Source organism: Paramylibacter kogurei, from assembly GCF_002742285.1.
GTDB classification, from domain to species: Bacteria; Pseudomonadota; Alphaproteobacteria; order Rhodobacterales; family Rhodobacteraceae; genus Amylibacter; species Amylibacter kogurei.
On sequence record NZ_MDGM01000002.1, the window covers coordinates 1 to 57671 of the forward strand.

The 57671-nt window shown below is 49.5% G+C and carries 46 protein-coding genes (1 of these 46 running past the window's edge); 25 read left to right on the plus strand and 21 right to left on the minus strand.

The window, feature by feature from the left end:
• Positions 1 to 74: 74 nt before the first annotated feature.
• Genes BFP76_RS00475 through BFP76_RS00485 form a run of 3 tightly spaced genes read right to left on the minus strand, consistent with a single transcriptional unit; the run spans position 75 to position 3319 of the window.
• Positions 75 to 890, minus strand: a complete 816-nt coding sequence (locus BFP76_RS00475; protein WP_099591218.1) for a CpsD/CapB family tyrosine-protein kinase — start codon at positions 888 to 890, stop codon at positions 75 to 77.
• A 30-nt stretch (positions 891 to 920) separates the two neighbouring features.
• Positions 921 to 2462: a GumC family protein gene (locus tag BFP76_RS00480; protein ID WP_099591219.1), complete on the minus strand. Its 1542-nt coding sequence runs from the start codon at positions 2460 to 2462 to the stop codon at positions 921 to 923.
• Complete coding sequence (locus BFP76_RS00485; RefSeq protein ID WP_099591220.1) at positions 2462 to 3319, minus strand: ExeA family protein; 858 nt, start codon at positions 3317 to 3319, stop codon at positions 2462 to 2464. Before BFP76_RS00485 ends, BFP76_RS00480 begins: the two co-directional genes overlap by 1 nt.
• A 446-nt stretch (positions 3320 to 3765) precedes the next feature.
• Between BFP76_RS00485 and BFP76_RS00490 the strand changes: the two genes are divergently transcribed.
• From BFP76_RS00490 to xrtD, 5 genes are all read left to right on the plus strand, one after another.
• Positions 3766 to 4443, plus strand: a complete 678-nt coding sequence (locus BFP76_RS00490; RefSeq protein WP_240513944.1) for a sugar transferase — start codon at positions 3766 to 3768, stop codon at positions 4441 to 4443.
• Positions 4444 to 4470: 27 nt separating this feature from the next.
• Positions 4471 to 6900: a tetratricopeptide repeat protein gene (locus tag BFP76_RS00495; protein WP_099591221.1), complete on the plus strand. Its 2430-nt coding sequence runs from the start codon at positions 4471 to 4473 to the stop codon at positions 6898 to 6900.
• 127 nt (positions 6901 to 7027) lie between these two features.
• Positions 7028 to 7651 carry a polysaccharide biosynthesis/export family protein gene (locus BFP76_RS00500; protein ID WP_099591222.1) on the plus strand — a complete coding sequence of 208 codons (624 nt, stop codon included), beginning with the start codon at positions 7028 to 7030 and terminating at the stop codon, positions 7649 to 7651.
• 25 nt (positions 7652 to 7676) lie between these two features.
• Positions 7677 to 9062 carry a hypothetical protein gene (locus BFP76_RS00505; protein WP_099591223.1) on the plus strand — a complete coding sequence of 462 codons (1386 nt, stop codon included), beginning with the start codon at positions 7677 to 7679 and terminating at the stop codon, positions 9060 to 9062.
• A 15-nt stretch (positions 9063 to 9077) separates the two neighbouring features.
• Positions 9078 to 10676: a VPLPA-CTERM-specific exosortase XrtD gene (xrtD, locus tag BFP76_RS00510; protein WP_099591224.1), complete on the plus strand. Its 1599-nt coding sequence runs from the start codon at positions 9078 to 9080 to the stop codon at positions 10674 to 10676.
• On the opposite strand, the gene BFP76_RS00515 is transcribed toward xrtD, so the two are convergent.
• Positions 10671 to 11924 carry a Hint domain-containing protein gene (locus tag BFP76_RS00515; protein ID WP_099591225.1) on the minus strand — a complete coding sequence of 418 codons (1254 nt, stop codon included), beginning with the start codon at positions 11922 to 11924 and terminating at the stop codon, positions 10671 to 10673. The two genes, xrtD and BFP76_RS00515, sit on opposite strands and share 6 nt — an antisense overlap.
• A gap of 273 nt (positions 11925 to 12197) precedes the next feature.
• Here BFP76_RS00515 and BFP76_RS00520 point away from each other — a divergent pair, with 273 nt between their 5' ends.
• Positions 12198 to 13523, plus strand: coding sequence for a GSCFA domain-containing protein (locus BFP76_RS00520; RefSeq protein ID WP_099591226.1), 1326 nt, complete (start codon positions 12198 to 12200; stop codon positions 13521 to 13523).
• Here the strand turns inward: BFP76_RS00520 and BFP76_RS00525 are convergent.
• Together BFP76_RS00525 and BFP76_RS00530 are read right to left on the minus strand one after the other, a co-directional pair.
• Positions 13514 to 13798 (minus strand): type II toxin-antitoxin system RelE/ParE family toxin, encoded by a 285-nt coding sequence (locus tag BFP76_RS00525; protein WP_099591227.1) that lies wholly within the window; start codon positions 13796 to 13798, stop codon positions 13514 to 13516. The two genes, BFP76_RS00520 and BFP76_RS00525, sit on opposite strands and share 10 nt — an antisense overlap.
• A 3-nt stretch (positions 13799 to 13801) precedes the next feature.
• Positions 13802 to 14032, minus strand: coding sequence for a type II toxin-antitoxin system ParD family antitoxin (locus BFP76_RS00530; protein WP_099591228.1), 231 nt, complete (start codon positions 14030 to 14032; stop codon positions 13802 to 13804).
• 108 nt (positions 14033 to 14140) lie between these two features.
• Here BFP76_RS00530 and BFP76_RS00535 point away from each other — a divergent pair, with 108 nt between their 5' ends.
• The 5 genes from BFP76_RS00535 to BFP76_RS00555 all read left to right on the plus strand — a co-directional run bounded on the left by BFP76_RS00535 (position 14141) and on the right by BFP76_RS00555 (position 17329).
• Positions 14141 to 14695, plus strand: coding sequence for a pyridoxamine 5'-phosphate oxidase family protein (locus BFP76_RS00535; RefSeq protein WP_099591229.1), 555 nt, complete (start codon positions 14141 to 14143; stop codon positions 14693 to 14695).
• Between the two features lie 90 nt (positions 14696 to 14785).
• Positions 14786 to 15109 carry a hypothetical protein gene (locus BFP76_RS00540; RefSeq protein ID WP_133117357.1) on the plus strand — a complete coding sequence of 108 codons (324 nt, stop codon included), beginning with the start codon at positions 14786 to 14788 and terminating at the stop codon, positions 15107 to 15109.
• 37 nt (positions 15110 to 15146) lie between these two features.
• Positions 15147 to 15635 carry a hypothetical protein gene (locus BFP76_RS00545; protein ID WP_099591231.1) on the plus strand — a complete coding sequence of 163 codons (489 nt, stop codon included), beginning with the start codon at positions 15147 to 15149 and terminating at the stop codon, positions 15633 to 15635.
• Positions 15636 to 15969: 334 nt separating this feature from the next.
• Complete coding sequence (locus BFP76_RS00550; RefSeq protein WP_099591232.1) at positions 15970 to 16845, plus strand: DMT family transporter; 876 nt, start codon at positions 15970 to 15972, stop codon at positions 16843 to 16845.
• Positions 16846 to 16912: 67 nt separating this feature from the next.
• On the plus strand, positions 16913 to 17329 hold the full coding sequence (locus BFP76_RS00555; protein ID WP_133117358.1) for a hypothetical protein: 417 nt from the start codon (positions 16913 to 16915) through the stop codon (positions 17327 to 17329).
• A 5-nt stretch (positions 17330 to 17334) separates the two neighbouring features.
• On the opposite strand, the gene BFP76_RS00560 is transcribed toward BFP76_RS00555, so the two are convergent.
• Complete coding sequence (locus tag BFP76_RS00560; RefSeq protein ID WP_099591234.1) at positions 17335 to 17904, minus strand: L,D-transpeptidase; 570 nt, start codon at positions 17902 to 17904, stop codon at positions 17335 to 17337.
• Positions 17905 to 17984: 80 nt separating this feature from the next.
• Complete coding sequence (locus tag BFP76_RS00565; RefSeq protein ID WP_099591235.1) at positions 17985 to 18965, minus strand: NAD(P)-dependent alcohol dehydrogenase; 981 nt, start codon at positions 18963 to 18965, stop codon at positions 17985 to 17987.
• A 93-nt stretch (positions 18966 to 19058) separates the two neighbouring features.
• Here BFP76_RS00565 and BFP76_RS00570 point away from each other — a divergent pair, with 93 nt between their 5' ends.
• Entirely contained in the window at positions 19059 to 19946 is an 888-nt protein-coding gene (locus BFP76_RS00570) for a LysR family transcriptional regulator (protein WP_099591236.1), read from the plus strand.
• On the opposite strand, the gene BFP76_RS00575 is transcribed toward BFP76_RS00570, so the two are convergent.
• Together BFP76_RS00575 and BFP76_RS00580 are read right to left on the minus strand one after the other, a co-directional pair.
• Positions 19941 to 20546, minus strand: a complete 606-nt coding sequence (locus BFP76_RS00575) for a LysE family translocator (protein WP_240513945.1) — start codon at positions 20544 to 20546, stop codon at positions 19941 to 19943. The genes BFP76_RS00570 and BFP76_RS00575 overlap by 6 nt on opposite strands.
• 73 nt (positions 20547 to 20619) lie before the next feature.
• Positions 20620 to 21867 carry a replication initiation protein gene (locus BFP76_RS00580; RefSeq protein ID WP_099591237.1) on the minus strand — a complete coding sequence of 416 codons (1248 nt, stop codon included), beginning with the start codon at positions 21865 to 21867 and terminating at the stop codon, positions 20620 to 20622.
• 549 nt (positions 21868 to 22416) lie between these two features.
• Between BFP76_RS00580 and BFP76_RS00585 the strand changes: the two genes are divergently transcribed.
• Together BFP76_RS00585 and BFP76_RS00590 are read left to right on the plus strand one after the other, a co-directional pair.
• Positions 22417 to 23805 carry an AAA family ATPase gene (locus BFP76_RS00585; RefSeq protein ID WP_099591238.1) on the plus strand — a complete coding sequence of 463 codons (1389 nt, stop codon included), beginning with the start codon at positions 22417 to 22419 and terminating at the stop codon, positions 23803 to 23805.
• Entirely contained in the window at positions 23805 to 24869 is a 1065-nt protein-coding gene (locus tag BFP76_RS00590) for a ParB/RepB/Spo0J family partition protein (RefSeq protein WP_099591239.1), read from the plus strand. The genes BFP76_RS00585 and BFP76_RS00590 overlap by 1 nt, the downstream gene beginning before the upstream one ends.
• A 74-nt stretch (positions 24870 to 24943) precedes the next feature.
• Here the strand turns inward: BFP76_RS00590 and BFP76_RS00595 are convergent, their stop codons facing one another.
• The 3 genes from BFP76_RS00595 to asnB form a co-directional block, all read right to left on the minus strand.
• Positions 24944 to 25141 carry a hypothetical protein gene (locus BFP76_RS00595; protein WP_099591240.1) on the minus strand — a complete coding sequence of 66 codons (198 nt, stop codon included), beginning with the start codon at positions 25139 to 25141 and terminating at the stop codon, positions 24944 to 24946.
• 357 nt (positions 25142 to 25498) lie between these two features.
• Entirely contained in the window at positions 25499 to 26503 is a 1005-nt protein-coding gene (locus BFP76_RS00600; RefSeq protein ID WP_099591241.1) for a glycosyltransferase family 2 protein, read from the minus strand.
• Positions 26500 to 28389, minus strand: a complete 1890-nt coding sequence (gene asnB, locus BFP76_RS00605) for an asparagine synthase (glutamine-hydrolyzing) (protein WP_099591242.1) — start codon at positions 28387 to 28389, stop codon at positions 26500 to 26502. The genes BFP76_RS00600 and asnB overlap by 4 nt, the downstream gene beginning before the upstream one ends.
• 108 nt (positions 28390 to 28497) lie before the next feature.
• Between asnB and BFP76_RS00610 the strand changes: the two genes are divergently transcribed.
• From BFP76_RS00610 to BFP76_RS00635, 6 genes are all read left to right on the plus strand, one after another.
• The gene (locus tag BFP76_RS00610; protein ID WP_099591243.1) at positions 28498 to 29415 is read left to right on the plus strand and encodes a glycosyltransferase family 2 protein; all 918 of its coding nucleotides are present in this window, start codon (positions 28498 to 28500) and stop codon (positions 29413 to 29415) included.
• A 407-nt stretch (positions 29416 to 29822) separates the two neighbouring features.
• The gene (gene rfbC / locus BFP76_RS00615) at positions 29823 to 30377 is read left to right on the plus strand and encodes a dTDP-4-dehydrorhamnose 3,5-epimerase (protein WP_099591244.1); all 555 of its coding nucleotides are present in this window, start codon (positions 29823 to 29825) and stop codon (positions 30375 to 30377) included.
• A 9-nt stretch (positions 30378 to 30386) separates the two neighbouring features.
• Entirely contained in the window at positions 30387 to 31424 is a 1038-nt protein-coding gene (gene rfbB / locus BFP76_RS00620; protein WP_099591245.1) for a dTDP-glucose 4,6-dehydratase, read from the plus strand.
• Positions 31421 to 32278: a dTDP-4-dehydrorhamnose reductase gene (gene rfbD, locus BFP76_RS00625; protein WP_338064482.1), complete on the plus strand. Its 858-nt coding sequence runs from the start codon at positions 31421 to 31423 to the stop codon at positions 32276 to 32278. The genes rfbB and rfbD overlap by 4 nt, the downstream gene beginning before the upstream one ends.
• 4 nt (positions 32279 to 32282) lie before the next feature.
• The gene (gene rfbA / locus BFP76_RS00630; RefSeq protein ID WP_099591246.1) at positions 32283 to 33155 is read left to right on the plus strand and encodes a glucose-1-phosphate thymidylyltransferase RfbA; all 873 of its coding nucleotides are present in this window, start codon (positions 32283 to 32285) and stop codon (positions 33153 to 33155) included.
• 68 nt (positions 33156 to 33223) lie between these two features.
• Positions 33224 to 34789 (plus strand): adenylate/guanylate cyclase domain-containing protein, encoded by a 1566-nt coding sequence (locus BFP76_RS00635; RefSeq protein ID WP_205661328.1) that lies wholly within the window; start codon positions 33224 to 33226, stop codon positions 34787 to 34789.
• Between the two features lie 10 nt (positions 34790 to 34799).
• Here BFP76_RS00635 and BFP76_RS00640 read toward each other — a convergent pair whose 3' ends face one another.
• The 3 genes from BFP76_RS00640 to BFP76_RS00650 all read right to left on the minus strand — a co-directional run bounded on the left by BFP76_RS00640 (position 34800) and on the right by BFP76_RS00650 (position 46856).
• Positions 34800 to 35447 (minus strand): rhomboid family intramembrane serine protease, encoded by a 648-nt coding sequence (locus tag BFP76_RS00640; RefSeq protein WP_165775615.1) that lies wholly within the window; start codon positions 35445 to 35447, stop codon positions 34800 to 34802.
• Between the two features lie 21 nt (positions 35448 to 35468).
• Complete coding sequence (locus tag BFP76_RS00645) at positions 35469 to 45827, minus strand: hybrid non-ribosomal peptide synthetase/type I polyketide synthase (RefSeq protein ID WP_099591248.1); 10359 nt, start codon at positions 45825 to 45827, stop codon at positions 35469 to 35471.
• Between the two features lie 216 nt (positions 45828 to 46043).
• Positions 46044 to 46856: a class I SAM-dependent methyltransferase gene (locus tag BFP76_RS00650; RefSeq protein WP_099591249.1), complete on the minus strand. Its 813-nt coding sequence runs from the start codon at positions 46854 to 46856 to the stop codon at positions 46044 to 46046.
• Positions 46857 to 47022: 166 nt separating this feature from the next.
• Between BFP76_RS00650 and BFP76_RS00655 the strand changes: the two genes are divergently transcribed.
• The gene (locus BFP76_RS00655; RefSeq protein WP_099591250.1) at positions 47023 to 47880 is read left to right on the plus strand and encodes a hypothetical protein; all 858 of its coding nucleotides are present in this window, start codon (positions 47023 to 47025) and stop codon (positions 47878 to 47880) included.
• Here the strand turns inward: BFP76_RS00655 and BFP76_RS00660 are convergent.
• Complete coding sequence (locus tag BFP76_RS00660; RefSeq protein ID WP_099591251.1) at positions 47822 to 48499, minus strand: 4'-phosphopantetheinyl transferase family protein; 678 nt, start codon at positions 48497 to 48499, stop codon at positions 47822 to 47824. The genes BFP76_RS00655 and BFP76_RS00660 overlap by 59 nt on opposite strands.
• Before the next feature lie 167 nt (positions 48500 to 48666).
• Here BFP76_RS00660 and BFP76_RS00665 point away from each other — a divergent pair, with 167 nt between their 5' ends.
• Genes BFP76_RS00665 through BFP76_RS00680 form a run of 4 tightly spaced genes read left to right on the plus strand, consistent with a single transcriptional unit; the run spans position 48667 to position 51563 of the window.
• Positions 48667 to 49134 (plus strand): glycosyltransferase family protein, encoded by a 468-nt coding sequence (locus tag BFP76_RS00665; RefSeq protein WP_205661330.1) that lies wholly within the window; start codon positions 48667 to 48669, stop codon positions 49132 to 49134.
• Positions 49131 to 49613: a glycosyltransferase gene (locus tag BFP76_RS00670; protein WP_099591253.1), complete on the plus strand. Its 483-nt coding sequence runs from the start codon at positions 49131 to 49133 to the stop codon at positions 49611 to 49613. The genes BFP76_RS00665 and BFP76_RS00670 overlap by 4 nt, the downstream gene beginning before the upstream one ends.
• An 8-nt stretch (positions 49614 to 49621) precedes the next feature.
• The gene (locus BFP76_RS00675; protein ID WP_099591254.1) at positions 49622 to 50698 is read left to right on the plus strand and encodes a Gfo/Idh/MocA family protein; all 1077 of its coding nucleotides are present in this window, start codon (positions 49622 to 49624) and stop codon (positions 50696 to 50698) included.
• Positions 50699 to 50702: 4 nt separating this feature from the next.
• Complete coding sequence (locus BFP76_RS00680; RefSeq protein WP_099591255.1) at positions 50703 to 51563, plus strand: hypothetical protein; 861 nt, start codon at positions 50703 to 50705, stop codon at positions 51561 to 51563.
• 1 nt (position 51564) lies between these two features.
• On the opposite strand, the gene BFP76_RS00685 is transcribed toward BFP76_RS00680, so the two are convergent.
• The 4 genes from BFP76_RS00685 to BFP76_RS00700 form a co-directional block, all read right to left on the minus strand.
• A complete protein-coding gene (locus BFP76_RS00685) occupies positions 51565 to 52839 on the minus strand; it encodes a right-handed parallel beta-helix repeat-containing protein (protein ID WP_099591256.1) in 1275 nt (424 codons plus the stop codon).
• 118 nt (positions 52840 to 52957) lie between these two features.
• Positions 52958 to 55069: a right-handed parallel beta-helix repeat-containing protein gene (locus tag BFP76_RS00690; protein WP_099591257.1), complete on the minus strand. Its 2112-nt coding sequence runs from the start codon at positions 55067 to 55069 to the stop codon at positions 52958 to 52960.
• Between the two features lie 479 nt (positions 55070 to 55548).
• On the minus strand, positions 55549 to 57045 hold the full coding sequence (locus BFP76_RS00695; protein ID WP_099591258.1) for an O-antigen ligase family protein: 1497 nt from the start codon (positions 57043 to 57045) through the stop codon (positions 55549 to 55551).
• Between the two features lie 12 nt (positions 57046 to 57057).
• Positions 57058 to 57671, minus strand: the final stretch of a protein-coding gene (locus tag BFP76_RS00700) for an oligosaccharide flippase family protein (protein WP_099591259.1). The gene runs 805 nt beyond the window's last position; the window shows 614 of its 1419 coding nt (coding positions 806–1419); its start codon lies beyond the right edge, outside the window; the stop codon is at positions 57058 to 57060.

Consider the following 57671-nt stretch of genomic DNA (forward strand, 5'->3'; position numbering starts at 1 on the left):
GCAAACGTAGCGACGCCTAAACAAAACAAAATATGTGAAAATTGGGCCCGATCTGGGCCCTTTTTTATGCGCGATCACTTGTAATCGTAGTCATATCCATATGCGCCCGTGTGATAACGGCTTTTGTTTAAAACCACACCCATAACATTGGTTAATTCCGCCAATTGGCGCTCGGCCACATCAATTTGTGCAATCGTGGTTTTTTCCGCCTCGGCAATCAAAATCGCGCAATCCACATTTGGCAAAAAACCATAGTTATCATCCGTGGACATCAATGGCGGCATATCAAACAAAACGATATCAGGGCGAAGCTGATTTTCGATGTTTTCCAGCACAGATTTGGTGCGCATATTTTGCAAAATTTCCGATGCATCATGCACGCTGGTTTGGTTCAGCCCCAGCGCGACATTTTCATTCAAAACCATACCGTGATCCAAAAAATCGGTATTGGCCTGTAACACATCGGCCATATTGGCATTGCGTGGTTGGCCCAAAATACGGCTAAGCCCAACGCGGCGCAGATCCAAATCCAAAACCATGGTACGCAAATCACGTTGGCGCGAAAAACTGAATGCAAGATTGGCACATGTGGTTGATTTTCCGCATCCCGAATGGGGCGAAACCACCGCAACGCGGCGCCATTTATTTGCGCTGGCTTGTTGCAAAATACGCGTGCGCAACATGTCATATGGTGCGGCATCCCTGCCCCCGCCAATGGATGACAATCGATTCATCGCCGATTGTTTTGGATCCATCACAACCGGTGCAAGACGTTCCCAATTTTCAACCAGCTTTTTATCGGTGGTTTTGCTTTGCACATGTTCGGTCGCGGCAACGCCGGTTTTGCGTTGTGCGCGTGCCTTGTTAATGGCGGCTTGTAAACGTTCCATAAACTCATGCCCTCCTTGGGCAAAAAATGATCAAAGCCCCAATTTCGACAGCAATGTTTCCATCAATAAATCAAGCGGTAAATAATATGTATGAACCGCATAGATCAGTGACGGCACGCCAATCAAAATTGCCAGAATAACAATAATTTTCCAGCTTCGCTGTGCGATCATTTGTTGACGCGAACGAATGTAAGGGATCGTCGCAAGCGGTGTAATTCCCAATTTCGCCACCAAATCTTCGGGGCGGCGGATGGATCGGTTTAACATTTCCAACGCCACCACCAATACGATGCCCGCCATGATTCCAACAAATGTCCCCCCACCCGCAATTAACATCCGGTTTGGTTTGGTTGGTTCATCAGGCAATGCAGGGGGTTCGATGACGGAAATTTTTTGACCTTGGGATAATAATTCGATGCGCTCGCCGGTGCTTGCGCTGCCAAATCGATTGACGGCTGCGGTATATTGGGTTTGCAAATTGCCCAAATCCAATTCCAATTCATCCAAACGAATGGCGTTGGCTGGAGTTTTGGACAAGGTTTTTACGATGTCGTCTAACAATTCTTCGGTGGCATCGCGTTGATCTTCCAGGATTGCCAGCCGCGTATCCATTTCGGACAGTTGAATATCCAACATCATATTCCCGGTGGAATCCACATTGGTATTTGCGGTTGGATTTTCCGCTGCCTTTTGGCGCGAAATTGCCTTTTCGGTTTGGGCGATGCGGGCCTCTAACACCTTTACGTTGGGGTTGTCGGGCGCATAAACCGCCAATGCCTGTGCCAGATCAGCACGTAATTTTTCCAACCATTCTTCGTCGCGTGATAATTCTTTGGGGGTGACATCGGTCACCTCGCCGGTTTGGGCAAAAATCATCATCAGCTTTTCGCGTTGCTGATTAAATTGTGACATATCGCGATTGATTTGCGCCAATCGTTCTTGGGCGCGGGTTTGTTGGCCAAGGCGAAAATCCAAACTGTCTGGTAGCGCGTCTGAATTATCCAATTTAAATTTCAAAATTTCGGCTGATTTGGCCGCCAGCTCTTGCGACAGACGGGTGACCTCTTGTTCAAAAAATTCAAGCGTTTGGGTTGCGCGCCCTGTCCGGCTTTCGACGTCTTCTTTTTGAATCAGGGTCAAATATTCGTTCACAACACTGGCGGCCTGTTCGGGGGTTGCGGCTTCGAATGCGATGGTCATCAATGCCGCCTCGTTGTGATTGGCGGATTTGCGAATTGTTGTGCGTTTCAGCATAGATTCAACCGTGCGATCCGGCGTCATTTCATCATCCGCATCAAACAATTTGAACCGCGCGGCAATATCCAGCAAATTGTTACGTGTCATCAGACGTTGTTCAACGATTTGAAGCTGTTCCATCGCAGGTGTTGAAATTGTAGGTGTCGCCAATTCCGTGGGAATTTGTGGCGATTCCACGATCAATTTCATTTGTGATTCATATGCGGGGGGCAATGCCTTGGCGATGATGATCGAAATCGCAGAAATCAGACAGGACACCAACAGGAAATATGGCAACCTGCGCAAAAATATAGAGGCAAAGTATTTTAAATCCATCACAACATTCCATCGTTATCTTGTAACGCGTTACCACCAAAAAATACGCCATCGGACAAAACCTTGCGCACCGTGCGGATGCCCACGAATTTTTCCTCTTTGCCCCAGGCGTATAACAAACATAGTTCACAAAGCTGGTTCACCAACCGTGGCACGCCATTGGTTGATTCATAAATAATCTTGGCCGCGGATTTGGTGATTTCACCACCCGATCCACCAGATTTTTTCAATCGGTGTTCGATATATTCGCCCACCGTTTTTTGATCCATCTCATTTAAATGATAACTGCCTGCAACACGTTGCGCGAGCTGTTTCATTTTGGGGCTAAGAACCAAATCTTTTAGTTCTGGCTGACCAACCAGGATCAGTTGAATCAATTCATCCTTGTTTGAATTGATATTGGTCAACATGCGCAATTCTTCCAATCCTTCGATCGACAGGTTCTGCGCTTCGTCAATAATCAACACCACACGACGGTTGGCGGCGTATTCATCAATGATGAATTCTTGCAGTTTTTGGAACATTTCAACATAGCTTGCGTTCGATCCAAACCGAATGCCAAGCGCATTTAAAACCCATTGCAACAATTCACCCCGCCCGCCTTGGGCGTTGGACACCAAACCAACGGTGACATCATCGCGCAATGATGCCAGCAACTTTTGAATCAAGGTGGTTTTCCCAGACCCAATTTCACCCGTTAACAATGTAATCGGTGCGCGCGACATAATCCCAAATTCCAGCACCGCATAGGCGCCGCTGTGTTGTTTTGACCAAAACAAAAAATCTGGATCAGGAACCAGATTAAAAGGCCGCTCGGAAAACCCGAAAAAGCCTGCGTATAAATTTTCTGTAACCATTATTTTTAACCTAAACCCTGACCGAAATTATCCAAAATGTTTATTTATGATCGTGATGAAAAATTGAAAGATTCGTGATGCGTACAACTTTTGATTGTTTGGTAAAAAATTTACCTGCTTATGTGGTGTGTGCCGTTGAAAATTCGCGCCGAATCCCTAAATTGTAATAAATGTTTACTGTACCTAAATAACTGATATCTCGATTGGAATTTTACAATATGACGTAATAGTGGCATTTTTTTGTTGGTAAAGTGATGTATATCACTATTACGGTTTCGAATTTAGTGGCAAGATGCATTTGCAATCAATATGCTTATGAACATTACATCAATGCCTTTTTATTTTTGTTACTTTTTTAAGCTATAAGAGCGCCAATAAAAAAAACGAAATTGGAGATTTTTTTAACGCCCGCCAGATTTGGGCAAAACTTATATGGAAGTACTGCAATGTCCCTGCATACTGATGATTTTAACACCCAAATGAAACGGCAACATGCTGTTTACATTTATACTGATACTTCGCTTTACGAAGCATTTCTGAAACGCTTGTTTGATATTGCATTCATCGTTTTGGCTGCCCCTATTATTTTAACCATCGTTGGCATTTCCGCCTTGTTGGTTTGGCTGGATGGCGGGCAACCGTTTTACAGCCAAATGCGTATTGGTTTGAACGGCAAAGAATTTCGCATGTGGAAAATCCGCACCATGGTGCGCGATGCTGATCAGGTTTTGGAACAATACCTGTCAGAAAACCCTGCTGCACGTATTGAATGGGATCGTGACCAAAAATTGAAACACGATCCGCGCATTACCAAGGTTGGTAATTTCCTGCGCCGCAGTTCAATTGATGAAATGCCACAGTTCTGGAATGTTTTGATGGGTTCAATGTCTGTTGTTGGGCCGCGCCCAATGATGACCGATCAACGAAGCCTGTATAGCGGAACCGAATATTTCCGCTTTCGCCCTGGTTTGACTGGGTTGTGGCAGGTATCAGATCGCAACGAAACCACCTTTGCGGCGCGTGTTCAATTTGACAATGACTATGCTGATTGTGTTTCATTCACACAAGATGTGTCGATCATTTCACAAACCCTAAGCGTGGTACTACGCTGCACGGGGCGCTAACGGCGCCCCTATCGCCAAAGAAAGCAAATGCTAAATTCAAAATTACTGGGCTGTTTGGCCGTTGTTTGTCTGCTATTTTTGGCGGGGTGTGAATCCGCCGAAACCCGTGCAGAAAAACACTACCAAGCGGCCCTTTCCTATTTAGCCGAGGGCGACGAAGAACGCGCCATCATTGAATTTCGCAATGTGTTTCAATTAAACGGTCTGCACAAAGATGCACGTCTGGCCTATGCACGTTTGTTAAATGTGCGCGGCCCACGGACCGAGGCTTATGGCCAATATTTGCGACTGGTTGAACAATTCCCCGATAATTTCGAAGGGCTGCGTGCCGTTGGTGAAATTGCACTGGAAACCAAAAACTGGAATTCTCTGCGCCGTCATGCATCGCGTGCGGCCGCGATCAATGGCGATGATTTGATCGTCAAATCCTTGATGGCGAATTTGCAATATTACGATGCTTTGGTCGCAAAGGATGAATCGGGGGTCAATGCGGCGGTGAAAATCGGCCAAGATTTGACAACACAGCAACCCGATCTGGTGCATGCACATCGTTTGGTGATCGGGGATCACCTGCGCCAACAGAACTGGGAACTTGCACTTGGCGCGATTGACGAAGCCTTGGCGCATAATCCCGATATGACCGATCTGTTTTCCCTGCGCCTTGGGGTTCTGATCCAACTTGATCGCAAAGATGATGTTGAACAGCAGCTTAAAAATATTATTGCGCGATATCCAAATGATCCAGAATCAAAGCTGCGCTTGATCCGCTGGTACATCGCACAACAAGATTTGCAAGCCGCGGAATCCTATTTCCGAACGGTGATTGCAGGTGATCCAGAAAATCACAATTTACAGGTGGATTTGATCAGCTTTATTTCCCAAACCCGTGGCGATGCCGCGGCCTTGGATGAAATTAATACGGTGCTGGCGCAAAACCCCAACAATCCCAAATTGTTTCAATCGCTCAAGGCGTCATTGCAATTTGAATCGGGCGACCACCAAGATGCAATCGATCAAATGCGTGACATTTTGCAAGATGCCCCAAACACCGCCGACACCAATACCTATCGTTTGATTTTGACGGATATGTTGATTGCAACGGGGCAAACCGATGCCGCACGCATTTTGGTGAACGAGGTTTTGAGCCTTGATAAATACAATGCCAGCGCCACCAAGCACAAAGCCCGCTGGCAAATTGATGCAGATGAAACTGCACAGGCCATCGTGAATTTGCGCGGCGCGGTTGGTCAACACCCCAATGATGCAGAATTGTTAACCCTGATCGCACGCGCCCATGATCGCGAAGGGAGCCATGAGCTTAAATCCGAAATGTTGTCTTTGGCGGTAAAGGCATCAAATAACGCACCCGATGAATCGCTGCGTTATGCGGGGGTGTTAATGGCCAGCGACAAGGCAATCGCCGCCGAGGATACATTGTTAAACGCCCATCGCCAAAACCCCGAACATGCGCAATTGTTGATCACGCTTGGCAATCTTTACGTCTCCACGCAAAACTGGCGCCGATTAGAAGACATCATTCCAAAATTGAATGCATTGCAAAATCCAAATGCACGATTGGCGGCGAACAATTTAACCACCACCATGTTACGCGCCCAAGATCGATCCGCCGAACTTGCGCAATTTATGCAACAGCTTGCCGCCACCACGGATGACACCAGCGCACAAGCAAATGCAACGATTATTGATACATTTATCCGCCAAGAAAACTTTGCCGGGGCGCTGGAACATGCGCAAAAACTGGAACAGATTTCCGATGACCCTGCGTTTTGGCAATATGTGCAGGCGGGGATTTACGGTGCATCTGGTGATGTGGACGCAGCCCTTGCAATTTACAACGCCATTTTGGCCAAGGACCCCAGCCAAGAACGGGTCTGGGTTGCAAAATATCAGCTTCAATTGGCGCATAATCTGGATGCGAGCGCGACATTGACTGCGGCGCTTTCGGCGGTTCCAAACAGCGCCTATTTGCAATGGATCAATGCATCCAATTTGGAACATGCGGGTGATTTTGACGGGGCGATTGCGGTTTATGAAAAGCTCTATGAGCAAAATTCGCAATCCGTGATGTTGGCAAATAACTTGGCCAGTCTTTTGTCCAATCACCGCGCTGACGAAGAAAGCCTGCAACGTGCCTATACCATTGCGCGGCGTTTGCGTGATACAAAATCGGCCCCTGCCCAAGATACCTATGGCTGGATCGCATATCTGCGCGGAGACTACCAAGAGGCATACCGCTATCTTTTCGCCGCCGCCCATGATTTGCCCGATGAATTGGCGGTTCAATACCATTTGGCAAAAACGCTCGCGGCATTGGCACGCGACACAGAAGCATTGGCCCAATTCAAAAATGTCGAAAAAATGCTAGACGCGGATTCGCCCCAAGCGTTCAATGATGATATAAAGAAAGAGATTTTGCGACTTTCTGCAAAAAATTAAGCGGTAAATATCGCGCAATATAGAGCGCGACAAATCTATCGCACACGCCGCATATTTGTTCGAAAAAGTTTTACAAACGCCATACTTGGCGTAAACTTAACCTAATTTAAGATCGCGAGGTAAGATCATGTTACGTTTCATAAGTTGTTTTTTAATCTCTGTTTTCATCACCACATCTGCATTTGCGCAGGCCGGTTACCGTGTGAAAGCGGGCGATACGCTGCGTATTGAAATCCTAGAGGATGCCAACCTAAACCGCACGGTTTTGGTATTGCCCGATGGGTCAATCAATTTTCCTGCCGTTGGCACCATGCGTGCATCTGGGCGCACGGTTGATGCCATCACCTCAACCTTGACCAACGCATTGGCACCCAATTACGCATCCACGCCAAACATTTATGTTTCTGTTGATAAATTGGCACCTGTTCCGGCACCACGCCCACGCGTTGCCGCCACACCAAAGCCACCCGTTATGACCAATATTTTTGTCATGGGCGAGGTTAACACACCCGGATCGCTAGAGGTGAAACCAGGGATCACATTGTTGCAAGCGATTGCGGCATCTGGTGGGCTTACACGTTTTGCCGCGGAAAAACGTATTGAATTGCGCCGCACCGATCCAAAATCAAAATCCGAAGTAATCTATAAATTCAACTACAAAAACCCACGCGACACCAACAGCATCGCGGGCAATACCGTATTGGGACGTGGGGATGTTGTGGTTGTTCCAACAAGGCGTCTATTTGAATAAAACATAAAAAATCGGGGAACGATTGATGAGCAGTCGAAAAAATATCGCCAGTATGCTGGCCGCCCTTGTGGCGACCAGCGCACCAGTATTTGCCCAAGACGCGCCAGAAGGCGGCGTGACCTTGACCTTTGGTGTCACCAGCAGGATCAGCGCAAACGATAATTTTTCGCTGGATGTTCCATCGCCGGGCACGTTGTATTTATGGGATAATATATTGGATTTTCGCGCCGAAAACGTGAGCCAAAACCAACGTATCGCCCTGACATTCGAAGGCATCATGCGCGCATCAAAGGCGCCAAATGAATCAAACGATATTTCTTTTGACGATCCCGATTATGGTTTTGAATACGAACGCAACGGTGCATTTGCCAATCTGGAAATCACCGCCGATGTATCCAATGATGATCTGCGATTTTCCGATCCGTTGTTGAACAATGACAATCTGGGCGAAGATTCCATAAACACCAGTTCGGGTAATTTGGAAATGAAACAGGCGGTGATCGTTTATGAAACGGGCATCGACAAACCCATCGGTTTTCGCGCCGAATTACAACATCAGAAAAACATGTATACCGATGTTACGGATCCCGATCTGAACGACAGCGAAACCAACAACGCGTTTTTCACCGCAAACCTGCGATTTTCACCCGTGTTGCAAGGGCGCGTTACATTTGATGCCTGGGATTACAAATCCACAGAGGATGGCGACCCCTATCAACGCACCCAAGAAGATGTCGGATTCGAATTGGATTACAAAGTATCACCAATTTGGACAATCAACAGCCGCATCGAATACACCGATGTCGAAGAATTGGACACAGGTGTGCGCGTGGATGGCGAACGCGGATTGGCGGGGCGTTTGGGGGCAACACGTGAATTTGCCGATGGTAGCTTTGGGATCGAGGCAGAAACCGCGCTTTCTGTGAACGGGCGGCGCAATACGTTCAAACTGACCCGTGAAATCAACGCAAAACTTTATGATTTGAACGCAAGTTTTGGTCTGACCAAGGGCCCCATGGGTGGCACCGAATGGGTCGGCGGGCTTTCTGTGGTGCGTGATCTGAAATCTGGTTTGTTCAGCGCGCTTGTCAATCGCAGCTTTTCAACATCAGACGCGGGTTCAGACATTCAAACCACATGGGTTGATGTTGCTTATCGCCATTTAATATCAAACGAAAGCTCGGTTGTTTTTGGGTATCAATATGCCCAAGTGGCCGATACAGGTTTTGACGATGTGGATGAAAAATCCACCAGCGAAATTCGCTTGGCCTATAACCGTGCGTTGACCCGTGATTGGGATATGCAAATCGGCGTTGCCCATCGCACTTTGGACGAGGCAACAGCAAGTGAAAAAGCCAAATCAAACGAAGTGTTTTTCCAGATCAGCCGCGAATTCACCATGCGCCCCTAACCGCTGGGTTTTTTGATGCACACTGGCACGAACCACATTGAAAACGGGTCTTTTCTTGCGGCGATGAATCGCCGTGGGGTGGCGATGTTTGTGGTGTTGATCCTTGCCTCTGTCCCGCTGTTTTGGATTGGGTTGAAATCGCTGGGGGCGGCATGGTCCACGGCGGAATACAGCCACGGTCCGTTGATCCCGATTGTATCGCTTTACCTGTTTTTGCGCGAATTGCGCCAATCCCCCCTGCCCGATCAAAACCCGCCCGATCGCTGGCCCGGTGTTTTGGTGATCATCTTGTCCCTGATTATCGCGGTGTTTGGCAATATCGCCCATATCGCCGATATCGTGACCTATGCCATGATTATCTGGGTTGCGGGTGTGGTGTTGGTGGTGTTTGGCTGGCAACGCGGGCGCCAACATCAATTGCCCGTGCTGCATTTGATTTTCATGCTGCCCCTGCCCCAGATTTTATACTGGAAACTCACCATTGTTTTACAGCTTATTTCATCCATCATCGGTGTTTGGCTGATTAAACTCGCGGGCGTTTCGGTGTTTTTAGAGGGCAACGTCATTGACCTTGGCGTCATGAAACTACAGGTTGCAGAGGCTTGTTCGGGTCTGCGCTACTTGTTCCCGATCCTAAGCTTTTCTTATCTGTTTGCGATCCTTTATCGCGGGCCCTTTTGGCATAAAATTGTCCTGCTTTTGGCCGCGGCACCCTTGACGGTATTGATCAATTCCCTGCGCATCGGGGTGATTGGAATCTTGGTAAATTCATACGGGATCGAACAGGCCGAGGGTTTTTTACATTTCTTTGAAGGTTGGGTCATTTTTGTGCTGTGCATTGCCATCCTGTTTTTGATGGCGGTGGCCCTGCAACGGCTTACCCCAAATCCAAAACCATTGTCAGAGGCGATTGATTTGGACACAAACGGTTTTGCAACAATATTAAACCGCATCTGGGGCATCCGCCCATCGCGCGCATTGGGTGTTGCCGCGCTTATCACGCTCATCGCGTCAAGCGCTTGGGTCATTGGGCGCGGGGGTGAAACCCGCGCAATGGATCGCGAGCCATTTGCATTATTCCCGCGTGATCTGAACGGCTGGTCTGGGGTGACAAGCCTGCTTGACCCAGAAATCGAAACCGTGTTGGGCGCAAGCGATTATTTGAACGTCAATTACACCAGCGCCGCCGCGCAAAGCCATATCAACATGTTTGTTGCCTTTTATGAAAACCAGACCGACGGGTCGGGCATCCATTCGCCAGAGGTTTGTTTACCCGTGGGGGGCTGGGAAATTTTCACGCTGGAACCATATCGCGTTGAAACCGCGCTGCCGGTGTTTGGCGGGTTTCATGTGAACCGTGCGATCATTCAAAAAGGATTGTCGCAACAATTGGTATATTATTGGTTTGAACAACGCGGCGAGCGCATGACAAATGATATCAAGGCGAAATTTCGCGTCGTAATTGATGGCGTGCGCACGGGACGCACAGATGGTGCATTGGTACGCTATGCCACCCCGATTGTTGCGGGTGAAACGGTTGACGATGCGGATGCGCGATTGCAGGGTTTTTTACAAAACAGCCTGCCCGCCCTGCCCCGATTTGTGCCGTTATAAATCTGAACCCAGAACGGATTTCTGCGCTGCGGTGATAAACGGGCGTGCCGCTTTGAATCCATCTGTGTTTGATCGCAGCTCTGGGAAAAGTTCAAAAATTTCGTCCCGCGCTGCCGCGCCCAATGCATCCATCGCGGATGCACCGGGGTAAAAGCTTTCTGTCCAGCACCCGTCGGATTTTACGATTTCATGTTGATCAAACATGATATGGTAATATGTGATTTCTTCGCGTTCCTGAATGCGGATGGTATCGTCATTCACCAAATGTTTGGCCGCGATCAACACCTCTGATTCCGCGCAATATAATTGGGCGCGCCAATCATCGATCAAAATGCGATGTTGTTGTGAAACAACCAATTCACGTGCATTGCCGATGGCGCCCTTGCGAAACACCACTGGCGCAAATGCGCCCGTGCCAGCAACGCATCGTTTTCCAATCCAACGAATGGCACGCGCCCCATGATCCTTGGTTTCCACCAAATCACCAACGCACAAATCCGCCACCGCGCGCCCACCCGTTGGGGTGCGCAATCGCGTTTGGGCCGCAAAACACACGATGGCAACATTTTCCACCCCGATATAGGTAAACGTGGTTCCCCCTGGCGTGGTGACATTGCCGCCATCGGGTGCAAATGGATTGATTGTGGAACCTTCGGGGACAAACAACGTATCAATGCCATCACCGCCCAATACGAACGATGTGTTATCCCCCGCATACATGACATCGTCGCCGCTGCCACCTTCAAGGTTACCAGACCCGTTGCCGCCAAATAAAATATCTTCGCCAGCGCCGCCATACAGGTTGTTGTTGCCTGAATCATCGGACAGGATATCGTTGCCATCACCACCCGAAATATTGTTATTTCCTGATCCACCCGTAAGCGTGTCATCACCGCCCCCGCCCGTAAGCGCACCGCCCAAATTCCCATCATCGGTCAAGGTATCATTGCCCGAACCACCGGTATATCCGCTACTGTTCAGACCACTTGCGCCGCTGATGTCGCTGTCGGCGTCATTGCCGCGATATTCAACGATATTGGCAAATGTCCCCCCGCCCAAATCCGCATCGGAATAGGAATAAACCGTACCGGTATCTGTATCCGTGATGGTAATCCCGCTGCCCGTCATGGTGATTTGAAAATTATCACTGACACCCGTTGCATTCAGCGTGCTGTTAGCATTCAAATCCTGTCCTGCCCAGAAGGCTGGATTGGCGACATCTGCATCGGTTAGGGTTATAAAGGCCATATTACTTTTCCAACTTACATACTCATTGATCTGGGTTTATAGACCAATTGATATAAAGAGGGTAAAAATCAACCAAACTCTTTAAAAAGTGATGTTTTTTGCTCAAAATACGTTGGTATCGCTAAAGTTGCACAAATTTTGCGCAGCATGGTTCTTGGTCTGTTCGTCCACTGTCGCATTCATCCCATCATCTGGATGATAACCACATTGATACCCAGCCCTAAAAACCCTAGGGTTCGGACACCAAATAAAAGCAATTAAAAGGGGGCGCAAATGCCAATCGAAAAAACACCCGCCGATGCCGTTTACGCCCGTCTTGCTGGCAACAAAGAGCGCGTCTACCCCCGCCCTGCACGTGGGGGCGAACGCTTGCACCCCTATGCACAGCCCGCGGTTAAGGCTGGGTTTCAATTCGACAAAAATGCGAAAATTTTTGCATCCGGTTCTTGTTTTGCCCGCAATATTGAAAAATCGCTTAAATTTATTAACGCGAATGTTGTTTCCAGCGATCCCGCGGCGCTGGCACATCATCCCGAAAAAACGGCGTTTCAGCTTTATAATAAATACACCATTCATTCGATCTTGAACGAATTTAAATGGGCGCTTTCGGATGCGGGTAAAACCCAAACCGAAACATTGGTGGAAATTGCCCCTGACAAATATATTGATCTGCAAATTTCCCCTTCTTACGATGTATCGGGAACATTTGATGAAATGGCCGCACAGCGTCTTGCCTATAATCAAAGCTTTGGCGCAGCCGCCAATGCAGATGTCATCATCATCACCTTGGGTCTGGTCGAGGCATGGTATGATTGCGAAACAGGTGTTTATCTAAATTTGGCGCCCCCAAAACCATTGATTCAAAAATACCCCAATCGGTTCGAATTTCATTTGCTAGATTATGATGACATCATGAACGCGCTTTGTGAAACCTATGATTTGTTGCGCAAAGGGCGCAAAGACAATCCGCCAAAAATGTTGTTTACGGTATCGCCTGTTGGGTTGGCTTCGACATTTCGGGAACAGGATGTCTTGATCGCAAATTGTTATTCCAAATCGGTGCAACGCGCCGCGATTGATGCCTTTGTCGCCACCCATGACGCCAGCTATTTCCCAAGCTATGAATATGTTACGCTCACCGATCGCAAATTCGCATGGGGGCAACAGGATTATCGCCATGTGCGCCAAGAAACCGTTGATCGCATTATGGCGGATGTTTTGCTGGCCTATGTCGGCCCATCGCAACAACAGGCTTTGTTATACACGCGCGGCCATGCACAGGCGTTATTTGATCATGGTGATTATGACGGCGCGATAAATTTGATCGAGTCCTATCAAAATGAACATGGCGAAGAGGTCGAAATGTTCTGGCTTTATGCACAGGCACTGAACCGTGCCAAACGCCCGCTGGAAGCGGCCCATATCTGTACGAAAATTACCGCCGCGAATGCACAGGCCACGCGCCCTGCCGCACGCACAGCAATCAATATTTACAAGGCTCAGAAAATGCCCGACGAATTAAAATCCATGTTGGATTTTTATGCCAAAACCTTTCCCGAAGATGTGGATTTTTTGGCCCGTTACCCATCTCAAAATTGATTTGGCACATCCATTGATTGATGCAAAATACGATGGATAATCACATCACCGTTTTTATGGTAAAACACCACATGGCGGCCGATTAAACAGCGGCGATAATTTTTGCGAATATGCGCGCTATCCAACCCGCGCCGCACACCCGTTGATAATTCAACGCAACATTGATGCAATGCGTGCAAATAGGTTTCACCCTGCGCATGGCCCCAGCGATCAACCGTGTAATCCCAAATTGAATCCAAATCATCCAAGGCCGTTTGGCGAAATTTCAAAGCCACAAATTAACCCTTGCGTGCGATGAAATCATCAATGTCAAAATCATCAACAATCGGTGCTGTCTCGGATGCGATCAATGCATTGCGCAGGTTTTGAATTTTCAAATCCTGTTGTTCCAATAATCGCAGCCCTGCGCGAATAACTTCGCTGGTGGAATGAAACCGCCCAGTTTTGACCTGATCAGAAATGAACTGGTCAAAATGATCGCCAATGGTGATGGATGTATTTTTTGCCATGGGATGCGCTCCTTATACCAATTATTGGTATCATACGATACACCACTATTTCAAACAAATTATTGCACCTCTGTTCCCATTATGTTCTATGTCATACAGGAGGATCAGATGGGCCAAGGTACAAAACTCAATTCAACATTACGCAAATTCATCACACGTCAGGTGATGTTTTTTGTTGCAACCGCCGATAAAACGGGACGGGTGAATGTATCACCCAAAGGCTTGGATAGTTTGCGCATCATCGATGATAATCGCATTATCTGGCTGAATTTAAGCGGGAGCGGCAATGAAACCGCGGCCCATGTCGCCGCGACGGGGCGCATGACATTGATGTTTTGCGCCTTTGATGGTGATCCAATGATCCTGCGCACCTATGGCACGGCGCGGGTTTTTCACCCTCGTGATCCTGAATGGAATGATTTGGCGCAAGATTTCCCAAAAATGGCGGGCAGTCGGCAAATTTTCGATCTGTCGATTGATATGGTGCAAACATCCTGTGGCACGGGCGTTCCGGTCATGGAATTTCAACGTTCACGCGGTGAAACCGAACTTGTTCCCTATTTTGATGATCTGGGCGATGATGGGGTCACTGATTTTTGGAAACGCAAAAATTCAACAACTGTTGATGGTAAGCCAACGGGGATTTTCGCCACAAAACCCTAGCCCCGCACAAATTTGCAATCTGGTGAGCATTGCCACTGTTTTAACTTTGGGAATGGCCCAAGCTCTTTGAACCCCGAAAAGGTGTTCAAAATGATGCTTACATTTCAAAACCCTGTATTTTTGATTGCATTATCTGCGCTTGGATATGCGTTGGCGACACTTGCGATGAAACATATGGCGGATACCCCATCCATCTGGCCATTGATATTCATCATCGGATTTTTCGCACTGGCGATCTTGTTCGAGGTCATCGTTTTGCGACAAGAAAACCTTGCATTCACCTATGTCGCCATTTTGGCGCTCGAAGCAATGCTGGTTGTCGTCATCTCTGTCTTTATCGGCGAAACCTTGAGCATGCGCGAAATCACCGGCGGTGTGATCGTATTGATCGGCGCTGCGATTTTATGGGGGTAAGACATAATTTTCACATCAATTTTTGAAAGGAAAAATAATGTTCAAAGCAATTTTATTAACGACATTGATCACCCTGCCCCTTGGTGCATTTGCACAAGATGAACCGTTAACGCCAATCGGGTTTTGCCGTATTGATGGTGTAGATGGTGGAATAACTGATCAGACTCGCACCCGTTTTGCCTGTATCGGTAGCCCACAATCCGCCGCAACAAGTGCCGCCGCAAATGCTGGCCAAGCGGCTTTGGACTGCCCCGCACTTGATGTGGCGCGCGCGCAAGCACGATGCGAAGCATCTGGAAATGAATTCATGCCAGCCGCAACATTACACATCGATGTTCAGCGCCTAGATGGCACCAACAATCGCGAACGCGCAGCCGTTTCCGTGAAGCGTGTTGGTTCGGGTGGCATTTGCACATTTTCACGCGTGGTTAATGTGCGCAATGATACCAGTGGACAATGCCTGTTTTGGCCGCGTGCGCGATCACGTGTGACCACGCGAAACTATTGCGGCTATATTTGTCGCTAGAAAAACCGCACGGCGCCTTATGACGCCGTGCGGGCACCTTTTTAGCGTTTTGGCGGTGGTGGTAATCCACCACACAATACCTGTTTGTTGGGTATCAGCATTCGGTAACCTTGCTAAAAACAATCCCTGTTCTACGCGGCTAATGCCGATATGACGTTTAACCGTCGCACAGGTAAAATTTTGACCATAAGGTAAATTCTTTATCGTTAGCTCTATTAATTACAATGAAAAGCACCACGATTTTCGTTGCAATTCACACAAAAGTATCATCCTTTGATGCAAAAATATCCCCAAGTGCGGCGCGCCGTTACATTTTCAATTCATCGGATCGCAAATGCCCGCAAAAACCCCACAAAACGCCAACCTGATCGGAAGCCTATGGATGATCGCTGCCATGTTTGGCTTTGCGGTGGAGGATGCTTTGATCAAGGCCACTTTTGCCACGCTGCCGATCTGGCAAATCTTGGTGATGTTTGGGTTGGGTGGCGCGATTGCCTTTGTCATTGTGGCGCGGCGTGCGGGGGAAAATCTGTTTCCAAAAACCGTGCTCTCACCCCCTATGCGCATTCGCATGTTGTTTGAAATTTTCGGGCGGTTGTTTTTCACATTGGCAATCACACTCACGCCATTATCCACCACCACGGTGATATTGCAGGCAACCCCAATTGTGGTGGTTGCAGCGGCGGCAATTTTATTTGGTGAAACGGTTGGCTGGCGGCGTTGGCTGGCGATTTGCATTGGCTTGCTTGGCGTGTTGGTAATTTTGCAACCAACCCCTGCCAGCTTTACGCCGATGTCATTGCTAGCGGTGTTTGGCATGATCGGCTTTGCGGGGCGCGATTTGGCCAGCCGCGCGGCCCCTGCCAGCCTTAGCACCGCAATATTGGGAATATACGGGTTTTTCGCCCTTGCCATTGCGGGGGGAATTTATGCGTTTTTCGAACATGCCGCCCCTGTGATGCCAGATGCAAAAACCGGTGCGATTGTGATGGCGATTATTGCTGTTGGCACCCTGTCCTATGCCAGCCTGATGAAAGCCATGCGCACAGGCGAAGTCGCCGCCGTCGCCCCGTTTCGCTATTCCCGCCTGTTGATTGGCATCGCCTTTGGCGTGGTGTTTTTTGGCGAAAGTCTTGATACGCGAATGCTGGTTGGATCGGCGCTGATCGTGGCGGCAGGTGTGTTTTTGTTGATCCGTGGTAAAAAGTGATCCGCGTCACAGACCAAAACCCCATTTCATGCTAGGCTGATCGCCATCCAACCCCAAAGGAATGATCATGCCGTGGTATTCACCAAAACCCGTGATTTGTTTATTTGCCATCACATTGGTGGCAAGCTGTGATCCACGCGCAGGCGTGGAACAGGTTGATCTGGTGCCTGAACGCGCCCCAGGCAGCCAAGGCGCAAACGGATTTTGCAAACGTGATGATTTGGGACTTTATGTGATGGTGCGCAATCAATCCAATATTGATGCGCTGCAATCCACCATCACGCGCGTGACTTTTGGCAACACATCACAGGATCTTTCCACACCGCCCATCGCGGCGGGATCAATGGCCACTGTTGGGCCCTATCCCATCCCGTCTGGCTGTTTTAACGCCGATTGTGATTTCACCATCCACGTCAACCAAACCCGCCTGTTGATTGACGAGTTTGGCGATAATAATTCCGCCGATGGGATATGCATCGGCTAGCGTGGCTACAGGATCAAAACCTGTGTACCCACAGGCGTGATCGCGAAAAGCTCTTCGATTTTTTCGTTATACAACCCGATACAGCCACTGGACGATGGTCGCCCGATTTTGCGCGTATCATGCGTGCCGTGAATCAAATACGCAGGCCATGACAGATACATCGCATGTGTGCCCAACGGATTGCCCGGGCCGGGGGGCATGTATTTCAATTCTGGATTCCGTTTCAACATATCTTGCGTTGGTGTCCAATCGGGGCCAACACGTTTGCGCACCACTTCGGTATAACCGCGCTTTGTCAATTCTTCGGACATTGGCACGGATGTTGGATACACGCGATAATCGCTTGCATCGCTGTTCCAATAATGAAGTGCCCGCGACGCCGTATCGGCAATAATCGCACCAACCCCGAGCGTATCAAAATGATCGCGCCAGTCTTGTTTGCGCCAACCAGACAGGTTGCGCCGCACAGGTTCACCACCTGTTGCCGCCACTGCGATATGAGGTGTTGCAAGTGATGCAACCACCCCTGCCCCTGCGATCAGGGCTGCGCGCCGTGTGAATGTATTTTTTGACATGTCAGTCTCCGAAAATTTCCCAATCGGTAGCAGACCGTTATTGCCCCGACAAGAAACGGAAAAACACAGTTCTGTGAGCGTTACGCGCCCGTCACATCAATCACCAGATTGCCCCGCTTGCGCCCTGTATCCACATGGGTATGCGCCGCCACGATGTCATCCAATGGATATGTCTTTTCAATCACGGTTTTGATCACACCCGTTTCAAAAATCGGCTTGAGCCTGTGCAAAATTGCGATGATCTGATCATGGGGCAACATGCCAACGGCTGCGAATTTTGCACGTTTGCCGCGCGACTTTGATCGCATCAATTGTTGCGCCAATAACCCAATCGATAACACAGGGCACATATAAATCCCATCTTTGCGCAGCGCGGTTTTGGCGGCGGCAAAGCTGCTCTTGCCAATGGTATCAAAAATCACGTCATAGGCATTGTGCGTTTTGGTGAAATCCTGTGATTTTCGATCAATCACCACATCCGCGCCCAATGCCAGCACAAGCGCATGATTATCCGCACTGCTCACCGCCGTCACATGCGCCCCCAGATGTTTGGCAATCTGCACCGCTGCGGTGCCAAGCCCCCCTGACGCCCCATTGATCAACACCCGATCCCCTGCGCGAACATTGCCTACGGATTTCAGGAAATGATATGATGTCACCGCACCGTCACTGATCGGTGCCGCCTCTTGCATGGATAACCCATCGGGCAAATGCATCATCGCGGCGGTTTCGGGAACCACCACGTATTGGGCATATGCGGAAAATAACATTCCTGTTTCACCACAGATCCGATCGCCAATTTGAAACCGTGTGACACCCGCGCCAACACCGCGCACCACCCCTGCAAATGCCGTGCCGGGGATTGGGCGTTTGGGCCGGCGCAGCCCAAGGAAAATCCGCGCAAAACGTGGCACACCTTGGCGCATCATCGTATCCGCACGCGTGGCCGCCGTTGCGTGAATTTCAATTTGCACTTCGCCCGCCTTGGGCGTGGGTGTGGGCATATCGACCAGCTTCAAAACCTCTGGCCCGCCATAATTGGTAGAAATAATCGCTTTCATGATCAAACTCCTGTGGTTTGTTTGATCGCTCTATGCCAATGCAAATACGCATTTAAAATTGACCAAAACCACAGTTTTGATATGCATATACGCATGGAATGGCGAAACATCACATTTGACTGGAACCGCGCGCGCGCGTTTCTTGTCACTGCAGAGGAAGGATCATATTCCGCCGCTGCGCGTGCATTGAACATGGCACAACCCACATTAGGGCGACAGGTGGATGCGTTGGAACGCGAATTGGGCGTTGTGTTATTTCAACGCATCGGACGTGGTTTGGCGCTTACGGATGCGGGATTGGATTTATTGGAACATGCGCGGCACATGGGCGATCACGCCAACGCATTGGCGCTGGCCGCGGCGGGGCAATCCCAAACCATCGCGGGCACGGTACGTATATCTGCAAGCGATGTTTATGCGGCCCACCTGTTGCCCGCAATCATTGCCAAGCTGCGCAAAACCCATCCTGCGATCAACCTTGAAATCATCGCATCCACGAACACCAGCGATCTGCGTCGGCGCGAAGCAGACATTGCCCTGCGCAATTTTCGCCCCAGCGAACCCGATCTGATTGCCAAAAAAATCCGCGATGTTCCCGCCCGCCTTTATGCAACACCCAAATATCTAGCCACAATTGGTGATCCCAAAACCCCCGCCGATTTATCACGCGCCGATTTTATCAGCATCGATGCATCGGGCATGTTTATGCGGGTTTTGAATGACCAAGGGCTGTCCCTAACCAATCACAATTTCCCGCTGTTATGCGAAAATTATTTGGTGATGTGGGAAATGGTGAAACAGGGTTTGGGCATTGGAGTACTGGATGGAAATATCGGGGATAGTGATCCAACCGTCACCCGCGCCCTGCCCGATTTCCCCCCGCTGATGTTTCCCATCTGGCTGGTCGCGCATCGCGAATTGGCCAGCAGCAAACGTATCCGCGTGGTCTTTGATTTGCTGGCCGATGAATTGGCGTTATGACAACAACATCCAAACCGCCACCACCGCCAAGATAATCCCAAATACCATATTCAATTTTCGCGCCGTGGCGGGCGTGCGAAACCGCGCCGCAATTTGATCGCCAATCATCGTCCAAACGACAAAGGCAATCAAGTTATTGATCGTAAACACGGTGGCAATGACCCCAACCAACCAACGCGGATCGCCATGATCCAAAAATTGCGTAAACATCAGCACAATAATGACATAGGCCTTGGGGTTCAAAATCAACAACACCACCCCGTCAAAAAATGATGCTGGCTTGGCCACCTCTTGCCCTGTCAAAGCCCCCGATCGAAACAATTTCCACGCCAGCCAAAAAACATAAACAGATCCGGCAACCTTCAACACCGCAAAAACCTGTGGCTGGCTATTCACCGCACGCGCAAAGCCAAGCCCGATGAACAGCGTCACAATCCATGTCGCCACATGATATCCGATATTGGCAGGTATGGTTGCACGAAACCCAAACCGCGCACCATTGGCCGCAAAAAACATATTGCCCGGCCCAGGGCTATAGGCGAGAGGAAACAAAAATACGAAAAGGGCGACAACGGTTTGAAACATGGATTTGGCTTTCATTTGAAAACCTATCTAATGACACCCATCACAAATTAACCACCCGTTTCTTGCGTATTGATCGCAACAGATCACGCTATCCCTGCATCCCATCCCAGAATGCAAAAATTGCGCGGGCATTTAGTGCGGATCGCCAGCCGTGGCGCATGAAATCTTCGCGTTCCAGATCGTCTTTTAGTTCGGACAAGAACAATCGTTTATCCGCGTCGCGCTGTGTTGGGTTTCGCGCAGCGACCAACCCCGCCACCCATTCGAATTTTTCGCGCATCTTGGCACGTTCGGCGGCGCGTTCATCTTGGGCGGCTTCGTCTGCGGCCATTTGAGCACGCCGAGCCTCTGCCAATTTTTTCGCCTCTGGGCTGGGTGGGATTTCCACCGCCTCTGGAACAGTTTTATAATCATCCTTGATCGCGGCGGACAGATAGCCCACGGATGATTTCACCCGCCCCTTGGTTGCGACATATTTCAATTTATCCGCGATATATTCATCGCCATGTTCCGCAATCCATTGGCGCGCCAAACGATCGGACACGCCTTGGGCAATCAGCGCGTTATAAACGGCAGAGCTGCGCAATCCATCGCTGTCATCAATGTTAAACATCGCAAGCTGTGGGTTTTCCTTGATCGCAAATCGGATTTCGGTCACCGCCCTGCCCTTTTTGCGAAATTCGGGTGTGATGGAAATATCAGATGTTTTATTCACCTCGGCCACGGCGGGTTTGATGATTTTCGCATTCAGGTGTTTGAAACTTTCGTAATAGCTACTGCCTTCAACCCCCATCAATTTGCGAAACGTATCCAGCGCCCACCAGCCCGTCGAACCCGTGCGCACAAAGCGATAACAATTTTCATAAAGTGCGAGACCATGACCCGATGAAAAATTGCGCTGAATATTCACATTGATCAACGCATAAACCTTGGGGTCGTGCAATTTTTGCGCCAAGACCGGGGAATAGGCATATTCGCAAACGCCCCCTTTCAGCTTGGCATAGGATAACAGCGATGAAACGCCCCATTCCTGTTTCCCATCCTCGCCCAGCATATCCCATTCCGCCACGGTTTCCGCCAGCGATTTAAGTGCTGCGCGCAGCGTGTCCATATCGTTGGAATTATACCCAACAATCATCGCCAGCGTTTTTGCATCAATCGCATGGGATTGGCTGGTTTGCAGCGTGTCATATGCATTGAGCAATAACACATTAGACAGCTTGCGTTGCAATAACGATAGCTTGCCCGAAATGTGAATTGCCGCCACATGTTTTTTCACGGTCTCGCGTTTTAACGCGCCGGTTAATTGCTGTTTTTCGACTGTTGCCTGTGCCATGTTTTTATCGTTTTTGCTTTTCCTCAGAGCATGGCACAAAAGGTACCCGCGATCAAATATTTTAGGGTTCTTAACAGATTCAAACCCCAATCCCGTAGACGGGTACCCTAAGACTCTATGTATTAAAAACCCGAGTCCACAGCGTGCGCAGGGGTAAGAATTGATTCACTTTTGGGCTAAAAACACCCTCAAACGGGTGAATTTGACCCGAAAATCACGGTCCTGCGAATCGGAACCTGTAATCCTGCAATTGGGTACCTTTGGCCCCGTAAATGGGTTCCCTTCATCCTGTGAATCAGTACCCTTTGGCCTGTATTCGGGTTCCCAAACACCGCTAACCTATTGAAAAAAAATATTTTTCTGCGCATAAACATATTAAATATCTTAAAGATATTAAACAGTTTAGCGTGCTTTCTTTCTTTGGGTATTCATGGGGGTTTCGCTGCGAAACCTATGCTTTGATTGCAAAATGGCGCGGATATGATTTGCTGTTTTTTCCATGTGCGCTATTATCCACAATATCAACGAAAATATAGAACATCTGTAAGGATGCGACCATTGAGCAAAACACCGTCACCCACCCTGCCCCCATACCTCAATCTTGATCCAGAGGCCGCAGCGGCAAAGTTACCCGATCCTATCGACACCGCCCGATTCGCAAAAGCGGCATCTTTTTGTGCCAAAGGACGCGAAGATTTGGCGCAACGTGGATATGCGCCCGATGGCAAAAAACGGCTGCGCAAATTTTCGACTTGGGAAGTGACGAAATACTTGATCCCCGTTGCCCCCGCCCATCTGCGCCGCGTGCTCAAGGCCAATCCGGACCTGCCCCAGGGTGATGGCGAAGGTGGTTCAAAATGGTTCACATTGGAAGAGGTGCTTTCGCTGCGAAACCATTTTGCATCAGAGGGTGTCAGCACCAAAGAATACCTTCCCTATCGCCCCAAAGGATTGCCAGCCAAGGTCACAGCCGTGGCCAATTTCAAAGGTGGTGTTGGCAAGACATCCACGGCGGCGCATCTGGCAATGTCGGCCGCGCTGGATGGGTACAAGGTTTTGGTGATCGATCTGGATTCTCAAGGATCGATGACATCCATTTTGGGCGGCGATGTACCCGATGAATGGTCCACCGTTTTTCCGCTGATTGCCAAAGATTATGCATCTGCGGTGCAGCGCGAAAATGATGTGCGCCGCGCAGCGGGCAATCCTGAAATTCCACTGGATGAAACATTGACCGAGGCGTTGAATGTGAACGCAGCCGATGTGATCCAAAACACCCATTGGCCCAACATCGATTTGATCGGTGCACAGCTCAATCTGTATTGGGCGGAATTTCAAATTCCGGTCTGGCGCATGGGGCTGCGCAATTGGCAGCTTTGGGATGGGCTGACGAATTTTTTGGAAAACGAAGGTATCTTGGACGATTACGATGTGGTGATTTTGGACACGCCACCCGCACTTGGGTATTTGACCATCAACGCCTTGGCGGCGGCGGATATTTTGCTGGTGCCCCTTGGCGCGTCATTTCTGGAGTTTGACAGCACAGGGCGGTTCTTTGATATGTTATTTACCACTTTCGCGTCTATTGAAGAGGGCGAAAATGCAGCGCGGCGTGCGGCGAACCTGCCCGAAATGAAATTTGAATGGGATGTGGTGCGTGCGATTGTCACGCGATTTGATGCCAGCCAGCAAACCGATATGGCAAATGTGATCCAAGCGTATTTTGGCGATTTCATGAATGCCTATCGTCAGGATTACACCGCATTGGTCGGGCAGGCAGGCGAACAGGTGAACGGGATCTACGAAGCAGATTACCGCGATTTTAACCGCGATACCTATGTGCGCGGACGCGAAGCATTTGATCGCACCTATGCCGAATTCAAGGAACTGTTAATCGGATCGTGGTGGCGCGATCTGTCGATGGAGGATGATACATAATGGCCAAAAGACGCAGATTAACCGCACCCGACGCTGATGCGTTGAAAGAATTGGAAACAGGTTTCGCTGCGAAACCTACCAGCGGATTGGAAACAAAATCCATGGCGCCCATCGCACAGGTCGCGGGAGAAGCGGCGGCTATGGCTGCGGTTGCCGAACAGGGCGATCGGGTGGAGGCCGCCAAAAACAAGGCGGATGCAGAACGATTGGCCGCGGCGGAACATGCCGGGCTTTTGGCCGCCGAAATTTTGATCAGCGAAATTGATGCGGATTATCTGAACCGTGATCGTGTGGTGCAAGATATCGACGCGATGGAAGAATTGAAATCGTCATTGTCATCGCAAGGCCAGCGCACACCGCTGGAGGTAATCAAAACCGATGAAGGTTACGGTTTGATTTCTGGCTGGCGTCGCTTGGCGGCGATGCGGGCATTGGGGGTTGAACGCGCCAAGGTGTTTGTGCGCGCGGCAGGTGACAGCGCGCAAACCTATTTGAACATGGTCGAAGAAAACGAAATTCGCGCAGACCTGAGTCATTATGAACGCGGGCGCATTGCGGTTGTTGCCACAGGGCAGGGGGTGTTCGCATCGGTTGAAGATGCGGTGAATCATCTGTTCCAAGCCGCGTCCAAGGCAAAACGATCCAAGGTGCGTAGCTTTGCCCTGATCCACGAAGAACTGGGCGATTTGTTGCGTTTTCCTGCGGAAATGTCCGAACGTTTCGGATTAAAGCTCGCTTCTGCGCTGCGTAGCGGCGAAATAAGCCGTTTTCGCGGGGTTTTGGCCGATTCAGAGCCGCAATCAGCGCCAGAGGAGCTTCGGGCGCTAGAGCGCGCGATTTCAGCCTCTGCGCCTGCACCCAAGGATGCCAGCAAGGGTGGACGCCCGACCAGCACCAAAATGGACCCGCTGACGCTCAAGGATGGCAGCACCGTTAATGCACATTACAGCGCAGATGGCGCAACATTTGTGGTGAAGGGCAGGGGGCTTGATAAACATCAGACAAAACGGTTGATGAATGATATCACGCGGTTTTTGAACCAAAACGGATATACACCAGACTAGGTTTCGCTGCGAAACCTCTCGGATATTTGCGTGTTATGAGATGTGTCGAGGCGAAACCCAGCGGGGAGGAAAGGTTATCCTGCGGAAACTGATGTTTGATCGCGACAGATATAAGATTTCAGGAAAAGATAGCTGCAAGCGGCGATTGCACCCAGAATGCTTGCGGTAACGTAGATTGCCAGAGCAAAGAGGATCGGATAGCCAATCACAAGTGATGATACGCTTGCCGTAAGGCCAAAGAGAATGCCAATCCCAATAATCGCAAGTATCATTTTAATCTCCCGTGATGCGCCAATCGCACCGTTACCGTTCTGTCCACCCTTAAAGTTGAGCGGATGTTTAAGGCAAAACTAAGACACAATCAGCGTATTTTTCTGCTTACGCTGCGTTCAGTTTCACCATTTGAATTTTGGTTACGCCGGTATTTTTCACTAAGTACTTAAAATGACAGGGAAATTAGTACATGGATTCCCTACTCAGTACCCTATACTCAAAGTTGCAGAAAATCGTTACTAGACTCTTAACAAGGGCGAAAATAAGCGAAAATTTGCGCAAAAACCTATCTATTTAGACAGGTTTCTATCCCAAAAGACAGCAATATTCAACCTAAAGTTGTGTAAATGATTCGCTTACAACTGTTGGTTAAAGGCACGATCCCGCGCCTCTGGCGCGATGCGGTCATGGATATGTTGGGGGGGTGACATGTTGTTCAAACCAAACCAAGCACCCTGCGCATTTTCGCGCCCGTCCTTTAACCTGATTTTTACCACTTTGAGCAAAGTATAGATATAGGCAATTGGTAGTGCTGGTTTGTTAAACCGCGCCATAAACCACATCCGATTGCGAAAATTGAAATAATTGGAAAACCCAGATGCTGCCGTGTCGTGACCACCCGAACCAATGGCCGTGCCGCCATGATGATGCACCAAGGCCCCATCACACCAGGTGAGGGGCAGATCACCACGGCGCATGGCCCAATCGACCTCTTCGTAATACAAAAAATAATCTTCGCGCATCAATCCAACGGTTTCGATAAATTTGCGCGATGCCACCAGATTGGCACCTGATATGAAATCAAGCGAGTCGATATGGGGGCGAATGGCAGTATCTGCGCTGGCACCTTGGTTCAAATTGGAACACACCCCTGTCCAGCGGTTCACCCCCCCCCCGTCCGATTGAATGGCGCGATCGGCGCGGTTGTATAACACCCGTGATCCCATCAGCGAAAAATCCCCTGCACGCGCCGCATGGGCGGCAAAATCGCTGGCGGTGGTGCTTTCGACTTCGCAATCGGGGTTAAGTACCCAGAACAATCCCACATCGGGGTCCTGTTGCAGATAGGCAAGACATTGGTTCACCCCGCCTGCATATCCCAGATTGACATCGGCGTTGATCATTGTGACGTGGGCGTCAATTTTGCTGATCTTGGTATCTTGGCCGACCTCTTGAAATGACACACCTGCATTTGCGGCCCATGTGCGGATCAATGCGCGGCTGTTGTCAGGGGATGCATTATCGCAGACCACGATTTTTAAATCGGTATAGTCGGATGTGAGCAAGCTGTTCAAACAATCCTCGATCACATCGGATGATGCAAAGCTGACGATTGCAACGCCAATGGTTTTCTGTGTCATGCGGCCACCTTTGTCGTTGTGTGATCGCCAAGTTTGCGCAGGAAGATTTCCAACGACATCAGCGACCAGAGCTGTTTTTCGTGATTGTGTTTTTGGCTTTGATGTTCGATCCAGATTTTGTGCAAAACCGCGCGATCATAATATGCGCCCGATTTGGAATTGTTGGAAAACAGCAATTCATGTGCGTAATCTTTCAACTGTCCGCGCAGCCATTTTTGAATCGGCACCTTGAACCCCGATTTGGGGCGATCAAGCACGGCCTGTGGCACGGCATCTTTCATCGCCAAGCGCAGGATATTTTTGCCCACGCGCCCATCCAAAAATGCGGTTGGGGGCAGGGTGGCCACAAATTCACACAGCTTGGTATCCATAAAGGGCATGCGCCCCTCGATCGAAGCGGCCATTGTCATGCGATCACCGCGTTCCAATAATGTGCCGGGCAACCAAACCGATTTATCAAAACGCAACACCCGTGAAAGATTGGATTCGCCATTGTCGCGTTCATCATCCCACACAAACGGTTGGTAATTCGCAAACAAATCAGGCGCCAGCGTTGCGGCGTCTTTGGGGGTGAGCAGACCAAACCAAGACGCCTGACGATCCAGAAAATCCCGTTGTCCCGCGGCGCGAAGCATCACGCCAAGGCGGCGCATTTTATAGGGCAGGTTTTTATGGATCATCCCAATGGCGCCATCCAGCGGGGCAGGGGTGAAACGCTGGTAATTGTGAATATAATTATCGCCCCAATATTTTGGATAACCTGCCAAAAGTTCATCCGATCCTTCGCCAGATAACACGACCTTGACGTGTTTTGCCGCCAAATGCGACAGGTAGTGCAACGGCACATCCGCCATTTCGGACAAGGGCGCACCGCGTTGCCATGTGATGGGTTCGATTTGCGACAAGTAATCATCAGGGGTGATGTTTAATTCGTGATGGTCCGAATTGTATTTTTCCGCCACCAACCGTGCTGCCCATGTTTCGGAATATTCGGCGTCTTCAAAACCAATGGAAAATGTTTTCACAGGCTTGCCTGAAATTTCCGTCATCAATGCCACAAGTGCCGAGCTGTCCAAGCCACCTGACAGGAACGCACCAAGGGGTACATCGGATCGCAGGCGTAAACGCACGGCCTCTGACAATTCTTCGCGAAATTCAGCGACGGTATCATCGTTCATGTCGCGCAAAGATTCCTGATCGGGGATGGTGTAATATTTGTGGATGGTAAAACCGCGTTCCGACCAAATGGCGAAATGACCAGGGGGGATTTCGGCGACCCCATCCACCAGCGTATTTTCCCCTGGCACATATTTCCAAATCAAATATTGCGCCAATGCGTTTTCATTGAGGCTATTTTCAAAATCGGGATGTTCAACAAGGCTGGCAAATTCAGAGCCAAAGACAATGTGTTGATCGGTGCGAAAATACAGCAGTGGTTTTTTGCCAAACGGATCACGCGCCATAAACAATTCTTGTTTTTGTTTGTCCCAAATGGCGAATGAAAACATGCCGCGCAGCCGGTTCAAACAATCCGCACCCCAATGGGCGAATGCCCGCAGCAGAACTTCTGTGTCGGATTGGGTTTCGAAATGTTCACCCAACATCCGCAGATCTTCGCGCAGTTCCACATAGTTATAAATTTCGCCGTTATAGGTGATCGAATAGCGTTCATCGTCGATATGAAACGGCTGTGCGCCCGCGGCCAGATCAATGATCGACAAGCGGCGATGGCCAAGCGCGATGGTGGAATTTTCGCTGTCGGTATCGGTGAAAAAATGCCCCTGCCCATCGGGGCCGCGATGCGCGATGGCATCGGTCATGCGTTGCAAAATATTGCGACACTCGCTTGTTGAACGCGGCGATGTAAAACCCGCAATTCCGCACATGGGAATACTCCTGAATTAGGGCGGCAACAAAATCGCCACAAACAAATGCTTTGATCAAAATAAATATTGGTTAAGCTATGTAAAATAAAATTAAGGCTAGTTTAAGAAATGAAATCGCTTGCGTCTATCTCTATTGTTGTGCCCACGTATCGGCGTGCGGATATGCTGACCGAATTGTCCCATGCATTGGTGCCACAATTGCGCGATGGGGTTGAGGTGTTGATCGTTGACAATTGCCCCGATGGATCGGCGCGAGATACCGTGGCGGGGTTTGTCGCGGATCATGCACATTTTTATTATTTGCATGAACCAAAATCGGGTGTTGTCCATGCGCGTAATGCGGGTGTGGCGGCGGCGCGTGGGGAATATATTTTGTTTTTGGATGATGACGAAGTGCCGTCAAAAAACTGGGTCGCGGCATTTTCCAAATTGGCAAAACAGGATGTGATGGCCGCGTTTGGCCGCATAGTGCCGCGATACGAAGACGAGCCAAGCATTGAATTGCACACGATGTTGAACCGCTGTTTCAGCCGCGAATTTGATCACCCGATGGGGCATGATCTGACGCCCAATTTTGTTGATCTGGGCACGGGCAATGCGATGTTTCACAAAAAGCGCTGTTTTGGAAATGGCGTGCCCTTTGATGCGCGGTTCAATCACAGCGGGGGCGAGGATACGCATTTAATCAAAACACTGGTTAATCGCGGCGCGGTATTATCATGGTGCCCCGCTGGTCTAGTCGAAGAATTGGTGCCAGCAGCGCGGATGCGTGCGCAATATCTGCGCGAACGTCGATTTGCGCAGGGGCAGTTGCGCTGTCAAATTCTGGCGCGCAGTCCGCGCATTTCGGATCGGATCAAAGTGCCGATTTGGATGGGGGTTGGTGCGCTGCAAATGGCGATTTACGGGATCAAGATGATGTTGGGCAAAGACGTGGTTGCCAATCGTATTCGGTATCAAGGTGGTTTGGGAAAATTGATGTGGTGGCACAGCAAAGGCGTGGGAGAATACGCCAATGCTGGCTAGCCATCATTATAATCCGAAATACAGGGACGATCCGAAAACCGCCCCTGTGGTCGGCATCTTCATTCACTCATTATGATTTTCGCTGTCGGCCAAGACTTATTTCGAAAACCTTTACAATAGTAGCGTTGTTCCGCGCTAGTTATTCATTGCGTATGCAACGCGGCCTAATATGAATGGCCTGAAACCTATATGACGCGGGATACAGGCGGGAGTTTGCTTGCAATATGGTCATGTTAAGGCAAAATTCGTGAAAAAGGGTCGCATTCGCCCTGTTTTCACGTCAAAGTTGTGATTTTTGGTACTGTGTCACTGTTTGTCATAAGTGTTGATATGCATCAAAATGAAGTTATGATTGCGCCATAGTTTTTATATTTATCGAACGTAATATTTGAAAGAAAACCCGTATTATGCAGGTTGAAGAAACAGAAATTGACGGCGTGGTGGCCTTGACCCCGCGCCGATTTGCCGATGATCGCGGCTGGTTTAGCGAAACGTGGAATCAACGCACCTTGATGGATGCAGGGCTGGATATTGAATTTGTCCAAGACAACCATTCGTTTTCTGCGCCCAAACACACGGTGCGCGGTTTGCATTATCAATCACCCCCCGCCGCACAAGGAAAATTGGTGCGCGTGTTGCGCGGTGAAATTTTTGATGTTGCGGTGGATGTGCGCAAATCATCGCCCACATTTGGGAAATGGGTTGGGGTGAACCTGTCTGCGGAAAACGGTAAACAGCTTTATATTCCAACGGGTTTTTTACATGGGTTTGTAACCTTGGTTGAAAACACCGAAGTGGCATATAAATGCACCGATTTTTACACGCCTGAATGCGATGGCGGGGTGGCGTTTGATGATCCTGATCTGGCGATTGATTGGGGCATTCCCAAAAACAGCGCCGTGTTATCCACCAAAGACGCCGCCGCGCCACGCTTTGCCGATTTCAACAGCCCGTTTGCATAAAGGTAAGTCATGAAAATATTAATCACAGGCGGGGCAGGGTTTATCGGATCTGCCGTTGCACGCCAAGCGGTGCGCGATGGCCATGATGTGGTGGTTGTTGATGCGCTGACCTATGCTGCCTGTTTGGATAATTTGGAACCGATTTCAAACGCGCCAAATTATGTGTTTGAACAGGCCAATATTTGCGATGGCCCTGCGATCAACGATCTGTTCACGCGCCATGCCCCCGATGTGGTGATGCATCTGGCCGCCGAGAGCCATGTTGATCGATCCATTGATGGCCCTGCCGATTTTATGCAAACCAATATCATGGGCACATTTCAAATGTTGGAATCTGCGCGGGCCTATTGGTTGGCGAATGATCGCCCTGCCAATTTCCGTTTCCATCATATTTCCACGGACGAGGTTTATGGCACATTGGGCGAAACGGGTTTGTTTACCGAAGACACGCCATATGCACCCAATTCACCCTATTCCGCATCAAAGGCCGCATCGGATCATTTGGTGCGCGCATGGGCGGAAACCTATGGCTTGCCCGTGGTGCTGACCAATTGTTCAAATAATTACGGGCCGTATCATTTCCCTGAAAAGCTGATCCCTGTGGTGATTATCAAGGCCTTGGCCGGTGATGCGATCCCTGTTTATGGCAAGGGTGAAAATGTGCGTGATTGGCTTTACGTCGAAGATCACGCCGATGCGTTGTTGACCGTGGTGCAAAAGGGCGCATTGGGCCGCACCTATAACATTGGCGGTGAAAACGAGGCGACGAATATTGATCTGGTGCGCATGATTTGTGCGCTGTTGGATGAACTGCGCCCTGCCAAAAAACCCTATGCCGATTTGATTACGTTCGTTTCGGATCGCCCGGGGCATGATTTACGCTATGCGATTGATCCAAGCCGTATCCGCGATGAACTGGGCTGGCGCCCATCGGTCACACTGGAACAGGGATTGCGTAAAACGGTGCAATGGTATTTGGACAATGAACAATGGTGGCGTAACCTGCAAAACCGAGACGGTGTTGGTAAACGGTTGGGGGCAGGATGATGCGCGTATTGGTTTTTGGAAAGTCGGGACAGGTCGCAACCGAGCTGGATAAATACGATGAAACCACATGTCTTGATCGCGCTGCTGCCGATTTAGCCAGCCCCGCCGCCTGTGCAGAGGTTGTCGCAAATTGCGAGGCGGATGTGATTATCAACGCCGCCGCCTACACGGCCGTTGATGACGCCGAAAGTGATGAAATCACCGCGACCATGGTTAATGCCACATCCGTACGTATGATGGCAGAGGCGGCCGCACATCGTGATATTCCATTCATCCATATTTCCACCGATTACGTGTTTGATGGCAGCGGCACAGACCCTTGGACAACCGAAGATTTCCCCGCACCCCTTGGGGCCTATGGCCGTACCAAATACAAGGGTGAACAGGGCATTGTGGATGCAGGTGGGCGATATGGCATTTTGCGCACGTCTTGGGTGTTTTCCGCGCATGGCAATAATTTCGTTAAAACCATGCTGCGCCTTGGTGGTGAACGCGATGCGTTATCGATTGTGGATGATCAAATCGGTGGGCCAACAGCAGCGCATGATATTGCATCCGCGTTAATGGTGATGGCACAGGCCTATTATGAGGGCATGGGGCCAAATGGTGTGTATCATTTTTCAGGGGAACCCGACGCAAGCTGGGCAGATTTCGCCACTGAAATTTTTGACCAATCCGATTTGAATGTGAATATTACCCGCATCCCCAGTGAAAAATTCCCAACCCCTGCGCCGCGCCCATTAAATTCGCGAATGGATTGCGAAACCACGCGCCAGACATTTGGTATCTATCGCCCCAATTGGCGCGACAGTTTGAAAATCGTACTTGATGAATTAAACGCCGATAAAGGATAACACCATGAAACCACGCAAGGGTATTTTATTGGCAGGGGGCACGGGTACGCGGCTTTATCCGATTACCAAAGGTGTATCGAAACAGTTGTTGCCCGTTTATGATAAACCGATGGTTTATTACCCGTTATCGGTGTTGATGTATGCGGGCATTCGCGACATTGCGATCATCACCACCCCCGAAGACCAACATCAATTTCAACGCCTGATGGGCGATGGTTCGCAATGGGGCGTGTCCCTGACATATATCGAACAACCCACGCCCGATGGCTTGGCCCAAGCATTCATTCTGGCCGAAGAATTTTTAGATGGCGCACCTAGTGCGATGGTCTTGGGCGATAATATCTTTTTCGGGCATGGCATGGATCGCCTGTTGGCCGATGCCAATGCGGATCGCGTGGGGGGCACGGTATTTGGATATCAAGTGTCAGATCCCGAACGTTACGGCGTGGTGGAATTTGATGCCGATTATCGCGCAGTGTCCATTGTGGAAAAACCCGAAAAGCCTGCATCAAATTATGCGGTGACGGGGTTATATTTTCTGGATGAAACCGCGCCAAAACGTGCGCGTCTGGTGAAACCATCCGCGCGCGGTGAATTGGAAATTACCACGTTGTTGGAAATGTATCTGCAAGATGGATCGTTGAATGTGCAACGTATGGGGCGGGGTTATGCTTGGCTTGATACGGGCACACATGCGAGCATGTTGGATGCGGCAAATTTTGTGCGCACCATTCAAACCCGACAAGGGTTGCAAACCGGTTGCCCCGAAGAAATTGCCTTTGGCAAGGGTTGGATCAACGCCGATCAATTGCGCGAAATGGCGCAACCTTTGGCGAAAAATGAATACGGCAAGTATCTTTTGGGTCTTATCACGTAACGCACCTGTTGTGCACATCGACAATTTAAACGATATCAACCGTTTGTGTTGATAATGAGGTTGGCTGCGTGAAATTCATTGGCAGATATTTTTTGGATCGTCCCGCATGGGTTGGGGCGATGGCGTTTTTGGCGTTGATATTATTGCCCGTTGCGGTTTTCATGGATTTGCGCAGCATTTCGGATCAAAACCTTCAAAGCCAAGCAACCACATTGAACCGCGTGATTTCGGTTTTCCGATCCTATTATGCATCCAATGTTGTGGGGCGCATTTTGGCGGCGGATGGACAGGCACAGCCATTGCATACCTATTTGGATACCAATGGTGGGATTCCGATTCCCGCAACGCTTTCGATTGAGCTGGGCGAAGAAATCGGGGCCCGACAGGGCGATGTAACCTATCGCTTTGTGTCGAAATTCCCATTTCGCAACCGCGCGGAATATGCGTTGACGCCATTTGAAATTGAAGCCTTGGAAAAATTCACCGCCAATGGTTCGCCAAACGATAGTGCCACCGATGTTTCGGGCAGTTTGCTCAGCCGTGAATTCACCGTTGCCACACCCGTTGTGATGGGCAGCGCCTGTGTCGCCTGTCATAATAACCATATCGAAAGCCCGAAAAAAGATTGGCGCGTGGGTGATATTCGCGGCATTCAAACCATTACGGTGCGACAGCCGCTGACGCTGAACCTGTGGTCGTTCAAATATTTGCTGGCCTATTTAACCACCGCTGGGGGCATTGGGTTTTTGTTTGCGCTGATGCAATTTGGCTTGGCCCGCGAATTTGGCGGGCTGAACAATGAATTGGAAGCAAAGAACGAATTCTTGGTGAAAATATCAACCAAGCTGTCGAAATATCTGCCACCACAGATATATGAATCCATCTTTACCGGTGAAAAAGAGGTGGAAATTTCAACGGAACGTAAAAAGCTGACGGTGTTCTTTTCCGATATCAAAGATTTCACCGCCACAACCGAACGGCTACAGCCCGAAGAATTGACCAATCTATTGAATGAATATTTTTCCGAAATGTCGGCGATTGCGGAACGTCATGGTGCAACGATTGATAAATTCATCGGCGATGCCATCGTGGCCTTTTTCGGTGATCCTGTCACACGCGGCGCGGCCGAAGATGCGCGCGCCTGTTTGAAAATGGCGGTGGAAATGCAGGCACGTTTGACCGAGCTGAACTTGGAATGGTTGGAACGCGGATATGAACATCCGTTCAAGGCACGCATCGGGATCAACACGGGATATTGTAATGTGGGCAATTTTGGATCTGAATCGCGGATGAATTACACCATCATCGGGGCAGAGGCGAATTTGGCCGCCCGTTTGGAAAGCATCGCAAAACCAGGTGGGATTGTCATGAGCTATGAAACCTGGGCGCTGGTGCGTAACCAAGTTTCCGCACGCCCCATGCGCCCAACACGGTTCAAGGGCATTTCGCGTGAGGTTGTGCCATATGAGGTGAACATGCCCAACAGTAGCCAAAGCACGGGACATATCGTCAAAGAAAGCACAACGGGGATGGAATTATTCCTTAACACCACCAATCTGGATCCAGATGCCCGCGAAGCGGCGCGTCAGGTGTTGTTGCGTGGCATTGCCGCGATTGATGAAACAGATAGCTAGGGCAGAGATGTTATTCGCGGGCGAAAATCCATGCCCAAACCCAGCCTGCGATAAACCCGCCCAAATGGGTTTCCCACGCAAGCGCGCCCTGTAACATCAACCAGAATAACAGGTTCAGGATCACCAAATTGACCATCATCCGATAAAACGGCGTCAGCGCCAATCCGCGGCGGCGTAAATTGGCAAATTCCCAATACTGCCACGCCCCGACCAGCCCAAATATCGCACCCGATGCGCCGATCATGGGGATGGCGCTGTCGGATAGGGCGGCGAACATCACCGCACCGCCCAACATGCCCGACAGATAAAGTTGCAAAAATTTCCACTGATTCATGCGTTGCAATGCAATCGCACCCAGTGAGCCCAGCGTCACTACATTCCCGATCAGATGAAACAGCCCGCCGTGCAAAAACGCATAGGTGAAAAACATCGTCCATGGCTGTGCCGCATAAATCGGGCGCCAATCATCGGTGAGCTTGCTCCAGAAAGCGCCGTATTTATAGGCAAGCCCGCGCAGCTCGCCCCCAGCGATCCAGCCGCGATCGGAAATTTGCAACACCAATTCAATCAGCGTGATCGAAATCATGATGGTGTAAATTACGGTCTTGGGCGTGTCGGCCCAAGACAGGATTCTGCGCGGTGGATTATTTGGCGTCATACCCGCCATCTATGCAATAAATCAGTGCGCGTCCAACCCTTCCAGATGTGCATTGATCAAATCTGCGACAATTTTAGCCGATTCACCTTTGAACATGTCCAGATGGCTGGAATCCAGTTTGATAATATCCACAGTGCCACGGGTGACATCCTGCCAACCAAAACTGACATCGCGCCGCCCGATTTCCAAATCCGACAGGGTTTCTGGTGGGTTGTGGAATAATACGACATCGGCGTCGATCTGGCCTGCGTGATATTTATCCGCAACCGCCCACCAATGGCGTGACAGGCGCAGATAGCTTTGCAATTCATCATCCTCTTGGCTGGGTGTTAGCCCCGATTTAGCCAGCGCATTTCGCGCCTTGGTCGACGCACGTCGCCACAGGTTTTTTGCACCACCTATGGATAACAATTCCGCCTCTGCACGCAATTTTTGGGTAATGCTCATATCCAAATCAACGCGCACATTGGGGGCGTGCATGTCCAACATGCCAACGTATTTCATGGTATGGCCTGCCGCTTCGAGCTGTTTTGCGATTTCAAATGCGATAATCGCACCCCCACTATACCCGGCCAAATAATAAGGGCCTGTGGGTTGATATTGGCGCATGTTGTTGATGTGGTCGGTGGCCATTGCTTCGACGCTATCATGGGGTTTGTGATGCAAAATACCACGGGTTTGCAGGCCAATCACCGTGCGGTGCTGTCCGATCAATTGGGCAAATTCGTACATATTGTTCAAATTGCCACCAACACCGCCCACCACGAACAGCGGTTTTTTGGTGCTGTTTGGTGCTTCGGCCACGATCACGGATGTGTCCCATGCATCATTCACGCCATCATCGGAATGTGTGGCGGGTGCGCTGGTTGTGTCATCAATCGTGGTTGCCAATTTGCGCAATGTTGGGTTTGCAAACAGCGTGGAAATGGGCAGTGCCTGACCAAATTCTTCTTGGACGTTTGAAAACAGTTTCACCGCCAGCAATGAATGCCCGCCAAGTTCAAAGAAATTATCATCAAGGCTGATATTTTTGCGCCCCAACACATCGGCCCAGATATCATGCAGACGTTTTTCAACGTCACTGTCAGGGCGGGCATCGGCGGTTGTGGCGGGCTTGGCCAAGGCCATTTCCGCCAGTTTTGGTCGATCCAATTTGCCATTTGGGTTGAGTGGGAAAATATCCAACACATGAAACAGGCTTGGTACCATGTAATCGGGCAGGGTGGCGGATAATGCGCGGCGCACAATGCTTTCATCAAATACGGCGTCATCGCTGGTGGTGACATATGCCTCCATGCGGTTTTCACCGTTGATATCGCTACCAAGGATCACGGCGGCCTGTGCGATATCATCCAGATCGGCCAAGGCTTGTTCAACCTCGCCCATTTCAATGCGATAGCCGCGAATTTTCACCTGATCATCGCGCCGCCCTTCATAGAGCAATCGCCCATCTGACAGGTATCGCACCAAATCACCCGTGGCGAACATCATTCCATCACCATCCACAAATGGATCGGGGATAAACCGCTCGTCGGTTAATTCTGGCTGATGGATATATCCCGCGGCCAGAACATCACCGCCCACGTATAATTCACCCATTTCACCAATTTGCACCGGTGTTTGGTTTTTGCCCAAGACATAAAGGCGTGCATTATCAATGGGGCGCCCGATGGGCACATCGTGATCGCCCAGTTCTGTAATGATTTCACAGGTTACATCGGCGGCGACCTCGGAACTTCCATACAGGTTCACAAGCGTGATATTGGGTGCGGCGTCCAAGAAACGACGCGCCAAATCAGTGCCAAGCCGTTCGCCAGATGTGAATAACAAACGCATATTGGGACATGTCGCGGACATATCAATTTTGCTGTTCAAAATGGCACGTAGCAATGATGGAACCACCAACAGGCGGGTGACATTTTGCGCACCAAGCAATGCGAATAATGCGGCGGGGTCTTTGACGGTGTCGTCATCAATGATCGCCTGTGGCACACCCGCCAACAGCGGGCCAAAGATTTCCCAGATGCTATCCACAAATGAAATTGCGGTTTTCTGGCACATGACTTCGCCGTCTTCAAACGGGAAGGTATTCCACATCCAATTGAAACGGTTGATCGTGGCGCGATGAGTGCCCATCACCCCCTTGGGCCGCCCTGTGGAACCAGAGGTATAGGCAACATAGGCCGTATCGGTCGCGGAAATTTTCGCTTGTTTGATCGGCTTGGCCTTGGACATATCCACATCATCAACAAATAGCGTTGTGTCAAACGGCAAGGATTTTGCCAGCGCATGTGTGGATACAACCAATGCACATCGCGCATCGGATGCCATATAATCCAAACGATCCTTGGGATTATTTGGCGCCAACGGAACATAGGCCGCGCCCAAACGGAATGCGGCCAACATGGATGCGACCAGATCAAACGAGCGGTGCAAACAAATGCCAACCGTATCGCCCTGTTTCACGCCCATGTCGCGCATTTGTCCCGCAATGGCGTTCACCATCTTGTCCAAATCGCTGTATGATTTCATTTTGCCATCATGCGCCAGCGCAATCATCCCCGATGATTTGGCGACGATTTTATCAAACATCGCGCCCAGATTGGTATCACGCGGATAATCCACCACAGCACCCTGCCAATCGTTCAACAAGGTTTTGCGATCCGCATCCGATTGCGTATCAAATGAATTCAGCGCCTGATCAGGATGATCACAAAGCTGATCCAACAGCGCGATGAAATTGGTGATATGGCGTTCAATCGTTGCCGCATCAAACAGATCGGCGGCATAGCTCCATTCGGTATAAACCGTGTCGCGGTTGTCCGTCACATTCAGATAGATTTCAAAATGTTCATAGCTGCGCGGATTGGTGACAAATTCCGTATCCACATCGCCAAATGACATGGACGATAAATCAATCCCGTTATCAATGTTGAAAATCGCAGGCACCAGCATCACGCGGCTGGGATCGCGTTTGATTTTCAATTCCTTGATCAATGACCCAAAGGTATAGTTTTGATGTTCAAACCCATCCAACAATGTGGTGCGCACATGTTTAAGATAGGTTTCAAAGCTGTCATCCCAATCAATTTGCGTGCGGATCGGCAACAGGTTCACACAGTGGCCCACAACCGTATCCATGCCCCGCGCCGCCTGACCCGATGCAGGCAAACCAATGGTGATGTCATCCACATCCGCCAATTTCGCGATATAGATTTTATACGCCGCCAACAGGGTGTTAACGAATGTACTGTTTTGGGACGCTGCCAATTTGCGCAAACGCGCGGTAAGTGCGGCATCAATTTCACGATCAGCACGCGCACCGCGCACGGATTTTTGCGCACCGCGGGGTTTATCCGTTGGGATATCCAAAACAGGTGGCGTTTGTTCAAATTGGTTGAGCCAATACGCACGCGATTGCGCCGCTTCTTCTGTGCGGTTCCATTCTTCTTCGGCGCGGGAATATGAAATGATGCTTTGTGCCGGGGGCAGGGTTGGGTTTTCGCCCAACATCAACGCAGAATAAACCGCACCAATATCGCGCATGATCACATCAATCGACCAACCATCGCACACGATGTGATGCGCGGTGATGATCAGATTATGATCGGTTTTTGAATTGCTGATCAATTGGGCGCGCACAAAGGGCCCTGATTGCATATCAAAGGGTTCGTTCACCTCGTCCAAGATGATTTGATCAAATCGGTTTTTGCGCTGTGCAGGGGTCAGATCCTGCATATCCACCATCAAGACCTGTACGTCACTGGTCGGGGAAATTTGCATGAACATGCCGTCAGGCGAAAATGTGGTGCGCAAGGCATCATGGCGGGCAAATACGGTTTCGGTTGCGTCGCGTAGCTTTTGCGCATCCACAACGCCGTGCATTTTTAACGTGACACTTTCGTTATATGCGGGTGTGACCTCTGGCGTGACAATCATCGCCGCCCAGATTTCACGCTGTGCCTCTGTTGTGGGAACACGGAGCGTTTTTGGCGGGTTCGCCATTTGATGCGCAATGCGTTCTGCGCCATCTGGCAATGCCAATCGGGCAGGGGGTGCGGACACGCGCGGGCCGTCATATTCAACCGCTTCGCGCCCCACCAATAAACCAGCCGCGCGCAGTTCAAGTGCGGAATCCTTGATCGCATCAACCACATATTCGATGTCTTCGTCATCATGTGCCGCCGTCATATAGGAAGGGAAACCTTCAAGGAAAAACACCCCACGTTCGCGCATATTTGCGCCAAGCAATCCACCGTATTTCTGATCTTCGCCAATGCGCAGATACATCAATGACCCACAATTGGGCATTTGAAATGGCATGTCATTATCGGCAAACCATTTATCCACGCTTCCTGCCAATTTATCACCTTTGGCATTCACCGTTTTCCAGAAAAAATCGGGCTGGGATTTGAAAAATTGCAACATTGCCTTAACGCTGGCCATGGCAAGCGGATGGCGGACGAACGTACCGGCAAAAAATGTAACGGGGGCGTTGGGGAAACTATCATCCCCATATTGCCATTCGCCACCATCGAATGTGTCCATATATTCGGCCTTGCCCGATACAACGCCTAGTGGCATGCCCCCACCAATGACCTTGCCATAGGTGACCAGATCGGCGGTGATGCCGTAATATCCTTGGGCACCGCGTGGGCCAAAGCGGAAACCTGTGACAACCTCGTCAAAAATAAACAATGCGCCGGCATCGCTGGTTAATTTGCGCACGCTGCGGATGAAATCATGGGGGCGGAATTCTGGGCGGCGGCTTTGCACAGGTTCCACCATCACAGCGGCCAGTTCATGGGCGTGTGCCTTGATGTAATCCAGCGCCTCGGGGCTTCCGTATGGTAAAACAACCACGTTTTTCACGGCATCGCGTGGGATACCAGGGGCCAGTGGCATGGTTTTGGGGCCAGATTTGGTGTTCACACCGCGAACCAGAACCTCGTCAAAATTGCCGTGGTAATCGCGGGCAAACATCACAACCTTGTCGCGCCCTGTGCATGTGCGCGCCAAACGCATGGCGGCATATACGGCCTCTGACCCAGTACAGACAAAGCTGGTGCGATCATTGCCGGTGACTTCGCAGAATAATTCCGCCGCTTCCATCGCGGCCAAACTTTGTGGGCCGACCTCGAAACCTTCGTGCAATTGGTGTTGCACGGCCTCGACGATATTATCAGCGCCATGCCCCAAAAATCCGGGGCCAAAGCCGTTGAGGATGTCGATATATTCATTGCCATCCACATCCAACAGGCGCGAACCTTTGGATTTCACGGTGACGATTTGATAAACGATTTCTTTCCACAGACGATTGAAACCCGATGCCGTGCGCGGATCGGCATGGGCAAAACGGTGTTTCGCGGTCAGATCCTTGGATTTTTGCGTTTTCGCGACAAAGCGTTTGGTTAACGCCGCGATATGTGCGCGTTGTTGTTTGTTCAGCTCATCCGCATGATCTTCGCGATCAATATTGGTGGTGGGGGCAGAGCTTGGCGTGGCGGATTCTTCTTCGCCCTTGTCGATCTGGGTCATTTCCGCCAGCGGGGTTTTATCCGCAGGCGCACCAGACCCAAGATTGCCATGTTCGCGCACATATTCCACCAACAGATCAAGGCGTGCCAGATCATCCATCAATTGGCGCAGGGTCACCGTGACGCTAAACTGATCAGACAATTCTTTGGTTGCTTGGGTCAACAACAGTGAATCAAACCCAAGTTCAAGGTAGGACGCCGTATCGTCGATTTCATCAACATCCAGCCCCGATAATTCGGATAACATTTCCTTGACCGCGAGATTTGCATCGCGTTCCACAGGGGCGGATTCCACCACGGGTTCATCCGCTGTCAATGCGGTGGTTGAAACGGCCGTTGCATCAACAATAACGGGATCAATCCAGAATTCTTTGCGTTGGAACGGATAGCTTGGCAATGTCACCGATGATTTCATAATCGGCCAGCCCGCCATATCGGGGTAAATCCGTGTCCAATCCACGCTGTAACCCACCGCCCACAGATTGCCGAAACTTTCCAACATGGTGGTGTGCGAATTGGCATTGGTGGATTGCGCATGGGGCAGGGATGATAACGCGGGTTGTTTTGACCCACGATCGGGGTTTTGCCCCGCCAATGTTGCCAGCGTGCGTCCCGGACCAGATTCCAGCATCACATGTGTGCCTTCGGCCCAGAAACGTTGCATCGCATCGAAAAACCGCACGGGGCGGCGCATATGCATGGCCCAATAATCGGGATCGGTTGCCTCGATTTCTGTCAACCAATCGCCCGTGACCGTGGACATGATCGGGATGCGCGGTGCATTCAATTCCATTTTGGAAACAACCGCGCGGAAATCATCCAGCGCGGGGTCCATCATATGGGAATGGAACGCATGGCTTGTGTGAAGTTCGGAACAAACGAACCCCGCATCCTCTAGCTTTTTCGTGGCCGCCTTGCCCGCGCTCTTCGGGCCAGAAATCACACACAGTTGTGCGCCATTGACGGCGGCCAGATCAATATCGTCGCCCAAATAGGGCAGAATGTCATTTTCCGATGCACGCACCGAAATCATCACACCACGGGGCAAATCGGCCATAAGCCGACCGCGTAGCGCAATCAATTTAATCGCATCAGGCAGGGCAAAAACCCCCGCAATAGTGGCGGCAGCAAATTCACCGATTGAATGCCCCATCATCGCATCGGGATTCACCCCCCAATGCGCCCATTGTTTTGCCAATGCATAGCTGATGGAAAAAATCGCAGGTTGCGCAATCGCGGTATCCTTTAATTTTTCCGTCATTTTTTCCGCGTCTTTTGCGGGGGCGTGAATGATTTTTAACAGATCAATGCCTGTTTCGTCTTTCAACAGGGTGGCACAGATGTCCAAGGCTTCGCGAAACACGGTTTCGTTTTCATATAGATCCTTGGCCATGCCCACATGTTGCGCTCCTTGCCCTGGGAACATCATCGCGATTTTGTCCCAGCGACCAGCGCCGTGGGATACGCCTGAAAAATTATCCGCCGCATCGGACAGCCCGTTCATGCCATCAGCCACCAAAACCGCGCGTTGATTGTAATCATGGCGATTGTTCAACAATTGTTGAATAATGGCGGCAGGGGCAGCTTTTCCGTTTTCCTTGGCAAATGCGCCCAGATTGGCGATTGTCGCCTTGAGCGCGTCTTTGGAGCTGGCGGAAACGGGGAAAATCTGTGGCCCCGTTAATTTTGGCGGTTTTACCGATTTCATCACAGGGGGCTGTTCTAAAATCATATGGATATTGGTGCCACCCACGCCAAAGGCGCTGATGCCCGCGCGGCGCGGGGTTTTTGCATCCGTTTTCCAATCAATACGTTTGGTCACGGGATAAAATGCGGAATCATCAAAATTGATGTTCTTGTTTGGCGATTTGTAATGCAACAGCGGCGGGATTTGCCCCGTTTTCAATGTCATTGCGGTTTTGATCAACCCTGTGACGCCTGCTGCGATATCCAAATGGCCGACATTGGTTTTGGCCGATCCGATGGCGCAAAAACCTTTGTCCGATGTGCTGGCGCTGAACGCTTGGTTTAGGGCGGCAAATTCGATGGGATCGCCAAGCGGTGTGCCTGTGCCGTGGGCTTCGATATAGCCGATGGAACGCGCATCAACGCCAGCGGCGGCTTGGGCGTCTTTGATGACCTCGGCCTGTGCCTTGATCGATGGGGCGGCATAGCCAACCTTTTCCGAACCATCGTTATTGACGGAAAATCCACGGATCACGGCGGCAATATCATCGCCATCGTCAATCGCATCTTGCAAACGGCGCACAACAACCAAGCCCGCGCCATCGCCAAAAACCGTACCAGATGCATCTGCATCAAACGTGCGGCAATGCCCATCGGATGATGCCATGCCATCGGGCAAATATTGATAGGGGCGTTTGGAGGGCAGGGTGATCGAAACACCCCCCGCCAGCGCCATATCAGATGTGCCATTGCGCAAACTTTCACAAGCTTGCGCCACTGCGACCAATGACGTGGAACAGGCGCATAAAACCGTGGCGGCGGGGCCGCGCAGATTTAATTTATAGGCGATGCGTGTTGCGATGAAATCTTTGTCATTGCCAAACAGCACACCGAAATTTTCAACCGGATAGGTGGATGCATATTTGCGCGTCGCACCCGGTGCCGACATCAGATTGTTCAACAGATATGAATTTTGCGACGAGCCACAGAAAATGCCGATCTTGCCGTCGAATTTATCGGGGTCAACTTTGGCGTCTTCAAGTGCGGTTTGCGCAACCTCTAGCAATATCCGATGCTGTGGGTCCATTTGTTCCGCTTCGCGCGGGGGAATCCCAAAATGGCGCGCATCGAACATTTTCACATCGGGCATCATGCCGCGTGAATTCACATATGGTGCATTTGGGTTTTCGGCGCGTGGGTTGATTTCCAATTCATCATCGGAAAAATGCGAAATCAACTCGCGTCCATCCAGCAATGCATTCCAATATTCGTCTACACTGTTCGCACCAGGGTAACGCCCCGCCATGCCAACGATGGCAAAAAGATTATCATCAACATTTGCGCGTTTGGGTTTCGCCGCCACGGCCACGGGATCGGCGGCCAGATGTGTGGCCAGCGCGGTGATGGTGGAATGAAGGAAAAAATCCGTGATCGCAAATTGACGATCCAAATTGGTTTCGATGCGTTCATGCGCACGCGCGATATGAAGCGAGCTTGCCCCCAGATCAAAGAAATTCGCATGGCGATCTGGATTTGGCTGTTGCAAAATCTCTGCAAAAACATCGGCGATCAAATTTTCCACCTGATGCGCGTCGCCACCGGATTTTTTGGGTGCGGGTGGGGTCGCTGCGGGAATTTCCATGGCGGCCAGCCCTTTGCGATCCAATTTACCATTTGGGTTCAAGGGCAGTTCGTCCATCGCAACAAAGCGTGATGGGATCGCATAATCGGGCACAATGCCAGCAATGTGTTTTTGCAAATCTTGCGCGGTGATTGATTTATCGCCGACATAAAATGCAATGATGGTTTTATCGGCACTATCCGCGCCCGATTTGGCGATGACACAGGCCAGATTGACACCTTCATAAGCCTCTAGCCCCGCTTCGATTTCACCAAGTTCCACGCGGTATCCGCGCACCTTGACCTGTGTATCAATGCGCCCTTCGAAATATACATTTCCAGTTTCATCCATATGCGCCATGTCACCAGTGCGATATAATGTGATGGATTTATTCCACGGTGCGGGAACAAATGCGGCATTGGTTAAATCGGAACGTCCCAAATAACCTTTTGCCAGCCCGACACCCGCACAAACCAATTCGCCGCTTTGACCTGAGGGAAGTTGGTTTTGATTTTCATCAACAATGTAAACGGCGCTTCCGTTAATTGCCTTGCCAAGGGTAAGCGGTTGCCCCGATTCCAAGTCGCTGCGCTGGACGGTGTGACAGGTTGTGAATGTGGTGTTTTCCGTCGGGCCGTAACAATGGATCAGCGTTAAATCCGGACAATGATCCAACACACGGGCAAATTTCGCTGGTGAAACAACATCGCCACCCGTCAACACATGGCGCAAATGCGGGGTGTTAAAATCGCCGGGGCGTTCATCGGCAATGGCATGAAACAGCCCAATCGTGATGAAAATGGATGTAATGCGTTTTTCAGCAAGTATTTCACCCAATCCTCGTAGCGATAAATTGTCGGTTTGGGGCAAAACCAACACGCCGCCGTTTAACAACGCACCCCAAATTTCAAAAGTGGCGGCATCAAATGCAACGGGTGAATATTGTAAAATACGTTGATCGGGGCCAAGGGGCGTGTAATCCAGTTCAAGAACCAAACGCAAAATTGCGTTATGAGGCACAACAACACCCTTGGGTGTGCCCGTGGACCCTGATGTGAACATGACATAGGCCGTATCATCGGGCGCCACGGTTGCAGGGTTTAATTTTTTGGCGCGCGCTGGGATTTTATCCGCTGCCAAAAACGGCAGCATATTTACATCGGTTTTTGCCAATGCATCAATTGAACCCAGCGCATGTGTCATGCCCGTGGCATCCACAATGGCCGCGATTCTGTCGGCGGGGTAATAATCGGGCAGGGGAACATACCCCGCACCCAGTTTCAGAATCGCCAGAATCGCAATGACGGTTTCGGGGGATTTCGCACAAGACAATCCAATTAAATCACCCTGTTTTGCGCCCGCATCCAAAAGCTGTTGTGCAACGATGTTTGAGGCGCGATCAAGCTGCGCATAATTGACGGATAAATCACCGCTTTCAAGCGCTGTACGCTTGGGCGATTTTTTCGCAACCTTTTGAAAACACGTGATAACATCAGCGTTGTAAGCGCTGTTTTTGGTTTTGTCTTGGATGTTCATTTTAAATCAATTTCGCTCATAGGCCAGAAAAGGCGTGGTATTCAAACAGTGATATAATTTGGCAAAATAGCCGAGGTTATAAAGGCGGTAATAGGCATATAAAAATTTAGTGCAACTTTGACAGAGTGACCCATCGTAATGTTGGATTCAGTGACATTTCGCACAGTCTTACAATTATCTTAACCTTGGGTTTGGGCATCCGTAAACCCCTTTGCATCAGTTCGCGCAAATACACATGACCCAACGAATATCATCGGTGCGGGTTTGTTCGTTGAACAAAACCGAAAGCCCAACCTGTTTGGCGAGCCATGCATGATTATGCGAAAATGAATCGTCGGGACCAAAAATATATGACCTTGGTTGTTGTGCCAGATTGTGATCATCCGCGATGGGTTCCACAAACGCAATCACGCTATTTTTATGGGCGAGCATTTGGCGAAACAGGGTTTGCACCGCATCTTGGGAAAAATATTCCAAGACACCGCCATAAACAAACACCAATGTGTTGTCCTGAGAGACCAGATCATAATGATCTTCGGCATTGCCTGCGATAAATTTGATTTTTTCGATATCTGCATATTTTTGGCGATTTTGTTCCAAAACAGCGGCATTTATATCAATGCCGATCAATTCATCCAAACCATCAAGGTTTTGCGCAAAATAATTTAAAACCTGCCCATCGCCGCATCCAATTTCAACAACGCGTTTAAACGGCAATGCGTGGTGCAATTGGTGGATTTTATCAACAATGGGTTTATGCGCACCCAAAAACCACAGCCCAAATCGATTGGTGGCCTTGTCAAAATAATCTGCGGTGGTGATATTGTTCCAAAATGAAAAATGTGCATCTTGGGTGGCCGATGTATCATGGGCACGGATCGTGTGTTGCAGGCGCGAAAATAACACGGCTTTGATCACGTTTAACCGCCATCCAGTGGGCGCGGTATGGGTGTGGTTTTCAACAAAATGTGGCGCGACATAATCGGTTGCAGTGCCAAGTGCGAGTTTTAATTTCCCTTTCGTATTCATGATGACCTCCCATGATTAACGGGAAAAATAGTTTTGAAGGATATGAGAATAGCGGTAAGTATTTGGTAATACAGTGATGAATCACATCATTTTTGATTGATTCTTATGTTTATTATTATCGAGATTTTATAAAATCAAAGTAACAAAAAGTTGTGGAATTAGAGAAATGCAATTTATTCGAAAAAACGAAGTTTGGGTGTTTTTACTGCTCATTCCGATTTTAAACTGGGCCTTTGTTGAATGGGTTGCCGCGGGCATTGAAAGTGCGGGTGGCGAAGAAAACTATCCCATGAGCATTTATCGTCACGGGCGGTTTTTCCTGTTGGGTGGTGCGTTGTTTGTTCTGGTGATGATCACGCGCGGATTTGGCGGTATCACGGAATTATTGCGCCCGATGTTAAATTGGCGCGTCAACATATTGTGGTATGTCTTTGCACTGGGCTGGGCGGCATTTGTGTGCTGTCTGGTGTTGTTGGGCAAAGGCATTTTGAACGGCAACGGATTGTCTGAAATTACCATTAGCTTTGATGTGATGAACAGCGCCTGGATGTGGTTCACGTTATTGATCTGGGCCTTTATCGGCGAAATCGTTTGGGTCAGCTATGCCGTGCGCCAATTGCAAAAAGACATGTCGATTTTTAATGCCGCAATGATCGTTGGTATTTTCTGGTCGCTTTGGTGGTTCCCAATTGTGTTTATTGGTATTTCGATCATTCCCGGGCTGCCATTGGGCGCGTTAACGTTAAACATGATGGCCGCGGCGGGGATGTGTGCATTTGTTTATGCCCATACCAAAAGCGGGATCTGTGTTTGGTTGTTACAGTTCATGTTAAACTCGATGTTGTTGGTATTCCCTGTGTCACCGACATCGGGGGGGATTCCAACCTATTGGGCCTATGCGATTGTGTATTTCATTTTGATGCTGGTATTGTTTTATCTGTTTGGTCCAACCAAGCGTAAACCGGTTAATCAAACTGTGCCACACAGCATTGGCAATCGAATGCATCAATTGCAAGATAGTTAAATGTAACATCCCCTTGCGCCAAATGCGCCCCTGTGGGGCGTTGATTATCAAGCAAGAGTGAAATTGATTTGGGGGGCAGGGACATGCCTTGCCCCGTTAATTTCATCGCCGCTTCTTTGGCTGTCCAAAAATCAAAGAAACACTGGCGCTGTGCGGATTCATCCAGTTGATCCAGCACATCACATTCTGATTGCGTGAATACATTGCGCGCAAGCTCTGCTGGTTTCACGCGCCGATCCAACAATTCAACATCCACCCCAATTGGCGCCGTGTCGGATATGGCCAAAACGGCGGCATGTTTTGAATGGCTGAGGTTGAATTCAACACCCCCACCGCGCAGGGTGGGTTTGTCGTTTTCACCGTAATCAAAAACAACGGATTGGGGTGCATCACCCGTGATCGCACCAATATGTTGGCGCAGAATTGCACGGCCAATAACAAACCGATCACGGTGGCGATCAAAATGAAAACGATTGGCGCGCGCGGTTTCGGTTTTATCCAGCATCGCAAATGCGCCATCATAAATTGCCGCATCCGATTTATACGCATCCAAATCAAACACCAAGGCCCGCACTCCATTTCCATGTGTGATCGTTTGAAGTGGCGCTAATCGTTGCATTGCGTAATCCCCAAGTCCCAAATCATTGAAAACACAGATACCCGCGAAAACAAAGTTTAAATTTTAGTGACCAATATCACTTAATTTCGAATTTCTGGTGACAGGTGGTGGGAATCGTCCTAGGCTGTGATCGAGCATTTTGAAAAAATTTACAGATTGATTTTATTGTGGAAAAACTTCACGACAAAAAGGTCATGGCGATTGCGTCAGGGGGTGGCCATTGGGTTCAGCTCTTGCGACTGCGCCCTGCCTATATCGACAGCAATGTCTTTTTCGTAAGCCTTGATCCAACATCGGCCAGCGATGTGCCCGATCATCGTTATTACGTCATCAGCGAAGCATCACGTAAACAAAAGCTGCAATTCATTCGCGTGATTTTGCAACTGTTGCGCATCCTGTGGAAAGAACGCCCAGATGTGATTATCACCACGGGGTCGGCGCCGGCACTAATGGCGCTTGGGCTTGGGAAAAAGCTTTTCCGATGCAAAACCATTTGGATCGATTCCATTGCCAATGCCGAACGCCTGTCCACATCAGGATCACAGGCGGGGCGCGTGGCCGATGTGTGGTTGACCCAATGGGAACATCTGGCAGATGACGAAAAAGGCCCGCATTATTGGGGGGCGGTTTTATGATATTTGTCACCATCGGCACCATGTTTCCGTTTGATCGTTTGATCCAAACAATGGATGCATGGGCCAAAGACCATCCCGAACAACAGGTGAAATGCCAGATCGGCACCGGCAGCTATATTCCCGAACATATGGAATATGTGCGCAAATATAGCCAAGCAGAATTTAGCGAAACCGTGCGAACCGCCGATTTGGTGGTGTCCCATGCGGGCATGGGTTCGGTGATTACAGCGGGGCGTTTTGGCGTGCCGATTGTGATGATCCCAAGGATTAAATCCAAGGGCGAACATACCACCGATCATCAGGTGGCAACGGCAAATTGGCTGCGCAAAAAACCCGGTGTTTTCATCGCCGATCATCACGCCGAATTGGGTGGAATGGTGGATTATGCGCTGATCAACGGTGAAAAGGGTAATGAATTATTCACGCAATACGCCGATTCCGCATTCACGGATCGGTTGCGCGATGCAATTTTAAAATAGGATTTGAAATGACCAAAATCGGACTCGTCGGATTGGGCAAAATGGGCATATCGCATTTTTCGATTGCCAATGCTGATCCACGCGCAGAAATCATTATTTGTGATGCGTCTGGCTATATGCTGGATACGATCAAAAAATACACGGGCTGTACCGCGTATAAATCATTCGACACGATGTTGGAAAAAGAGGATTTAGCCGCCGTCATCATCGCCACCCCATCGCGATTGCATGCACCAATGGTGCGCGCAGCGCTTGAAAAAGGGTTGCATGTGTTTTGCGAAAAACCGTTTTGTCTGGACCCAGCGGAATCCGCCGCATTGGCGAAATTGGCCGCGGACAAGGGTTTGATCACACAGGTGGGTTATCATTATCGCTATGTGGGTGCGTTTCAGGAAATGAAACGCATCATCGACAGCGGCGCAATTGGCACCGTGACCCATATTCTGGCAGAGGCTTATGGCCCTGTGATCCTAAAACCCAAGGGTAAAACTTGGCGCACAGATCGGGCAGAGGGTGGAGGCTGTTTATACGATTACGCAGCACATCCGATCAATTTGTTGAACTGGTATTTTGGCGAACCTGATCGCGCAGATGGCACAATCCTTGCCCCGATTTTTTCTGCCGATACGGATGACGAGGTTTATTCAACGCTGACATGGAATGATGGAACATCCGCGCATGTTTCGGTGAACTGGTCCGATGAATCCTATCGCAAGATGAGCACCAAGATTTCGATCACGGGCACCAAGGGGCGCATCAATGCCGATCGCCAAGAATGCCAAACATATCTGCGCGAAACCACCGATGCATTGCCCGAATACGAACAGGGTTGGAATGTGCGCTACACCACCGATTTAACCCAAGAGGTGGCGTTTTATTTGCGCGGCGAAGAATATTCCGCACAGATGTACGATTTTATATCGGCCGTGGTGGGCGATGGTGGCAATCCTGTGAATGATTTTGCATCCGCCACGCAAACTGATCGCACAATGGCGATGATGATCACCGATCACCAATCCGCCCCAACAACAAAACGCGCCGCACCGCTGGTGGCCAAGAAAAAACGCAGCTGGTTGGGGAGATAGAGACATGGATAAACTTCTGTTCGGCGATAATCAGTTTTTTGGCATCAACCACATGTCCGAAGAAAAAGCACGCGCGCAATCCATGCGGTTTCAAAATATTGAAAACGTGATTTCGGTGTTGGATGCGGCCTATGACGAAGGGGTGAAAACATTCATGTGCACCACGCATGATCGCATCGCGCTGGTTTGTGATCACGTACGCGCCAATCCCGATAAATACCCCGATTTCAAATTTTTCCCCTGCATGCCCTATGCCCATAAATACGCGAATGCGGTGACGGATCATGGGATGATGGGGGCGCTGACGCATTTCATGCCCGATGATGGTTTGTTGAAAACTGCACTGCGTGGCAGCATGTCATTGGCGACCAAGGATATCGAGGGCATCATCAAAATCTTGGTCGATGTAGAAATGAAAATGTTCCAAGGCGTAGAAACGCCGGTGATTTTCCTCCAGAATGTCATCGTTGATTTGTTGCTGGGCATGGGAATGAAAGATGCGTTTAAAATCTTTCACGATCATGTTTTGGAAAACTATGACGCGGAACCAGGGTTTATCACCATGAACATGCCGATGCTGTTTGAAACGCTGGATGGGCTGGGCATTGAAAACCCGATTATTTGTTCAAATATCAATAAAATCGGGTTTCGCACATGCGGTGGTTTTGATCGTTACAAGGAAATCCTTGAAAACGAAAAACTGCGCGCCATTGCCATGTCGGTTTACGCATCAGGCGCGATTGCGCCGCGCGAAGCAATTGAATGGCTGTCACAGGTTCCCAACATTGAATCCATGGTGTTTGGCGCATCCAGCCGCACAAATATTCGATCAACTCGTGAACTGGTGGATGAATATTTTGCCTAAATCACAACGGTAAATCAACGCAAGCATCCATTATGGGTGTTTGCGTGAACGCATGGGTGCATGTGGCGGTTGTTGCTGGCATATCGGGCACAATCCATGTGCGCAGACCCAACGTATCGGTCATTTCTCCACCACCGGAATTTTTCGCGCCATATCCGCTGATCCCGCTGCCGGGCAGGGGGGTGTATTTATGCGGTGCACCTGATTTCAGGGATTGTTGCGTGAAATATTTGCCATAACCGTTGGGTGAAATGGTGATGTTATTATCAAATCGCCAACCCGATTGCCCCTTGAACCCTTGCACATCATTGGCAAGGTTTCCTGTTACCGTCACGTTTTTTGACCCATCGTAAACAAGGATAATCGGCACGGTCACATCGCCTTGTTGTTCTGCGTTGCCTTCGGCGCGTGGGTTGCCATTGGCGCGTAACACCGTGTTGTTGCGAATGGTTAAACCATTGGTTGGCCCCACCGTAATGCCGTGCAGGTGATAGTTATAAATCACGTTATCTTCGATCACGAAATTCTTGTAAAACATGTTCGCGCCCGCGCCATCATTGCTGACCCGTTCGTTGTAGATAAACAGGCTTTGCGTCCATGAACCGTTGCCGATGTCAAATGTGTTGCCCTTGATGGTGACATTTGCACTTGGTTTTGTGGTGTTGGTTGTCCAAAACTGAATCATATCGCGGTGATCGTCTGTGTTTCGCTCTGCCGCGAAATCGTGGAAATAGTTTTGCGTAATCAGCGTATTTTGCACCTGTGCAAAATCCATACCGTCGGATCGGATCGCATGCACATTGTTGCCTTTGACCGTGACGTTATCGCTGTTCAATGTCACCATTCCGCGGAAAAATTTGGATATCTGATTGTTGGCAATCACCAACCCATCGTTATTTTCCAGCTGAAGCCCGTGCCCCGTGCCAACACCTGTGCGCGGGTCGGTATCACCGTCAACGATGCTATTATAAAGCGATACGTTCTTGCTGTTTCGCACGGTGAAAGGTTGAATGTAATAATCATCGCCCGATGAATGATCATAATCAAAAATCAGGCTTTGCAAGCTGATACCGCTGACACCATCCAGCACCATTTCGGAAAATTTTGCGGGGGATTTCACATTGGCGGATTTTATGGTGATCGGTTGTGAAAATTTCGCGCCATTTAAATACAGCCCGCCATAATCGCCACCAGACAGCGCAATAGTATCGCCAGATTTTGCGCCACTGAGCGCAGATTTTAATTCATTTGGGTTTGAAACGTTGAAATTGGTCATGTGACACCTTCAATAATGTTGAAGCTGTGCACAGGATACACCAACTGGTGAAAACACCTAGGCGTTTTTAATGGATTATGTGACGCAGCACCGTAAATGCCGCGTCACATATGTGTTATCAGAAAAAGTCGTGAACGCTGGTGATTACTGTACCATCTTCGAAGATGAATTCTTCGATATTATTATAAGATGTCACGGTTAAACGCCCGTCTTGGCCATGCGCGTTTTCAAAATTGAATTGCAGACGGTTGTTATTGTCGATCCAGATCCGCGTCATATCATCCAGATTGAAATCCTGGAACAAGATCACATCATGCCCACCGCGATTGGCGCTTGATTCACCAGAAATATAGGGGCGGAAATCGTCTTGGGTGATGATATATGTGTCATCACCATCCAAGCCGCGTAAATATTCGCTGCCTGTGCGCCCGTCGGTGTTACCACCCGCGGATAAAATATCGTTCCCGTTGCCACCATGCAGGTTATCGCGACCATCGCCACCAATCAGCAAATCATCGCCATTATGCCCGCGCAGCGTATCACCATCGTTTGTACCGAACAGGAAATTATCGCCATTGTTGTCATTCAACGTATTCCCGTTGGTCAACACAGTGCCATCGGCAAAGACCAGCTCTTCTATATTATTGAAATTGCGCACTGTGATTTTCGCGCTGTCATCAGCCTCGTTCGTGAACTCGAAAACCATGTTTTCTGCACTGTTGACGCTGATTTCGTTGAAACCATCAAGATTGAAATCGCTAAACACGATGCGGTCGTATCCGCTGTCTTCGGTTTCATCCAAAATCGTGGTGTGGTTATCGCTTTTGGTGATCATATAAGTGTCGTCACCATCACGACCACGCAGATATTCCGCGCTGTTATTCACGGTGTTCGCACCAGCGTACAGCATATCATCGCCATCACCGCCATCCAGACGATCGCGGCCTTCGCCACCATATAAAATGTCATCACCGTCATTGCCACGAATGCGATCCGCACCCACATCACCGGTCAAAACGTTATCGCGTGAATTGCCTTCGATGTTCAAATTGCCGTTTTCATCAGGTTCGCCCGGATCAACAACAGGTTCTTCGACTGTTGCGCCAACGCCATCAACCGCACTTCCTGTGATAGGAACAAAGCTGTGGGGGGAACCAGCGTTCAATGAACCGGCGGTGAAATAATCATCGTAATTGCGTGGATCAATGATCACATTGCCCGATACATTATGCCCGTTCAATCCGTAATCCGCCGTAATACCATTGGTGACGTTGCCTGTGATTGTCACGTTTATTGGACGATCAATCAGGTGGATATGTGGCACGGTCACGCCCGGGTCACGCCCAGGGTTGCCTGTGGCATTTGGGTCACCCACGGCTTGTAATACGGTGTTGTTGCGGATGGTCAAACCATCCGTCGCACCAACCGTAATGCCGTGATAATGCGCATTATAGATTGTGTTATTTTCGATCAAAAAGTTCTGGTAATACATTGATTGACCAGCACCTTCATTGGTGACGCGTTCGTTATGGATGAAAATGGATTCTGTCCAAGACCCGTCGCCAATATCGAAATTATTGCCACGAATAATCACATTTTCACTGGGTGCGGTTGTGTTTGTTGTCCAGAATTGGATCATATCGCGGTGATCGGCGGTGTTTTGTTCCGCGTCAAAATCGTGGAAATAGTTTCCTTCGATCAAAACATTTGTCACTTGCGCGTAATCCATACCGTCGGAACGGATGCTGTGCACATCGTTTTCGATCACGTTCAGATTATCAACACGTTCAAAAACCGCACCACGGAAGAATGTGTGAATTTCTGTGTCTTCTACGGTGATGTTATCTGAATCATTCACAACCAAACCATAGGCCGTGCCAACACCCGAACCAGGCGCTGTGTCGCCGCTGATTTCGGAATTAACGATTTCGACATTGCTACTATTTGTAATGCGAAACGGTTGTTGATGAAGCTGATGCCCGCTTGAATATGTGTAATCCAACAACACGTTATCAAGCGTAAGCCCGTCAACATTGTTGATTGTTAAGCCCGAAAAATTCGCGGGGTTATTGTTGCTGGCAGAGGTGATTGTGACACCTGAACCAAAGTTATGATTGTTAATATTAACGTTACCATAATTGCCCGCTGCGAGGACAATCGTATCACCACTATTCGCACTAGATAAAGCCGCATTCAGCTGCGACGCATTCGAAACATCAATCCTAGCCATTCCCGTAAGCACCTTGTTTGTTGTTGCGTGTATTTGCGTGTGTTATTGCGAAAGTTATCTACACAAGGACTGTTTCAGAAACACCCCTCAATCAAAGGCTGCATTTAGTTGGGGCAAGAAAATGCCTAAATTGTGTTTATGAATCTTCTTAGAAATACTTTATCCGCCGTTGGTTTTGGCATTAATCAATCAAAGTGACTTAAAGTAACTTTGATTTAATTCAATGATTTTAAGGGGTTACAAGTCGCCATATTTGCGTGCGCGGTTTTGAACAAACCCCGAACAAAGCATGACATTCTAAGCGGCAAGTTGCTTAGCATAATCTGAAAATACTGGCTTTTAGGGTATAAATGGCACAAATGCGCGAAATTGCGCGCCCATTCGCAAACCGCGCTTACCCCAATAATTGCAAATAGATCACAGTTATTCCAAGTAAAAAGTGATGGATATCACAGTTGTGAAAAATAAAGAATCATACGCTAACGGCGTTTTCGGGTGGTTTTTTGCAGATTTTTGCGCGCAAACGGCGTTTCACTGGCACGATCATGGGCTGGTTTATCGGGCGCTTTATTCCCGCTATGGCGCGAATATCCGTATTCGGCGCGATGGGTTTCAACCTGTTGCGCGGATGTGCGGTGGTATTCGCTGGTGTCGCGCAACGGTTTATCAACGCTTCCTTTTGGTTTGGCCGTCATCATCCACATGCCCGCCCCAAATAAAAGGAACGTAAACGAATAAACCGTTTCCCAGATATGCACCGTACAAAGCGCAAATGTCATTCCCGCAAAGCTGATGACCCAACCACGGCGCAGGTTCCACAATTCCTCGTCACCATCAAAATTGCGCAGCCCAACGCGAAACAGGGCATAAAAATACGGCACAGAAACCAAGATCAGCCCCGGAAACCCATAGCGCATCGCATTCAGCAGCCAGAAATTATCAACGCTATCGTCATGCATCCACGGCGGGCGCACCCAATCATTCAGCCCAATCCCAAAAATCGGGTTATCCATCACATTCACAACACCCCATTCAAAGATCAGCACGCGCCAATACCCCGAATGGGCGGAAAATGTCAGATAGCTGATCAATACTTTGATCGGTGTGCGGTTCGATAACAAATCAACAACAATATAACAGACCACAAACAATGTGGTCAGGATCAACCATTTGCGCGGCACATCGCGAAAAATCATCGCCCAAACGATCAAACCGCATTGAAACGCAATCCCAAGTAGGGGCGCACTGGATACCGCCAAAACCACACCCAGCCCGATTGCACAGCAAATTAACAACCGCTTTGTGTCGGAATAAATCCCTTTGGTCCCCACATAGGCCAGCGAAAACACCGTGGAACAGAACAACCCATAATGAATAGGGTGTTGAAATATCACCTGTGTGCGCATGATCCCCATGCGTTTTTCATTGATGATATTCCAAAAATCAGGGTGGCTTTTGAATCCGGGGATTTTGTTAATCATTTCGGTAATCGGGGCGGTGGCGGTGATCGCCTCGAATATCGCAAAGGGCACGGTACACACCACGATCACAATCAACATGCGTTGAAATGCAATATAATCTTCGCGGTTGCGAATATAGGCGCGGGTCAACATATACCCGCCCAGAAAATCCAGCGCATTGGATCCCAAAAATTCAACCGCACGATCGGGATTGTTGATCTGCAAACAAACCCCCGCCCATACTATATAGAGAAAAAACAGCACATCGACCAAATTGATCGCACCATATTTCCCAAGCGCTAAACGAATATACAACGGGATGATCATCACAATCAGGATCAGCCGCAAAAACGTCATCGACAACGAGCCAAGATCAAACATGAATGGCAATGCGATGAATAACAGATACAGAAAAACCGGCAGCGCAGGCCATTTTTTACCTGAACGGACAGCGTCTTCACCCTGTGGCAATTCCACGGGTTTGGTGCGTGTGCGTGTAAAAATGACATCTGTCATCGGTGCAATCCGTTATTCCTGATAACTTACGATATTGCGCGCCGCCAAATACCCGCGCAAATCTTTGGACACAAAAACAAGTGCCACAATGATACACGCCATTGCCAGTACGGGCAGTGACAAAATATTGTGATAATCCGATATATCGGTTTGTTGCAGCGCGAAAACCATGGCCATACCCATGGCAAAAAACATCAATCCCATCGGCACCCAAATCGGGCGCATCGAAATTTTAACCTGTCGATGCATAAGATAAAGCGACGTGATCATGCTCAGAATTTCGCCAATAATCCCGATCCATAACACGGTAACAACTTCGCCCGTAATGGTTGCGTAATACCACGCAAAGGGCAGGGCAATCACGCGCACCACATTGGCCCACATGCCGTTGCCGGTGAATGCACGCGCAATGGAAATTTGCGTGCTGGCAATTTTCACCATCGCAATCCCTTGCAATAACGCCAGCCAGATAAACAGCGGGATCAGCTCTGCGTATTTGTCGCCAAATAACAGCACCAACATAAACGGCCCGACAACCACAACACCCAAAACAAAACAGGTGGCCAGAATAAACTGGCACTGAAAAAACGCCATCGACATATGGGAAAATTCATCGTCTTGGTTTT

Excerpts from the sequence above, each read along its gene's own strand:
- BFP76_RS00695 (WP_099591258.1), bottom strand. The coding sequence starts at position 57,045 with ATGACAGATGTCATTTTTACACGCACACGCACCAAACCCGTGGAATTG.
- BFP76_RS00515 (WP_099591225.1), bottom strand. The coding sequence starts at position 11,924 with ATGGCCTTTATAACCCTAACCGATGCAGATGTCGCCAATCCAGCCTTC.
- BFP76_RS00690 (WP_099591257.1), bottom strand. The coding sequence starts at position 55,069 with ATGGCTAGGATTGATGTTTCGAATGCGTCGCAGCTGAATGCGGCTTTA.
- BFP76_RS00490 (WP_240513944.1), top strand. The coding sequence starts at position 3,766 with ATGTCCCTGCATACTGATGATTTTAACACCCAAATGAAACGGCAACAT.
- BFP76_RS00640 (WP_165775615.1), bottom strand. The coding sequence starts at position 35,447 with ATGACGCCAAATAATCCACCGCGCAGAATCCTGTCTTGGGCCGACACG.
- BFP76_RS00520 (WP_099591226.1), top strand. The coding sequence starts at position 12,198 with ATGCCAATCGAAAAAACACCCGCCGATGCCGTTTACGCCCGTCTTGCT.
- BFP76_RS00585 (WP_099591238.1), top strand. The coding sequence starts at position 22,417 with ATGCGACCATTGAGCAAAACACCGTCACCCACCCTGCCCCCATACCTC.
- BFP76_RS00555 (WP_133117358.1), top strand. The coding sequence starts at position 16,913 with ATGCCGTGGTATTCACCAAAACCCGTGATTTGTTTATTTGCCATCACA.
- BFP76_RS00560 (WP_099591234.1), bottom strand. The coding sequence starts at position 17,904 with ATGTCAAAAAATACATTCACACGGCGCGCAGCCCTGATCGCAGGGGCA.
- BFP76_RS00485 (WP_099591220.1), bottom strand. The coding sequence starts at position 3,319 with ATGGTTACAGAAAATTTATACGCAGGCTTTTTCGGGTTTTCCGAGCGG.
- BFP76_RS00500 (WP_099591222.1), top strand. The coding sequence starts at position 7,028 with ATGTTACGTTTCATAAGTTGTTTTTTAATCTCTGTTTTCATCACCACA.
- asnB (WP_099591242.1), bottom strand. The coding sequence starts at position 28,389 with ATGTGCGGAATTGCGGGTTTTACATCGCCGCGTTCAACAAGCGAGTGT.
- xrtD (WP_099591224.1), top strand. The coding sequence starts at position 9,078 with ATGCACACTGGCACGAACCACATTGAAAACGGGTCTTTTCTTGCGGCG.
- BFP76_RS00540 (WP_133117357.1), top strand. The coding sequence starts at position 14,786 with ATGATGCTTACATTTCAAAACCCTGTATTTTTGATTGCATTATCTGCG.
- BFP76_RS00660 (WP_099591251.1), bottom strand. The coding sequence starts at position 48,499 with ATGCAACGATTAGCGCCACTTCAAACGATCACACATGGAAATGGAGTG.
- rfbA (WP_099591246.1), top strand. The coding sequence starts at position 32,283 with ATGAAACCACGCAAGGGTATTTTATTGGCAGGGGGCACGGGTACGCGG.
- BFP76_RS00535 (WP_099591229.1), top strand. The coding sequence starts at position 14,141 with ATGGGCCAAGGTACAAAACTCAATTCAACATTACGCAAATTCATCACA.
- BFP76_RS00505 (WP_099591223.1), top strand. The coding sequence starts at position 7,677 with ATGAGCAGTCGAAAAAATATCGCCAGTATGCTGGCCGCCCTTGTGGCG.
- BFP76_RS00685 (WP_099591256.1), bottom strand. The coding sequence starts at position 52,839 with ATGACCAATTTCAACGTTTCAAACCCAAATGAATTAAAATCTGCGCTC.
- rfbD (WP_338064482.1), top strand. The coding sequence starts at position 31,421 with ATGATGCGCGTATTGGTTTTTGGAAAGTCGGGACAGGTCGCAACCGAG.
- rfbB (WP_099591245.1), top strand. The coding sequence starts at position 30,387 with ATGAAAATATTAATCACAGGCGGGGCAGGGTTTATCGGATCTGCCGTT.
- BFP76_RS00600 (WP_099591241.1), bottom strand. The coding sequence starts at position 26,503 with ATGACACAGAAAACCATTGGCGTTGCAATCGTCAGCTTTGCATCATCC.
- BFP76_RS00570 (WP_099591236.1), top strand. The coding sequence starts at position 19,059 with ATGGAATGGCGAAACATCACATTTGACTGGAACCGCGCGCGCGCGTTT.
- BFP76_RS00550 (WP_099591232.1), top strand. The coding sequence starts at position 15,970 with ATGCCCGCAAAAACCCCACAAAACGCCAACCTGATCGGAAGCCTATGG.
- BFP76_RS00565 (WP_099591235.1), bottom strand. The coding sequence starts at position 18,965 with ATGAAAGCGATTATTTCTACCAATTATGGCGGGCCAGAGGTTTTGAAG.
- rfbC (WP_099591244.1), top strand. The coding sequence starts at position 29,823 with ATGCAGGTTGAAGAAACAGAAATTGACGGCGTGGTGGCCTTGACCCCG.
- BFP76_RS00530 (WP_099591228.1), bottom strand. The coding sequence starts at position 14,032 with ATGGCAAAAAATACATCCATCACCATTGGCGATCATTTTGACCAGTTC.
- BFP76_RS00475 (WP_099591218.1), bottom strand. The coding sequence starts at position 890 with ATGGAACGTTTACAAGCCGCCATTAACAAGGCACGCGCACAACGCAAA.
- BFP76_RS00590 (WP_099591239.1), top strand. The coding sequence starts at position 23,805 with ATGGCCAAAAGACGCAGATTAACCGCACCCGACGCTGATGCGTTGAAA.
- BFP76_RS00675 (WP_099591254.1), top strand. The coding sequence starts at position 49,622 with ATGACCAAAATCGGACTCGTCGGATTGGGCAAAATGGGCATATCGCAT.
- BFP76_RS00495 (WP_099591221.1), top strand. The coding sequence starts at position 4,471 with ATGCTAAATTCAAAATTACTGGGCTGTTTGGCCGTTGTTTGTCTGCTA.
- BFP76_RS00610 (WP_099591243.1), top strand. The coding sequence starts at position 28,498 with ATGAAATCGCTTGCGTCTATCTCTATTGTTGTGCCCACGTATCGGCGT.
- BFP76_RS00580 (WP_099591237.1), bottom strand. The coding sequence starts at position 21,867 with ATGGCACAGGCAACAGTCGAAAAACAGCAATTAACCGGCGCGTTAAAA.
- BFP76_RS00670 (WP_099591253.1), top strand. The coding sequence starts at position 49,131 with ATGATATTTGTCACCATCGGCACCATGTTTCCGTTTGATCGTTTGATC.
- BFP76_RS00645 (WP_099591248.1), bottom strand. The coding sequence starts at position 45,827 with ATGAACATCCAAGACAAAACCAAAAACAGCGCTTACAACGCTGATGTT.
- BFP76_RS00650 (WP_099591249.1), bottom strand. The coding sequence starts at position 46,856 with ATGAATACGAAAGGGAAATTAAAACTCGCACTTGGCACTGCAACCGAT.
- BFP76_RS00680 (WP_099591255.1), top strand. The coding sequence starts at position 50,703 with ATGGATAAACTTCTGTTCGGCGATAATCAGTTTTTTGGCATCAACCAC.
- BFP76_RS00545 (WP_099591231.1), top strand. The coding sequence starts at position 15,147 with ATGTTCAAAGCAATTTTATTAACGACATTGATCACCCTGCCCCTTGGT.
- BFP76_RS00595 (WP_099591240.1), bottom strand. The coding sequence starts at position 25,141 with ATGATACTTGCGATTATTGGGATTGGCATTCTCTTTGGCCTTACGGCA.
- BFP76_RS00575 (WP_240513945.1), bottom strand. The coding sequence starts at position 20,546 with ATGAAAGCCAAATCCATGTTTCAAACCGTTGTCGCCCTTTTCGTATTT.
- BFP76_RS00655 (WP_099591250.1), top strand. The coding sequence starts at position 47,023 with ATGCAATTTATTCGAAAAAACGAAGTTTGGGTGTTTTTACTGCTCATT.
- BFP76_RS00480 (WP_099591219.1), bottom strand. The coding sequence starts at position 2,462 with ATGGATTTAAAATACTTTGCCTCTATATTTTTGCGCAGGTTGCCATAT.